Origin of the sequence: Mesorhizobium sp. Cs1299R1N3 (assembly GCF_037179625.1) — a bacterium.
Taxonomy (GTDB): Bacteria; Pseudomonadota; Alphaproteobacteria; order Rhizobiales; family Rhizobiaceae; genus Mesorhizobium; species Mesorhizobium salmacidum.
The window spans coordinates 1-54106 of the sequence record NZ_JAPYKQ010000009.1; the positions used below are offsets into that span (position 1 = coordinate 1).

A 54106-nucleotide genomic window follows, 5' to 3' on the forward strand; every position below is an offset into this window, starting at 1 on the left:
TGGTGGCGACACTGTCGGAAATGTATGTGCAGGGCGTGTCGACCCGAAAGGTCAAGGCGATCACTGAAGAGCTGTGCGGTCATGCCTTCTCGGCCTCATCGATCTCGGCCATCAACAAGCGCCTGGACGAGAGCCTGAAGGCGTTTGCCGAACGCCCGCTTCAGGAGCCTTTTGCCTACCTTATTCTCGATGCCCGCTACGAGAAGGTGCGCGAAGCCGGCATCGTCATGAGCCAGGCGGTGCTGATCGCGGTTGGCATCGACTGGGACGGCCGGCGTCAGATCCTGGCTGTGGAGATGGCCAATCGCGAAAGCCGCTCGGCCTGGAGGGACTTCCTCGTCGGCTTGAAGGCGCGCGGCCTCAGGGGCGTCGAGCTGGTCGTGTCCGACGATCATGCCGGCCTGGTCGCGGCGATCGGCGAAGTCATCCCGGAAGCGGCATGGCAGCGCTGCTACGTCCACTTCCTCAGGAACGCGCTCGATCATCTGCCGAGGAAGCACGGCGACGACTGCCTGCAGGAACTGCGCTGGCTCTACGACCGGCGCGATCTCGCCGAGGCCAAGGCCGATCTCGCCGCGTGGCTTGCCAAATGGTCGGGCCGCTACCCACGACTGACGACGTGGGCGGAGGAAACCATCGAGAGCACGATGACCTTCTTTCGCCTGCCGCGCCAGCATCACAAGCACCTGAAGTCCACCAACATGCTCGAACGGCTCAATGAGGAAATCCGCCGGCGCACCTATGTCGTGCGCATCTTCCCCAATGCCGAAAGCTGCCTGCGCCTGGTCAGGGCATTGGCCGTCGAGACCAACGAAAACTGGATGGAGGCCAACCGATACATCAATATGGACGATCTGCGCGAGCACAAAAAACTCGCTCTACGCCAAGCCGCATGACCAGCACCATGGCCGCCCAATTTTGCAGAACTTGACGCACACAACCGCCGGTGTATCGACGTGATCACAGATCGACAGGTCGGCGGGACAGCACCCCCTCTGCCTTGCCAGTCATCTCCCCCGCAAGCGGGAGATGGGCCGTTACACCGGCTTTCGCCAACTTCCGAAGTTAATCCGTCGCCAAGGGAAAACTCACCACCACGGCCAGCCCAGGCCGGCAGTCCTCGAGCGTGATGGTCGCGCCGTGCAGGTCGGCGATGGCCCGGACTAGGCTGAGGCCGAGACCGCTGCCCGGCGTCGACCGGCTGTGGTCCAGCCGGTAGAGCCGCTGAAACACTTTTTCGCGCTCGCCGGCGGGAATGCCGGGGCCGTTGTCGGCGACGCTGGCAAGGACGCGGTCACCCTGGCGCGTCACCGACAGTTTGATCGAGGTGCCGGGCGGGCAATGGCGCAGCGTGTTCTCCACCAGATTGGCGACCATCTGCGTCAACAGTTCGCGATCGCCGTGGATCCGGCCCGTCGTCTCCTCCAGAAGCGGCGGTGACAGCGACTTGCCGTCGTCCTCGGCCACGTCGGTGTAGATCTCGGCGATGGTCCGCAGGATCTCGCCGAGATCGAGATTGGTGAAACGCGCCTTGCGCGCACCGGCCTCGATCTGCGCGATTCGCAGCAACGCGTCGAAGGTCTCGTTGATCTGATGGCCTTCCGTGCGCGCGTCGGCCAGATCGTCGGAGACGTCCTGGTGCCGCGCGGCCTTGTCGGCGGCGCCCTCCAGGATCATCTGCAGGCGGTTGAGCGGCGTCTTAAGATCATGCGCGATGTCGGCGCTGACCTGCTTCATGCCTTCGACCAGTGCCGACAGGCGATCGAGCGCGGCGTTGACCTGGCTGGAGACGATGTCGATGTCGTCGCCCTTGCCGGTCAGCGGGATGCGGGTGTCGAGCCTGCCATGCGAAACGTCGACCATCGTGGCGGCAATGCCGTCGAGACGGCGCTGGACGCGCGAGGCGAGCAGGGCGCCGCCGGTGACGGCCAGGCCGGTGATGATCAGGGTCGCCCAGCCGAAGCTCATCAGCATGATCGTCTCCAGCTCCTCCGTCTCGGAGAGGCTGAAGGCGATGGTCAAAGTGTTGGCACCCAACGAACCGGAATAGGCGCGGTATTCGGTGCCCGGCGGCAGGCCAGGCATCTCGGCGCCGAACATCGAGAACCCGTCGGGAAGCCCAGCGGCGGTGAAGTTGCCGGCGATACGGTTGCCGGTTGCGTCGGTCAGCGAAAAGAGCTGTGCCTTCATCAGGCTGCGCGCGGAGTGGCTTTCGACGGTCTCCACCAGCTCCTTGAGATCCTTGTCGGCATAGGTCGCGGCGATGACGGAATAGGTTTCCTTGATGGTGTCGTCGAGCTGCTCGGCAAGGTCGGCGCTCATCATCTGGTAGACGATGGCGCCCGCCAGCACGAAGGCCAGCATGAACAGGAAGGCGAACGTCAGGGCAAGCCGGAACGGCGTGCTGCGCAGCAGGCGGGTCCAGGTCGCCGTCATGGGAAAGTCGCGGTCATGGGAAAGTCGCGGTCATCGGGATGTCGCGATCACTGGGAGAGCGGCGCGTGCAGGCTGTAGCCGGTGTTGCGGATGGTGTGGATGAGCTGGGTATCGAACGGCTTGTCGACCTTGGCCCGCAACCGGCTGATATGGGTCTCGACGACGCTGGTCTTGGGATCGAAATGAAAATCCCAGACGCGTTCCAGAAGCATGGTGCGGGTGATGACCCGGCCTTCGCCGCGCATCAGCACCTCGAGCAGGCTGAACTCCCTCGGCTGCAGGTCGATCGGCTGGCCGTGCCTGACGACGCGGCGCATGATCAGGTCCATCTCGAGATCGGCAACCCTGAGCACGGTCTTCTGCTCCTGCGCGGCCGGCCGCCGGCCAAGCGCGTTGATGCGGGCAAGCAATTCGGAAAAGGCGAAGGGCTTGACCAGATAGTCGTCGCCGCCGGCCTCGAGCCCCTCTACGCGGTCGTCTATGCCGCCGACGGAGGTGAGGAAGATCGCCGGTGTGCGCACGCCCGCGGCGCGGACAGCCTTGACCATCGACAGGCCGTCGAGGCCCGGGATCATCCGGTCGGCGACGATCACGTCGTAGCCGCCGCTGGTCGCGGCGAAAAGTCCATCATGCCCGTTGCGCAGGAGGTCGCAGACATGGCCGGCCTCGGTCAATCCCCTGACGATGTAGTCCGCCGTCCTGTGGTCGTCCTCGACGAGAAGTAGCCGCATCGCTGTTCCGGTTGATTGCCGATATCGGGGACAGGCTATCACCGGCACGGGTCCGTTCCTAGGATGGTCGCAAGGCCGGCTGCCGCCGCAGCGCCCGCCGGCTGCTCAGTCCGATTCCAGCAGGATCTCGTCGGCATCGCCGGCGGTTTGCCTCAGTGTCATGGAGAGGACCAGGGCGATGATACAGCCGAGGAAGATCAGGCTGGTGAAAATGGTGCCGAAACCCAAACCGCCATATTCGGCCGGCCGCGACAGCCAATCGCCGAAGGAGGCACCCAGCGGACGCGTCAGTATATAGGCGAGCCAAAAGGCCAGGACGGCGTTCAGGTGGATGAGATAATAGGCGAGCGCGATGAGCGCGACCACGCCGCCGAACAGCAGGCCCGTGGCCAGATAGCCCATGTCGAAACTCTCGGCGACAAGATCGCCGGCGGCGGTGCCGAGCGAGAAGGTGAACAGGATCGCCAGCCAGTAGAAGATCTCGCGGCGGGTGGTGAAGATGGTGTGGATCGAGAGCGTCCGCTCGCTCGCGTACCAGACCGCGAACGTTGCCGCGAGCACCACCGAGAAGGCAATCGTGGTGGTCTGCAGGCGCACGCCGAAATTGTCGACGAGGTTGTCGGTGACCAGCGTGCCGACGACGCTGATCAGCACCACCGCCAGCCAGTAGGCCCAGGGCACGTAGCGTTTCCGCGCGAACTGCAGGACGAGAGCGACGATCAGGACGCCGGTCATGACCAGCGAGGTGACGGTCAGCCCGAGACCGAGGTTGACGGCGAGATAGTCGGCCGCCGTTTCGCCCATCGTCACCGCCATCAGCTTGATCAGCCAGAAATCGAGGCTGACGTCGGGAACCCGGTTGGGGCTTGGTGCGGCGGGGGGTGTGTTGGGCGCGAGCATGGCTGGTGTCCCGATGTCGATGTTGCGGCGGCTGTCCGGCATCCGGACAATAGGCAAGCGACTTCACTCCAGCCTGTCTGGCGGCATACAAATTCGTAAGGATGGCTTTGCCTGGCGCAAAAGGCCTTTACGAATGCCGCGAGGTGCGCTGACCGCCTTGTATCCGCCATCAATGGCGTGCCCCAGTGGCCGGGCTCGTAGAGAGCACCCCAGGAAAACACCAATGACCTACGCCTCCCTCAAGCCGGTTTCGAAGGCTTTCGTCCAGCGCAAGCGGCTGATTTTCACCCGCGTCGCGGCAGTGCTGGCGGTGCTGCTGCTGTTCCTGACCAAGCCGGCGCTCAGCGAAGGCTCGAACGGCCACGAGACGCTTGAATTCCTCGGCTTCTGCCTGGTGCTCGCCTGCGTCGCCGGCCGGCTGTGGAGCATCCTCTATGTCGGCGGCAAGAAGAATGAGGAGCTGGTTTCGGCGGGCCCGTTCTCGATGACCCAGAACCCGCTCTACTTCTTCTCGACGGTCGGTGCGATCGGTATCGGTCTGCTCTATGGGTCGCTGGTGGCGGCCGCCGTCCTCGGCGTTGCCAGCTTCCTGATCTTCCGCGTCACGGCGCGCAAGGAAGCCGAATATCTCCTGGGCAAGTTCGGCCCGGCCTATACCGCCTATATCAAGGCCACGCCCCGGTTCTGGCCGAACCCGCTGCTCTACCGCGACAGTGACGAGCTGCAGTTCTCGACGCGCGCGCTGAAGCGCACTTTTTTCGACGGGCTCTATTTCCTCGCCATCTTCCCGATCATCGAACTCGTCGAGTATCTCCGGGAAAGCGGACTGCTGCCGGCTTTAATCACGCTCTACTGAGCGCCAGCACGGTAATCAGCCGGCGCCTCGGCTAGCCGCCCAGCGGATAAGGCATGTAGCCGACGAAGCCGGCTATCTTCCAGCTCCCGCCGACCTTCCGGCAGAAATACAGCGTCTGCCATTTCAGCCGGTCGACGCTGCCATCCGCCTTGGCGACGCTGCCGTCGAACTTCTTGTGCAGCACCGCGCGGTCGCCGTCGACATCGATGTCGCGCAGATTGGTGACGCGAAACAGCGCCTCGCGCAGCGGCTCGGCGAATTTGGTCGCCGCCGTCTCCTTGGCCTGGCGCAGCCACTCGTCGCGATAGATCTCCAGCCGCGGGAACTGCAATCGCCAGGCATCGGCGTTGGCCAGGAAATGCGCGTGCATGCCGAAGAAGCTTTCGGCGACGAAGTCGTTCTCGACCATGGACCAGTCCTGGCCGATGAAGGCGTCGATGTCGCGCCGCACCAGCATCTCCCACAGCGCGTGGCGGTCGGCGTCACCGGAAGGAAACGGGTTCTTGTCGAAGGTCATCGTCGGGGCTCCGGTCTCGCAAGGGCGTCTCTCCGTCGTGGCGTCGAGCCCGTCCGGCAGCGCGCACGATGCAAGCGCTTCTGTAATAAAGCAACACGGATTTCGAGGAATGTTGCTTTCCAACAAGGGCCCTATCGGGATCACCCCGATCGCGGTAAATCTCGTCCCGAAGCGGGCGCCGCCTCGGTGCCTTGCCATGTCACCGGAGGAGGCCATCCCTTGCCCAAGCAGACTTTTGGAACATCCCACGTGCCGCTGTCGCCCGCCGTGCGGGCCGGCGACTTCGTCTTTGTCTCGGGCCAGGTTCCGGTCGGCGGCGACGGCATCGTGGTCAAGGGCGGCATTGCGGAACAGACCGAGCAGGTGCTCGCCAATGTGAAGGCAGCACTGGCGCTGGCCGGCTGCACGATGGACGACGTGGTCAAGACCACCGTCTGGCTGGAGGACGCGCGCGACTTCGGCGGCTTCAACGCGGTCTATGCCAGGCACTTCCCGAAGAACCCGCCGGCGCGCACCACGGTCGAATCGCGGCTGATGATCGACATCAAGATCGAAGTCGAGGCCGTCGCGTACAGGCCGGCCTGAAAGGCAAAGTAACAAGGCGGAGGGCATCTCCATGCAATTCGACCTCCTGCTGAAGGGTGGACGGCTGATCGATCCGGCGTCCGGCGTCGACGCGCCACGCGATGTCGCCATCGCCAATCGCCGTGTCGCCGCCGTCGACGCCGATATCCCCGTGACCAGCGCCGCGCAGGTGGTCGACGCGACGGGCTGCATCGTCGCGCCCGGTCTGGTCGACCTGCACAGCCACGTCTATTGGGGCGGCACCTCGCTCGGCGTCGATGCCGACAGGCTCGCCACAAAAAGCGGAACCACCACCTTCATCGATGCCGGCAGCGCGGGTGCGGGCAATTTCCTCGGCTTCCGCCGTCATGTCATGGAGCGCTCGAAAGTGCGCATCCTGGCCTATGTCAACATTTCCTTTGCCGGCATTTTCGGCTTTTCGCAGACGGTGTCGGTCGGCGAATGCAGCGATCTCCGGCTTTGCGAACCGCGCGAGGTGGTGGCGGCGGTGCGCGAGCACGCCGACGTCGTCGTCGGCGTCAAGGTGCGCTCCGGCAAGCATGCCGGTGGCACCAGCGGCATCGCGCCGGTCGATCTGGCGCTGGAAGCCGCAGACAAGGCCGGGCTGCCGCTGATGGCGCATATAGACGAGCCGCCGCCCGGCCGCTCCGAAGTGCTGCCGCGCCTGCGCCGGGGCGACATCCTCACCCATTGCTTCCGGCCGTTCCCCAATGCGCCGGTGTTCGCCTCCGGCATGGTGCGGCCCGACATGCGGCTGGCGCGCGAGCGCGGCGTCATCTTCGATCTCGGCCACGGCATGGGCTCGTTCGATTTCGACGTCGCCCGCGCCATGCTGGCCGAAGGGCTGGCGCCCGACGTCATTTCGAGCGACGTGCATCTCTACTGCGTCGACGGGCCGGCCTTCGACATATTGGTGTGCATGTCGAAGCTGATGGCGCTCGGCATGCCGCTGGTCGAGGTTTTGCGCGCCGCGACGCAAGCGCCGGCACAGGCGATCGCGCGGCCCGATCTCGGCACGCTGGCGGTCGGCACCGCCGGCGACGTCGCCGTCCTGCGGCAGCGTCCGGGCCGCTTCACCTTCATCGACGCGGTCGGCGCCTCGCTGGTCGCCGACCAGCGGCTGATGTCGGAAGGCATCGTCATCGGCGGCACCTGGTGGCCGAACGAGGCGGCGAACGATGTCAGCGAGACCGAGCGTTTCGAAGCGCATGCCGCGCATAGCCATGTCGAGGTCGCGGCCCGGCATTTCGGGCATAGGCATGATTAGCCGATCTCCCCCCTCGTGGGGGAGATGCCCGGCAGGGCAGAGGGGGGCGCGACGGAACGCAAACCCTCGTAATCCTGCGACGGCAAGAACCTGCCCGAAGCGCGCTATCGCAATTGATTGAGAGGCTGGCAGGACAGCGCCCCCCTCTGGCCTGCCGGCCATCTCCCCCACGCGGGGGGAGATCGGCAGCTTCACCGTGGCGCGTTGCTGACCGCCCCATACACCGGCGTCTCGATCCCTTCCATCCGCGCCTTGATCTGCAGCGCTACATATTTCGAATAGAACCGCGACAGGGCCAGGTTGCCGCCGTGGAACCACAATGCGTCCTGCGCCGTCGGTTTCCACATGTTGCGCAATTCGCCTTGCCAGGGGCCGGGGTCGCCCTTGACGCCGGAGCCGAGGCCCCAGCACGGGCCGACCTTGTCGGCGACCTCGCGCGAGACGAGAGCGGCCACGTTCTCGTTCATCGACTGGTAGCCGGTGCAGGCGATGATGGCATCGGCCTCGATCTCGCCGCCGTCCTCGAACAGGATGCCCTTGGCTGTCAGCGATTTTACCGCGACGCCGCTGCGGATGCCGATCTTGCCGTCGATGATGAGGTCGGACGCGCCGACATCGATGTAATAGCCCGAGCCGGTGCGGTAGGCCTTCATCAAAAGGCCGGTCTCGTCGTCGCCGAAATCCAGCGCGAAGCCGGACGCGGCGAGACGCTCGTAGAAGGCGGCGTCGCGCGCGCGGATGACGTCGTAGAGCGCGCGCTGGCCCTTGGGCACCAGCGCGAACGGCGTCGAGGCGACGATCATGTCGGCCTTTTCCGTGGTGATGCCGCGCGCCAGCGCATCCTCGGAGAAGATTTCGAAGCCGACCTGCATCAGCGTGTCCGACTTCACCACGGTGGTCGGCGAACGCTGGACCATGGTGACGTCGGCGCCGCTCTCCCAGAGGTCGACGCAGACATCGTGCCCGGAACTGGCCGCGCCGATGACGGCGACCTTTTTGCCGCGGAATTTCTCACCGCTGGCATACTGGCTGGAATGCAGCAGCTCGCCCTTGAACTGGTCCGCGCCGGGCAGCTCGATCTTGCGCGGCGGACCATAGGCGCCGGTGGCGAAGACGATGTGCTTCGGCTTCAGCGTGATGCGCTGGCCGGCGCGGTCGACCACTACGGTCCAGACCTTCTCGCCCTCGTCGTAACTGGCGCTGAGGCACTTGGTGGCGGCCCAGTAATTCAGCTCCATGACGCGCGTGTACATTTCCAGCCAGTCGCCCATCTTGTCCTTGGGCGTGAAGACGGGCCAATTGTCGGGGAACGGAATGTAGGGCAGATGATCGTACCAGACCGGATCGTGCAGCACGAGCGTGCGGTAGCGGTTGCGCCAGGAATCGCCGGGCCGTTCGTTCTTCTCGATGACGATGGTGGGCACGCCGAGCTGACGCAGCCGTGCGCCGAGCATGATGCCGCCCTGGCCGCCGCCGATGACCAGGCAATAGGGTTGCTCGGAGGCGCCAAGCTCGCGCGTCTCGCGCGCCCGCGCTTCCGACCAGGTTTCGCGTTCCGGGTCGGCCTTGTGGCGCACGCCGAGCGGCCGCGCCGCGCCCTTGCGCTCCTCGAACCCTTTCAGGTCGGTCATCGCCGTGAACAGCGTGCGGCAGCGGCCGTCACACAGGCGCATGATGCCTTGTCCCGTGGCCACCGACGTTTCGAAGGTGAACCAGGCCTCGATCGTGCCTTCGTCCGAGGTCGCTTCACCGGAAAGCTGCCATGCGGCGGGCCTGGTCGTCGCCAGCGTCGACTTCAGCATATCGGCGATGGCGTCGCGGCCTTCCATGGTGGTGACGTTCCAGGTGAAGGTCAGCAGGTCGCGCCAGTAGCAATCGTCGACGAACAGGTTGGCCGCCGCCGATACGTCGCCGAATTCAAGCGCCTGCGAAAAGGAACCAAGCCAAGCGGCCGCCTGTTTGGATGGTGACATTTCGAGCATCTGTCTTCTTCCCTCTTCCTTTCACAGTGCGCCGCCCGGTCTTCCCTTCTCCCCTTGTGGGAGAAGGTGGCCTCGCGAAGCGAGGTCGGATGAGGGGTGCTCCAGGGAACACCAGCGTCTCACTCCGCTGGAACACCCCTCATCCGTCTCGGCGCTGTCGCGCCGATCCACCTTCCCCCACAAGGGGGGAAGGAAGAGGCGCCGCGCCCGCCTCTCTGGCAGCTCCGGTCATGAAGTCGATCTTCCTTAGCCCGCTTTCGACCCGATTTCTTATCATGTCTGTACGCTGTCGTTCCATGCACCCGGCACCGTTGCAGCCGATGCGTGCCCAGGCATCACCGCCGAGTTCCGTGGCGCCCCCCTCTGTCCTGCCGGACATCTCCCCCTCAAGGGGGGAGATTGCTTGTCACGACCGCCTTCGCCAATTTTCGACGCTGCAAGAAGAGAAGCCGGCGCCGAAACCGCCAATCTCCCCCTTGAGGGGGGGGAGATGCCCGGCAGGGCAGAGGGGGGCGCCGTAGAGTGCTGCCTCGCAATGGGCAACGCAAGCGCGCCAACCCCTGCCTTCCTATCCAATCACCTCCAGCCGCCTCGGCAGCCGGTTCATCACTACCGGTCCATCCGGCGTGATCAGGAACTGGTCCTCGAGATTGAAGCTGGCGAGGCCGTCGATGTAGAGCGGGATCTCGAACGCCAGCACCATGCCGGCCTCGATCGCGATATCGCTATCGGCGGCGATGAACGGCCATTGTTCGGAAAAGACCGACTGGCCGACGCCGTGGCCGAAATGGCCGCGACGATAGAAGCGCAGGCCTTGCCGCGCCAGGCTTCCGGTGGCGACGCGGTGGACATGGGCGAGCGTATTTCCGGGGACAAGCTCGGCCAGACCATCCTCGAAGGCGCGCTCGGCAATGGCGTGCAGCGCCGCTTGATCCGCCGAGGGCGGGCCGAAGGTGAAGTTGCGCGACATGTCGGAGGCGTAGCCGCCGACCGTGCAGACCATGTCGCATTTCAGCGGATCGCCAGCCACGGCCCTGGCGTCGGCGCCTTTGGCCCGGGCGCCCAGCGTCACATATTCGGCCGTGATGACCGGATGAGACAAGCCGGCCGCCGCCGTGGCGACGCCTTGCCGGTAGAGCGCGACGAGGTCGCCCTGGCGCATGCCGGCCATGGCGTCGACCTGCAGCCGCTCCAGCCCGGCTTCGGACAAGATGATGCCTTGCCGCAGGAGGTCGATCTCGCGCTGCGACTTGACGGCGCGCAGCCGGTCCAGCACGGACGACCCGTCGACAACAGGGCAATCCGGCAGCAGCGCCTGGATGGCGGCAAAATCGGCGGCGGGAATGAAGTCGAGGTCGAGGCCGAGCGTGGCGCGCTCCAGCCCGAAATCGATGAGCATGGCTTGCAGCTGGCGCACGGAGCCAGCGAGATCGAAGGTGGCGGGACGCGAGAAATCCGGCGCGCGGTCGAGCGAAGCCAGGCCGGCCTCGATACGCTCCGCCAGGGCAAGCCCGGAAGATCCTGTCCCGACCGGCGCGGATTCGATCCAGATCGGGTGCGAACACACAACCATCTCGGGCGCGGCGGTCCGCAGTTGCGCGGCGTTGAAGTCAGCGACCACGACGCCGATCGGCAGGTCCTGTCTGGCCGGGATGACGACGAAGCCGGCGCCGGCGCGGCGGAACAGGCCTGCCGGGCCGATCGACGCGCCGGTCGCATAGTGGAAGGCCTCGGGCGCGCAGAGCACCAGCGCCGCCATGCCGGCGCGTTGCATCAAATGCGTGGCTCGCTGGCGGTCGACAAAACCCGTCATGAAACGTCTCCGTATGCCCCAATCGGCAACGGAGCACCGCGGGTGCGGACAATCAAGCTGGTTGCTTGATGATATTGCCACCTCGCCTCGACCAACAGCTGGACCTTGCTGGTGCACCAGGCGTCGGTGCGCAAGGTGGAGCGGACGAAGAGCGCCTGAAGGCAAGAAGCGCATCGAATCGCGGACCTGGATGAATTGTTCGACTTGGCCGAGTTTGACGACATCCGGATGGAACATTTCAGACGCTGTCCGGTTGCTTCCTCAGGAAATCCAGAGGAACACGGCCATGGTGATCAGCCAAGAAGAACGTGTCGCGCATATCAGGAAGCGGGCCCACCAACTTTGGGAACGGGAAGGCCTGATGCCCGACCGTGAAAAGGCCTGCTGGGACAAGGCGGTCGAGGAGTTCGAGTCCGGTAAACTGGCCGCAGGACGAAAGCAGGCTGGTGCGGATGCCGCCGGCGACACGTCGGGTGCCAAACACTGACACGCCGGTAGACGTTAGAGCGGTTCAGCGCCCGATTGAGATCGGCGACCGCTCTAACTCTTTGTTTATACGCAATTCCGGACGGAAGTCGTTAAACACGTTTCCTGGAATTGCTCACTTTTCCTGGAATTGCTCTAGGCCGCCGCCCGCCTGTCATGCCGGCCTTCCCTGATTTCCTCGGCGAGCTTGTCGCAGAATGCATCGAGGTCGCCGGGGTTGCGGCTGGTGACGAGCCCCTGATCGGTCACGACCGCGCTGTCTTCCCAAAGACCGCCGGCATTGACTACGTCGGTCTTGACCGACTTGTAGGAGGTGATGCGGCGGCCTTTGGCGATCCCGGTCTCGACGAGAAGCCAGGGCGCATGGCAGATCGCGCCGACGACCTTCTTGGCGGACCAGAAGGATGTGATGAAATCCAGAGCCTTCTGCTCGACCCGCAGCAGGTCCGGATTGATGACGCCGCCAGGCAGGACGATCGCATCGTAGTCATCCGCCCGTGCTTCGGCCAAAATCTTGTCGACGGGGACGGTCCGGCCCCAATCCTTGTGATCCCAGCCCTTGATCTCGCCGCCTTCGAGCGAAACGACGTCCACTTGCGCGCCCGCGGCGCGCAGTTTCTTCAAGGGGATTTCCAACTCGGACTGCTCGAAGCCGTTGGTTGCCAGAATGGCGACACGCTTGCCGGAAATATCTTGTACGGAAATGTTTGGCATCGTCTTCTCCATCTGTCGGTTGATGGAGGCTAACGAGGCCTGGCGGGAAGCGTTCCTCCTGTAATTTTATGTGATTTTCCGGGAGATGATGGGCAGGTTTCGGACGACCCGCCTAGGCTGTTGGCCGCCAGAAAGCGAAAAAGCCGCGGCGAACCGCGGCTTTTCGATGCTTGATTCCCTGGGAGGAAATTGGAGCGGGTGAAGCGATTCGAACGCTCGACCCCAACCTTGGCAAGGTTGTGCTCTACCCCTGAGCTACACCCGCTCACACGGCGTCTAGGCCGCAAGCCGGGCCTATATGGCTGAAGAGCGCGGCGATTGCAACAGGGAAATAGCAGGCTTTTTGCAACTCTCGAACGATGCCGGCAAACCGTCCGCGACGCGCCGATTTCATCGCTCCTTGCGCGACGGCCTTGTGTAGGTCGCCGCATTGGCCGTAAACGGCAAGGCCAAGAAACGGACGAGAAGACGATCGATGCCGAAGACCGAAGCTGAACTGATGGCCTTTCTTGCCGAACTCGGCATCGCCGTTTCGACGATACGCCATCCGCCGCTCTATACGGTGGCCGATTCGCAGGCGCTGCGTGGGGAAATCGCCGGCGGGCACACCAAGAACCTGTTCCTGAAGGACAAGAAGGACAATTTCTTCCTGGTCACCGTCGGCGAGGACGCGGTCGTCGATCTCAAGCAGATCCACCAGTCGATCGGCGCCGCCGGCCGGGTTTCCTTCGGCAAGCCGGAGATGCTGATGGAGCTTCTGGGCGTCACGCCGGGCGCGGTCACCGTCTTCGGTGTCATCAACGACAGGGAAAACAGGGTCAAGCTGGTACTCGACAAGGACTTGATGGACCATGCCGTGATCAACGCGCATCCACTGACCAACGAGGCGACGACATCGATCGCGGCGGCCGACCTCATCAGATTCGTCGAGGCAACCGGGCACGATGCTGCTATCTTGAAAGTCTCGGCATGATCGCCACATGGATGGCGAAGCCGATTTCCAATTGAGACATGGCGCCGAGCCGCGGGCCGGGGGCGCGACCGAAAGGGTGACGAGATGAGCGACAACAATCCGTTTGGCGGATCATTCGGAAACACTGGCGGCCAGTATGCCACCACGGTGCAGTATGGCGGAACGGCGCCGGCGCCGGCGAAGGCCGCACTTGGCGATGCGCCCGCGGGCCCTGCCGGCGGCGATGTCATCAAGGACACGACGACCGCCGCCTTCGCCGCCGACGTCATCCAGGAATCGCGCCGCCAGCCGGTGCTGGTCGATTTCTGGGCGCCATGGTGCGGACCTTGCAAGCAGCTCACCCCGCAGCTGGAAAAGGCGGTCAAGGCCGCCGGCGGCAGGGTCAAGCTGGTCAAGATGAACATCGACGATCATCCCTCGATCGCCGGCCAGCTCGGCATCCAGTCGATTCCGGCGGTCATTGCCTTCAAGGACGGCCAGCCGGTCGACGGCTTCATGGGCGCCATCCCCGAGAGCCAGATCAACGAGTTCATCACCAAGGTCGGCGGCAAGGGCAATGGCGCGCCGCCGGTGGCCGAGGCCCTGGCCGCGGCAACAGAAGCCCGCGACGCCGGCGATATGCAGGCCGCCGCCGACATCTATGACGCCATCCTGGCGCAGGCGCCGGAGACGGTCGAGGCGATTGGCGGGCTGGGCGACCTGTTGTTCGAAACCGGCGACACAGAGGGTGCCGAGGCGCTCCTGGCAACGGCGCCGGAGGCCAAGAAGGATGCACCGCCGCTGGCTGCCCTGCGTGCCAAGATCGCGCTGGCCGCGCAGGCGGCGGCGTTGGGCAATCCGGCCGAGCTCGAACGGCGCTTGGCCGAAAACCCCGGCGACCATCAGGCGCGTTTCGATCTGGCCATGATCCAGAACGCCAAGGGCGACCGCACGGCAGCCGCCGACAACCTGCTGGCCATCATCAAGGCCGACCGGAGTTGGAACGAGGATGGCGCCAGGACGCAGTTGCTGCAGCTGTTCGAGGCTTGGGGCATGACCGACGAGGCGACGCTTGCGGCGCGCCGCAAATTGTCGGCGTTGCTGTTTTCCTGAGCCGGTTATCGGTTGTTTTGTCGCACGGGCTTGTGGCGTCGGGCCTGCGCGCCAGATAGGACAGGGCAGGTTGACGCTTCGCAATGGAAGCGATCGGGAGGAACGAGGTGCAAGCGGGAAACGCGCATTACCGGCTCGCCAAGGATTTGCCGCCGACGATCCCGCTTTTTCCGCTCGAGGGCGCCCTCCTGCTGCCGGGCGGCCGCATGCCGCTCAACATCTTCGAGCCGCGCTACCTGCAGATGGTGGACGAGGCGGTCGCCGGCTCGCGCGTCATCGGCATCATCCAGCCCGGCCTCAATGGCGCGTTGCGCGAGGATGGCGAGCCGGAACTTTGCAATGTCGGCTGCATCGGCCGCATCATCGCTTTTTCGGAGACCGGCGACGGCCGCTACCTGATCTCGCTGCAAGGCGTGTGCCGGTTCCGCATCGCCCACGAGCTGACGGTCAAGACGCCGTTCCGCCAGTGCAAACCGGCGCCCTTCCTCGCCGATCTCGACGAGGAGCAGGCGGCTGATGAAATCGACCGGCCGGCGCTGCTGCGGGCCTTTCGCGCCTATCTGCAGGCCAATGATCTGGAAGCCGACTGGGAAAGCGTCAGCCGCGCCGAAAACGCCATGCTGGTCAATGCGCTGTCGATGATGGCGCCCTACGGACCAGCCGAGAAGCAGGCGTTGCTCGAGGCGGCGGACCTGAAAACCAGGGCCGAGACGCTGATTGCCATCACCGAGATGACGCTGGCGCGCGAGAATGAGGATTTTGGCTCGAGCCTGCAGTGAGGTGAATGCAGGCCTGAAGCTGGAAAGGGGACGCAATGGCGGATGGGCGTGATGGAAAGAAAACCAATGTCGACCCGAAGCTGCTGGAACTCCTGGCCTGCCCGCTGACCAAGGGGCCGCTGGCCTGGGACCCCGAACGTGGCGAGCTGATCTCGCGGGTCGCCAAGCTCGCTTATCCCGTGCGCGACGGCATCCCGATCATGCTTCCCTCGGAAGCGCGGACCATCTCGGCCGAGGATGTGCTGTCGCCGCCAAAGCTGGGCGGGCCGGGCAGTTCATCGTCATAGAGTGTGGCCGGACATTGAGGTTGGCGTTCTACGGCGCTGGCCCGCCAGCGTTTGATGGTGAGGGGCCCGGCCCGCGCCTACTGAAAATTGCGCCCCTTGGGCATGACCCTTTCCGCCTCTTCCGACAGCATAGCGAGGTCCTGTCCGACTTTCGGTATTGCGGATTGGCTGGTGCTGCCCGAGGGATCGGCATTTGGCGGTACGGCTTGGCTGACCTTTTCCAAGAGCACGGTCAGCCAGGGCGTCAGGTCCTCGATCTTCTCGGCGACGATGTGGACGACACCTGATTCCGACTGAAGTTTCCCGCTGACCTTGACGAAGCGCGCGCCCATGACGATTGGCCGGAAGCGGGTAAAAGTTCTTTCCCAGAAGATGACATTGGCGACGGCCTTGTCGTCTTCCAGCGTGAGAAAGATCGCGTTGCCCTTGCCGGGGCGCTGGCGCACCAGCACCAGACCGGCAACGGAGACCCGCCTGCCGTCGCGCACGGACGGCAGGCTGGCATTGGGGGTAACGCCGGCGCGGTCGAGCCGCTCGCGCAGGAAGGCGACCGGATGCGCCTTCAGCGACAGGCCGAGCGAGCGGTAATCGTGGATGACATGCTCGCCGAGCGGCATTTTCGGCAGCTTCGTCTGTGGTTCCAGCTCGCGCAGGCCGAGCGCCGGCTGGTCGAACAGCGGCAGCTTCTCGGCGGCACTCTTGCCGTCCAGCGCGCGGACCTCCCAAAGTGCCGCGCGGCGGTCGAGGCCGATGGACCGAAAGGCGTCGGCCTGCGCCAGCTTCTCGATCTCGTCGACATTGAGGCCGGAGCGCAGCCAGACCTCCCTGACGGTCGAGTAGCCGGCGCCGCGCCGCTCGACGAAAGCCTCCATGCGTTCCTTGGAAAGTCCCTTGACCTGCCTGAAGCCGAGCCGCAGCGCATGGCTTGTCTCGATGACACCGCGCATGTCGGCATGGCGCGGCAGGATGCGGGCCGGGTCGAAAGACGCCTTTTCCAAAGTGCAGTCCCAGACGGAGAAATTGACGTCGACCTCGCGGATGTCGACGCCATGGTCGCGGGCGTCGCGCACCAGCTGCGCCGGCTGATAGAAGCCCATAGGCTGCGAGTTCAGGATCGCGGCGCAGAACACGTCGGGATAGAAGGTCTTGAACCAGCAGGAGGCGTAGACGAGCAGCGCGAAGGAGGCGGCATGGCTTTCGGGAAAACCGTATTCGCCAAAACCCTCGATCTGCTTGAAGCAGCGCTCGGCGAAGTCCTTCGTGTAGCCCTTGCCGACCATGCCGTCGATCATGCGCTGGCGGTAATTGCCGATGGTGCCGGTGCGCTTGAAGGTGGCCATGGCGCGGCGCAATTCGTCGGCCTCACCCGGTTTGAAACCGCCGGCGACGATCGCGATATTCATCGCCTGTTCCTGAAACAGGGGCACGCCAAGCGTCTTGCCGAGGATCGCTTCCAGCTCCGGTTTTTGATACTCGGCCGCTTCCTTGCCTTGCCGGCGACGCAGATAAGGGTGGACCATGTCGCCCTGGATAGGGCCGGGGCGTACGATCGCCACCTCGATGACGAGGTCGTAGAATTCGCGTGGCTTGAGACGCGGCAGCATCGACATCTGCGCGCGCGATTCGATCTGGAAGACGCCGAGCGTATCGGCACGGCAGATCATGTCGTAGACACGTTGGTTCTCCGCCGGGAGAGTGGCCAGCACATAGGGCCGGCCAAATTCATCTCGTGCCTTCGGATAATGGTCCGTTAGCAGGGTGAAGGCGCGTTGCAGGCAGGTCAGCATACCGAGCGCCAGCACATCCACTTTCAGGATCTTCACCGAGTCCAGATCGTCCTTGTCCCATTCGACCATCTTGCGCTCGTCCATCGCCGTCTTGACGATGGGAACGATCTCGTCGAGTCGGTCCCTGGTGATGACGAAGCCGCCGACATGCTGGGAGAGGTGGCGGGGAAAACCCATGATCTCGTTGGCGCGCTCCATCACATGCCGCGATATGGGGTCGCCGCGGTCGAGCCCGCCGGCCCTCGCCTCCTTCTCGCCGAGTTCCGAGGTCGACCAGCCCCAGATCGAGCCGGAAAGGGACGCCCGGACATCCTCCGACAGGCCCATCGCCTTCGATACTTCGCGCAGCGCCGAACGGCCGCGATAGCTGATGACGGCGGCGGCAAGGGCGGTACGCTTGGAGCTGTATTTCTCGTAGATGTACTGGATGACAGTTTCGCGCTTTTCGTGCTCGAAATCGACGTCGATATCCGGCGGTTCGTTCCTTTCCTCGGAAATGAAGCGCTCGAAAAGCGAATTGATCTTTTCCGGCCCCACTTCGGTGATGCCGATGCAGAAACAGACGACCGAGTTGGCGGCCGACCCACGCCCCTGGCAGAGAATATCCTTGCCGCGCGCGAACTTGACGATGTCGTAGACGGTCAGGAAGTAACGGGCATAGTTGAGGCGCTCGATCAGAGCGAGCTCTTCCTCGATGCGCTTGGTCACGGATTCAGGCACACCTGCCGGGTAGCGGTTGACCGCTCCCTCCCTTGCCAACCTTTCCAGCTCCGCCTGCGGGCCGAGGCCCGATTCCGTCGGCTCGTCGGGATAATTGTACTGGAGGTCGCTGAGCGAGAAGGTCAGCTCTTCGCCGAAACGCAGCGTCTCCGCCAGCGCTTGCGGGTGCCTGCGGAACAGGCGCGCCATTTCCAGCGGGGGCTTCAAATGGCGTTCGGCATTGGCGGTCAGTTCCAGCCCCACCTCGGCGACCGGAACATTGAGGCGGATCGCGGTCAGCACGTCCTGCAGCGGGCGGCGTTCGGCCGTGTGATAGAGCACATCGTTGGTCGCCATCAGCGGTATGCCGGCACTCTCGGCAAACGCCGCCGCCTGCTCGATCCGAAAGCGATCATGGCCGGCATAACAGGGTGAGACGCCGAGCCGCAGGGCCCTGCCGAAGCGGTCCTGGAGTTGGCGGAGCAAAACCAGGCTGTCCTGCGCGCCGGCCGCCAGATCGGGCAGGACCGCCAGCGACATCCGGTCGCCCCATTCGAGCAGGTCGTCGCGCCGGAGCAGGGTGGCGCCCTTTTCGGTCTCGTCGCGCAGATTGGCCTGGGTGAGCATGCGGCACAGATGCCCCCAGCCCTTGCGGTCCCTGGGATAGGCGAGAATGTCCGGCGTGCCGTCACCAAAAACCAGCCGGCAGCCGGGGTGATAGGCAAGCTTTTCGACCTTGGCCTGCTGCCAGGCGCGCACCACACCGGCCACGCTGTTGCGGTCGGCGAGCCCGATCGCGGAGAAGCCCATGAGCTTGGCCGCGACCACCAGTTCCTCGGGTTTGGAGGCGCCGCGCAGGAAGGAGAAGTTCGACTGGATGCCGAACTCGGCATAGGGGATGACGGTCAGCGCGTTCATGCGAAGACCCCGTGCATGAACCAGCGCGGCGGGATCTGCGAGACGCCGCCGTACAGGCCTTGCCGGTAGAGCCAGTAGCGGCGGCCATCGGCATCCTCGATGCGGAAATAGTCGCGTGTCGATGCCGCCGGATCGCCTGGCGCCTCGCGCCACCATTCGGCGGCGATGCGCTCCGGACCTTCGGCACGGGTAACGCGGTAAAGCGCGCGGCGCCAACGAAAATGCAGCGGCGGTCCCTCCGGCATTTCGGTGGCCGGCACATCGATGGGCTCGGGCGCGCGGAACAACCGGATCGGCCGTTCCGGCGGAAAGATGGTCATCGGCGCCTGCATCCTGTCCGGCTTCTTCGGCGGCGTGGTCCGGCGCGGCGCCTCGCTGAAGGGGACGATGGCGACGGCGCGTTCGGGCAGATGGCTTTCCACGGGAACCGGCTGCAGAACCGCGCCCTCGCCGAGGCGGGCGCGGATACGGTCGGCGAACAGGGCGATGTCGGCGCCATCATCCACCGCTTCACCGGTCAGATCGGTCTGCTGCGTGTCGAAAGCGGCGACGGCCAGCACCGAGAGGCGCACCAGATCGAAGCCATAGCCGGCATCGATATGCTGCTCGAGCGCGGCCAGCCGCTCATGGAACAATTTCCGGATCAGCAAGGGTTCGCGCATCGGCCGCGAGGTGCCGAGCGCGATGCGGCTGACGGCGCCGTCGACGCGAAAGAGCAGCAGCGCCAGCGTCCGGGCGCCTTCGCCGCGGCGTTCGAGGTCGGTCTTCAAGGTCGTCGCCAGCATGCCCACCAGCCGTTCTATCTCCTCCGTCAGCGTGACGGGCTCGGCGAGATGGCGTTCGACCGAAAGCGGCGCGACGGGAAGGCGCGGCGAGATCGCTTCGTCGAGACGGCCAAGCGCCTGGTCGAGGCGCTGGAGCAGCAAAGCGCCGAAGCGGCGGGCGAGCGGCGCGCGCGGCGCGGCCATGACGGCGCCCGCCGTGCGCAGCCCTACACTTTCCAGGCTGGTCCGGGTTTCCGGCGCTATGCGGAGGGCGGCCAGCGGCAAGGGGGCAAGCAAGGCTTCCTCCTCGCCCGATACAACGATGCGGTCGCCGCAAAAGCGTGCCGCCGCCCAGGCCGCCCCGGGCGTGCCGGCAAGCCCGGGGCGGACGTCGAAACCCTGGTGGAAGAAGCGCGACAGGATCTCGTCCAGCATGGCGCGTTCGCCGCCAAACAGATGGGTGCAGCCGGTGACGTCGAGGAACAGGCCATCAATGCTGTCCAGCGCGACCAGCGGCGTGTAGCGGTCGCACCAGTCGGCAAGGCCCTCGAGCAGGCGCCGGTCGGCCTCCGGATCGGCTTCGACGATGTCGATCGACGGATGCATGGCGCGCGCATCGGCAATCCCCATGTCGCGCTTCAGGTGCAGCGCCTCAGCCCGCTCGTCGAGGGCCGAGATGCGCTGCGCGTTGCCCTGGCGGTGGCTGATCACGAGCGGTGGGTGAGATGGCCGCGGATGATCCGATGGCCGGGAACGCCAGGATTTCCCCAGACGCTGCCGCAGGATCCTTTCGGTCGCCAGATAGGGAAACCACAGGGACAGGATTCTCTGCCCATTCGCTGCCTCCACCGTGTCTTTCGTCGCCCCGTCTTTCCTCGAATCTGCGTTCATCGGGGTTCCACTCCAGTGTGAATTGTCCAGGCAGGGCCGTGCGGCTCTTGCCGATGCTGATGGTGAAGGCGGGGTGGCCGATCGAGCCGGCGAGCGGCCCGGCGACCGTGGCGCGCGGCACGGCCGGCGCCGACGCGGCGATCAGACGAAGAGGCGCCGCCGTCGGTTCCGGCTCGGCCGCCTGCCGCAGCAGGAACACCGGCCGGCCGGCACCTTGCGCCCGCGCATGCAGGCGGCATGTCGCGGTCAGGTCCAGCCGCTGCGGATTGCCGCGGATTTCCAGGATGACGGCGGCAAGCGCGGTCATCCTGGCGGCCTCCTCGGCGATCCACAGCGCATCGACAAGCCTGGGCGCCTCGGAAAACAGCAATTGCCCGGGCTCGATGCCGAAGCAGCCATGCAGCCCCCTGGCGTAGGGAAAGCCGGCCTCGTGGAAAATTTCCGATGTCCCGATCCATAAGATGGGCAGCCCCTGCGCCCGGTTGAGGATCAGGCTGACGAGCGATAGAGCGAAGCCGGCCACGGCTCCCGCATCGCGGGTTTCCAGGCCATGGATTTCGGTCAGGGCGGCTTTCGGCAGGCCGCCCCTGAGCGCGGCATCGAGCCGATCGATGCCGATGGGCAGGAAAGCATCCGGCAAGGCCGCGGCAAGGCCGCGCCGGACGATCGTCAGATCGCTGCCAGTACCGGCGCCGGCATCAAGGGTCGCCGCCGCCGGCGCCTGCAGGCGCTCGGGCAGCGTTCCCTCTATTTTCGCGATCTGGCGGCGCAGGGAAAAAACAGTCTCCCGCGCCACGGCGGTCATCGCCATGACGGTCAGCTTTCACTCACAATTGTTCCTGTTATGTTCCCTATAGATTCCAGAGGCGATCCGAAGAGTCAAGCAGAGTCATGAGGAATTTATTCCTGCGCGTATGGGCACATGAGTCCGACATTCACATGTCCGCACGTCACCATGAGGCCGTCATCCCTGGGCGAAGCAGCCGCGCAGCGGCGTCGCGGAGACCCTGGGATCCATGCCGCGACCTTGGCCGTGAAGTGCAGCGGAGCAAATTCTGCACCGTGGCAGCGCACCGGAGTCCCGGCATGGATTCCGGGGTCTGCGCCGCGTCGCTGCGCTCCTTGCTCCGCCCCAGAATGACGAAGTGATGGGCGTTTCCTCGTCAATCGCCAACGTATTCGTCAACGAGGCTTCCTAGCCGCGAGACTAACGCGGCCACCAAATGAGACGCCCTGGCCGGCGCTGCGCGATGGTGGAAGGTCCGGCATGAGTTCTCCTGATACATGGCTGGACGCGATTCCCCGGCAGCGGCAAAAGCGCCGGCAGAAATTGCCGCGCCATTTGCCTGGACCAGCACGAAAGCCTATATGCCGGGATCAAAGGACAAAGCATGGCCCGCATCTACAAGACCCGCACCTGGCATGGCGAACTTGCGCCCTCGATGGAGGAACTGGAGTTCCTGGCGCTGGAGGCCTACGCCCATCTGCCGGAGGAATTTCGCAAGCTGACCGGCGAGATCATCATCCAGATCGCCGAATTCCCGACCGACGAGATCATGGACGATTTGTCGCTGGAGACGCCGTTCGACCTGCTCGGCCTGTTCGAGGGGCGCGGCATCGCCGAACGCTGGAACCCGCAAACCGGCGAAGGCCCGAACCGCATCACCCTCTATCGCCGCGCCATGCTCGACTATTGGGCCGAGAACGAGGAATCGCTGGGCGACATCGTCACCCACGTGCTGATCCACGAGATCGGCCACCATTTCGGCCTGTCGGACGATGATATGGAAAAGATCGAAGAGGCTGCTGAGTAGGCCGTACCTTCGTCACCCTAGGGGTCTGCGCGGCCTCGCTTTGCTCCTTGCTTTACCCTAGCAGGACGAAGGGAGGGAGGGCCTTTCCCTATCCACTCGCTGAGCTGGGTGTCCGGCCCGTATTCCTGAACGTCGATATCCCCGACCATGGCCTGGTCGCAGCATGGGGTCGGTGAGCCGCCGCTATAGTCATCAATCGGTCGCTGGCGGGTCACTGTCTTGCGCAATTATACAAGTTTTGATATAAGTCTGCCAATGCCAGTGACGAAGCGCTTAGATTTTCTCGGAGATTCTCTTGCCCAGCTCCGGGATTTTCCAGAGGCGGCGCGCAAGGTGCAACTCGGACTTGAACCAAGCGACTGGAAGCCGATGACGACGGTCGGCCCGGGTGTGCGGGAAATCCGCGTCCGCGACGACGACGGCGCGTTCCGGGTGCTTTACGTTGCGAGCATAGGCGATGCCGTCTATGTGCTGCACGCCTTTCAGAAGAAGACGCAACAGACGGCGAAACGAGACTTGGATCTTGCCGCATCGCGGTTCAAGCAAATCTAGTGGAGATCCGACGATGGAACGTCAGAGCTTTGAAAACGTGTGGGACGCACTGGAAGGCACTCCGGCCGAATCCGCCAACATGACTATGCGCTCCAACTTGCTGATCGCGATCGAACAGCGGGTGCGGAGTTGGGACGTTACCCAGGCCGAAGCAGCCAACCGGCTCGGGATTACCCAGCCACGCCTTAGCGACCTCCTGCGGGGCAGGATCACGAATTTCAGTCTGGATACGTTGATCAATCTTGCCGCACTGGCCGGACTTACCGTGCGTCTTGATATTGTCGAGGCCGCCTGATGGTCTCTTTGCCTTCCACTACCACTCGCTGAGCTTGGTATCCGGCCCGTATTCCTGCCCGTCGACATCCTTCACCACGGCCTGGCCGCAGCGCATGGTCTTGGCTTTCTTGTCATAGGCGTAGGTCGGCGAGCCGAACAGATGCCAGCCCTTGTTCAGCGCCGCCGTCACCTTATGGCAGAAGCTGGCGTCGTCCGGGGCGGTGAGAAAGCGGTAGAGTTTCATCGTCCAATTCCTGTCATGTATCCCAAGTCGACGAATATCATGCGCCGATGGCGGCGGCCTTCGCCAGCAGTTTTTCGGCCTGCGCCAGGTGCAGCCGCTCGACCATCCTGCCATTCAGCGCGATGACGCCCTTGCCGCTGTTTTGCGCCAGCGCGAAGGCATCCTTCACCGCGCGCGCCTCGGCCAGCGCCTGCGCCGACGGGGCGAAGGCATGGTTGGCGGCCTCGATCTGCGATGGATGGATCAGCGTCTTGCCGTCAAAGCCCATGGCGGCAGCCTGAGCGCATTCGCGCGCAAACGCGTCCGGGCCGCGAAAATCGTTGAACACCCCGTCGAGCATGTCGAGGCCGCCGGCGCGCGCCGCCAGCAGCATCTGCATCAGCCATGGCAGGAGATAGGCGCGGTCCGGCGTTGCCAGCACGCCGGTATCCTTGATCAGGTCATTCGTTCCGGCAATGAAACAATCCAGCCGCGAGGCGGGGTCACGGCCGAGTTCGGCGATGGCGCCGATGTTGAGCATGGCCTTGGGCGTCTCGATCATCGCCCATAGTTTCATGCTGTCGGGAGCAAAATTGTCGTCCAGCACATCGCCGACCTCAAGCACGTCGCGCGGTGTGTCGACCTTTGGCAGCAGGATGCCGTCCGGTTCCGCCTTGGCCACGGCCGCAAGATCGTCGGTGCCCCATTCGCTGGACAGCGCATTGACGCGCACCACCATCTCGCAGCGCCGGCCATTGTGGTCGGCATCAGGGCGGTTGGCGAAAATGCCGGCCAGTTTTTCGCGCGCGGCGATCTTGTCGGCGGGGGCGACGGCGTCCTCCAGATCGATGATGACGGCGTCGCAGGCAAGCTGCGCGATCTTGGCCAGCGCCTTGTCGTTGGAGGCCGGGACATAGAGCACGGAGCGACGCGGGCGGTAGGGTTCCATGTCCGATCTATGCCGCGTGTGGTTGGTCGAGGCAAGCGTCCGCCCGGTATCTGACACGAGCCAACCGCGAAAGCTTGCGCTGCCCCTTGCCTGTCCGTCCTCCGCAGCAGTCGCGGAAGGGGACCCTTCCTCTCCCCCGTCGATCGAGGGAGAGGTGTCGAGCGCAGCTCGACGGGGGTCGACCCTTTGGGCGCAAGGCGATGCGAGGCTTGCGCCTAGTGCCCTATGCCGTTTGCGGCGGTTACCAGGTGGTTCCCCCACTCCGTCTCGGCTTCGCCGAGCCACCTCTCCCCCCTCCGGAGGGAGAGGAAAGGAGCTTGGCTGGGCAGCGCCAACGTCCGGAAAGGATAGCGGGCAGCGCACCAGCCCTGCACGAAAACTGCACACGCCAGCGGAAAACCTCCTCCGATCCGCCGCATCGCTTCCCTGCCAGCCTGCGAGACAGGCGGCATGCACAAGCGAGCAAAACCCCGTCTGCCCTATCAGCTGCGCAGCGAAGGCTGGTGGCTGGTCGACCCGCCACGTGCCAAGCCCGCCGCAATTGTCATCCCCTTTGTCCGCCCGCATCGCGCTCGGAAAATCCAATTAATGGCCGCGGTCCGCCAATCTTCCGACGTTATCCCGAGCGCTTGATGCCTGCTGTTTCATCAACTTCGCCGTGCTGATCGCCAACTGCAATGTCGACCATTCCGTTGAAATGACCGGCCAGGGCATTCCCCTCGACGCCTGGTATCCGCGCTCGCTCGGTCCGGGCGCGTTTCCGGCACTCGATCGCTTCTTCGACCATCAGAACAAGACCCCGGACGCGGGCGCTGTCCGCGAACTTGAAGGATTGCGGGCCAGCGACGAAGCCTGGTATCGCAGCGTCCAGCGGAACTGGCGTGGCTGGAGCTTTCGTGACTGGCGCCTGCTTCGATATCTCGACAGCAAGGGGTCGCTCGTGCTTCCTCAGCCTTCGCAACCTTCCTTGCCGGACCGCTGACCGATGCCGCATCACATCCTCGTCGCCGACGATGACCCGCATATCCGCGAAGTGATCTGCTTCGCGCTGGAAAAGGCCGGCATGAAAACGGCTGCCGTTTCCGATGGCGCCGCCGCCCTGCAGGCGATCGAACGGCACACGCCCGACCTTGTCGTGCTCGACATCGGCATGCCGGAGATGGACGGGCTGGAGGTCTGCCGGCGGCTGCGCCAGCGATCAGACCTGCCGGTGCTGTTCCTGTCCGCGCGCGACGAAGAGATCGACCGCATCCTCGGGCTCGAAATGGGCGGCGACGACTATGTGACAAAGCCGTTCAGCCCGCGCGAACTGGTCGCCCGCGTCAACGTCATCCTGCGGCGCGCCCGCCCGGCAGGGCCCGAACCGGTTGACGACAGGCAGTTTACCCATGGCAAGCTCACGCTAGTGCCGGCCAGCCATAGCGCCGGCTTCGACGGTCGGCCGCTTGCCCTGACCGGAATAGAATTCTCGATCCTGAAAGGGTTTCTGGCGCGGCCCACCCACGTGCTCGATCGCGACGCGGTGATGGCCAGTGCCTATGCCGGCAAGATCCATGTCGCCGACCGCACCGTCGACAGCCATATCCGCAACATCCGCGCCAAGCTGGCGGCGGTCGGATGCCTGGATGCCATCGAGACGGTGCACGGCGTCGGCTTCCGGCTCGGCCGATGCGGCTGACGACCTCAGGCAAGTGGAGCGGCCGCAAATGGCGGCCGCGCCTCGCCACGGTCGTCGTCGCCATCCTGATCCTAGTGATGGCCTTGCCGCTGGTCGGCCTGTTCTTCTTCCGCCTCTACGAAAACCAGTTGATCCGCCAGACCGAGGCGGAGTTGATAGCGCAGGGTGCGGCCATCGCGGCCATCTATGCGCAGGAGGTGCGCGACGCCGGCATTTCCGGAGACAAGCTCGGTGTGCCGATGCCTGGGGCCAATGGCAGCGCGAGCCGAGGCGCCAATCCCGATTCGCCTTATCGGCCGATCGAGCCGCAGCTCGATCTCGCCTCGGATTACGTGCTTGCGACCCGGCCGGCGGGGACGCCCGCCACGGCCGATCCAGCCTTCGCCGCGATCGGCGCGCGGCTGGCCGGCATTCTCGACGCGACGCAGAAAACCACGCTGGCCGGCTTCCGGCTGCTTGATCCCACAGGTGTCGTCATTGCCGGGCGCGACGAGATCGGGCAGTCGCTTGCCGGGGTCGAGGAGGTGCGTGAGGCGCTCGCCGGGCGCTATGCCAGTGCGCTCAGGCTGCGCATCCCCAACCAGCCGCCGCCGTCGCTCTATTCGGTCAGCCGCGGCACCAGGGTGCGCGTCTTCGTCGCGCTGCCGGTTGCCGTCGACGGCAAGGTCGCCGGCGTGGTCTATGTTTCGCGGACGCCCAACAACATCATAAAACATCTCTATGGCGAACGCGGCAAGGTGACAGCGGCGGCGATCGCCATCCTCGGCGGCACGCTGCTCATCGGCCTCGTCTTCCTGCGCACCGTCAGCCGGCCGATCTATGCGCTGATCGACCGCACCCAGCGCATTGCCGCCGGCGAGCGCGGCGCGATCCGGCCGCTCGACCATCATGGCACGCGCGAAATGGCCGAATTGTCCGCCGCCTTCCTCGACATGGCCGAAAAACTGCAGGCGCGCTCGGACTCGATCCAGACCTTCGCCACCCACGTCTCGCATGAGCTCAAATCGCCGCTGACGGCGATCCAGGGCGCTGCCGAACTGCTGCGCGATTCCGGCTCGGCGATGGACGATGACGAGCGGCGGCGCTTCTCCAACAATATCGTCAACGATGCCGGGCGGCTCAATTTGCTGGTCCGGCGGCTGCTTGACCTGGCGCGCGCCGAAAACCTTGCACCCAGCGGCGAAAGCACCTCGGTCGGTGCGGCGCTGGCGCTGCTTCCCGTCGACACCAGGCTCCCGGTTCGCGTCGAGGCCGGCGGCGACCTGGCCTTGCGCATATCGGCCGAGAACGGAGCAATCGTATTTGGCAATCTCATCGACAATTCGGCCCGGCACGGCGCGACGCAAGTTTCGATCACCGCCGCAAGCACCGGCGGCAAGGCGACGGTGCTGGTCAGCGACGACGGCGCCGGCATTTCGCCAAGCAACCGGGCGCGCATCTTCGAGCCGTTCTTCACCACGCGCCGCTCTACCGGCGGCACCGGCATGGGGCTCGGCATCGTGCTGGCCCTCCTGAAAGCGCATGATGGTACGATCCGGCTGGTTGACACCGAGCGCGGCACGCGCTTCGAGATCACTTTGCCGGTCGCGTAAGACGGACGGCGGATCGGAGAAAAAAGTGCGCTACGACATCGTCATCATCGGCGGAGCCATCGTCGGGTCCTCGGTCGCCTACTATCTGCGCGAGGAAGGGTTTTCCGGCTCGATCGCGCTGATCGAGCGCGACCCGCAATTCGCCCATGCGGCGACGACGCTGTCCATGGCGTCGATCCGCCAGCAATTCTCCATTCCGGAAAATATCCGCCTGTCGCAATTCACGCTGAAACTGTTCCGGCGGCTGAAGGAAGAATTCGGCGCCGAGGCCGATATCGGTTTTCGCGAGGGTGGCTATCTCATCCTTGCCGGCGAGGCCGGGCTGCCGATCCTGAAGGCCAATCACGCGGCGCAGGTCGCCGAGGGCGCAGACATCCTGCTCGAGGACGCCGACCAGTTGACGCGCCGCTTCCCCTGGCTGTCGGCCGAAGGCATAACCGCCGGCGCCTATGGCCGAAGCGGCGAAGGCTGGTTCGACGCCCATGCGATGCTGATGCTGTTCCGCAAGGCGTTGCGGGAGAAGAAGATCGACTTCATCAGCGCTTCGGTCTCCGGCATCGAGCGGCAGGGCGACCGCGTCACCGGCGTCAGCCTCGACAATGGCGATCGGCTGGAGGCCGGCACCGTCATCAATGCCGCCGGGCCGAATGCCGGCAAGGTCGCCGCCCTTGCAGGGCTGGCGCTGCCGGTCGAGCCGCGCAAGCGCAACGTCTTCGTCTTCGAGGCGCGCGAGAAATATGCCGACATGCCGCTGCTGGTCGATCCCTCCGGCATCTATGTCAGGCCGGAGGGATCCGTCTACCTCACCGGCGGCGCCGAGCCGGAAGAGGGCGACGGCCCCGCCGATGCCGGAGATTTCGAGGTCGACTGGCCCCTGTTCGAAGAGGTGATCTGGCCGGTGCTGGCGACCCGCATCCCGGCCTTCGAGGCCATCAAGCCGACGCGCGCCTGGGCCGGGCACTATGACTACAACACGCTGGACCAGAACGCGGTGATCGGCCCGCACCCCGAGGTGACGAATTTCCTCTTCGCCAACGGATTCTCCGGCCACGGCCTGCAGCAGGCGCCGGCGGTCGGCAAGGCGCTCGCCGAGTTTTTGGTGCACGGCGGCTATCGGACGATCGACTGCTCGGCGTTTGGGTATAGCCGGGTTGCCGAAGGGCGGGCGTTCCGGGAATTGAATGTGATTTGAGGCGGGGCGGGCATGCCTCTCCCTTCTCCCCTTGTGGGAGAAGGTGGCCGCGAAGCGGCCGGATGAGGGGTGTTCCAGCTTGGCAAGGACGGCGATCCGTCACCCACCCCTCAACCGTCTCGGCGCTGCGCGCCGATCCACCTTCTCCCACAAGGGGAGAAGGAAGAAGCGTCTACGCCATCATCGCGTCAACCTTAAGTGCATCGCCAAGCGCATTGCCTCCGGCCGTGTTGTCGAAGATGCCCCAGACCTCGGCACCAGAAGCGGCCGCTGCCTGCATCTGCCGGCTAAATCGGGCGAGGTTTTCGGCGACCCTGGATGCGGTCACAGAGAGAAATCAGCGCTTGCGGGAGATCCAGAAGGCGTCGGGCATACGCTTCATGCCGATGCGTTCGTAGAAGCCGACAGCGTCGGGCATCGAGACCAGGCTGAGGGCGACCGACGGTCCGAGCTGCCGGGCCACCTCATCCATCAGCCCCTTGCCGATGCCCAGGCCTTGCGCCTTGGCCGAGACGGCGAGATCGGAAATGTAGCAGACCCAGGAAAAGTCGGTCAGGCAGCGGGCAACGCCAATCAGCGGCTTGGCTTCCATCTCGAGAGGGGCCATTTCGAGAGGGGCCATGTCGAGACGGGCCATCTCGATACGGGCGGTCACGATCAGGTTGGCGCCTTCCAGCATCGCCTTCAGCCTTGCCTCGTCATCGACGGGCCTGACTTCGCCGAGACCGGATTCCACCAGCACGCGGCGGAATTCGGGAATGCCGAGCGTCGGTTCGCGCGCGTAGAGGACGTGGGAGTTTTCTGCCATGGGACCAGACTGCACCATCGGGCGGCGATTTCGAAGCCGTTTTTGTGCGGCACCCTCTTGCCGGCACCCACAAACAGTTGCCTTTTATTTGCGCGCGGCTTTGTGTAAACCGGGCCTCAGCAAATCCCCCGCAACGAAAAACACGGGCCAAAGCCATGGATAAATTCACCAAGCTCACCGGCGTCGCCGCTCCCATGCCGATCGTCAATGTCGACACCGACATGATCATCCCGAAGGATTATCTCAAGACGATCAAGCGCACCGGGCTTGGCACCGGCCTGTTCGCCGAGATGCGCTACAATGACGACGGTTCGGAAAATCCGGATTTCGTGCTCAACAAGCCGGCCTACCGCAAGGCGCAGATCCTGGTCGCCGGCGACAATTTCGGCTGCGGCTCGAGCCGGGAACACGCGCCATGGGCGCTGCTCGATTTCGGCATACGCTGCGTCATCTCGACCTCGTTCGCCGACATCTTCTACAACAACTGCTTCAAGAACGGCGTGCTGCCGATCACCGTCAGCCCCGAGGACCTGGAGAAGCTGATGGACGACGCCTCGCGCGGCTCCAACGCCACTCTGTCGGTCGATCTCGAAGCCAAGGAAATCCGTGGTCCGGACGGCGGCGTGGTCACCTTCGACCTCGACGACTTCAAGCGGCACTGCCTGCTCAACGGGCTCGACGATATCGGCCTGACCATGGAAAAGGCCGGCGCCATCGCCTCGTTCGAGAAGAAGAACGCCGAACTGCGCCCCTGGGCCTGAAGCCCTGAACAGGTAGGCCCGGCCGCGAGCGGTCGGGTTCGTGGCGGCTGAATGGAGGGACAGTCATGACACGTTTGCTTCTGGCCGGCGTTTGCGCTTCGGCGGTGATGTTTCTGACGATCGCGGGCGCGCATGCACAGACCGGCACTGTGCTCGTGCCGGCCGGCGATGCGTCCGGCGCCGCCGACCAGGGCGCGTCAAGCACGGGCAACGTGGCGCTGGCCGAGGATGACAAGCAGGCGCCGATCCCGTTCGAGGGCGGTCAGCTGACCATCACGCAGCCGGAGCAGGACGGCGAAAAGGTGCTGGCCTATGACGGCAAGCAACTGGCAAGCAACTATGATGTCTTCTTCGACAAGATCGTGGAGGTCGGCGGCATCAAGGTGGCGCTGTTCAATGTCGGCGATGGCGGCAATCAATGCGGCCCGGCGACGGTGATCGTCTGGAAGCCGGAAGGCGGCGAGATTCAGGGCACCACGGTCGAGCAGGACGAGTGCGGCGCGCCGCCCTCGGCGGTGTCCGACAACGCCATCTATTTCGTGCCGTATCTCCTGCCGGGGGACCAGAAGCCGGCGCTGCAGTGGTCGCCGACGGATGGGCTGACGATTTCGGGCAATCTCACCTACATGCCGGAACCCGGCACCGACTGGAAAGACATTGATCCGGAAAAGTACCAGAACATCATCGACGCCTTCCACAATGAGGCCGTCTACAAGGAAGCCGAAAAACTGCTCGGCAAGGACATGCCCGACATGGCGACCAGCCTGCTGGTCGGCGGCGGCACGGAAAAGACCGCGTCCGGCGCCTTCTACGCCAGCGGCTGCGTGCCGCATGATTGCGGCGGCAATGACGGCTTCATGGCCGTCGACCCGGCCAAGCACCAACTCTATTTCGCCCGCCGCGGCGACAATGGCCAGCCGAACGCCTGGCCGGCGCTGGCGACATGGCCGGCCGACGTGAAGGAGGCGCTGGACAAGGCGCTGGGGTCGGCGAATTAGCCAGAGCATTTCCGGCGAAAACAGGGCGAGGCGAATTTCCTCCGGCTTACGCGCGACAACCGTCCATTGTTGCCGACGCGCCGAGGACTGCGGTTTATACGCCGTTCTCCCTTTGAGTGCCGCCGGTCGCCGGCGCGGAGATCGAGGATCGCCTTCTGCCCAATCCGCGTCAACGCCGATATTCGCTCGGCCAAATGGAACCAGATCGGCCGCGCGGCGTCATAGAAGCAGCTTCGCGCGGCAGTGCCTGGAGTAACATTGATGGTCAGGCTCGTTCTTCTGGCGTTTGTTTTGTTGGCCTTCACAGCTGGCGCCACGGAGGCGGCAAAGCTGGACGCAGCCGCCGTCAACGATGCTCAATTCGGCGACGCCGCAACGAAGGGCGTCGATGCGACCGCGCTGAAGGCGCAGATCCTTTTGGACCGCGCGCGGTTCTCGCCTGGCCTGATTGACGGCCACCAGGCGGAGAACTTCACCAAGGCGGTTCGGGCATTTCAGGCGGCCAACGCTCTGCCCGCCGATGGCAAGCTCAACCGGGAGACCTGGGACAAGCTGGTCGCAACCTCACCAGGCCCGGTTCTTGTGAATTACGAGCTGACGCGCAAGGACGTGCGTGGACCGTTTACCAAGCGCATTCCGGCCAGTATGGAAAGAATGGCTCGTCTGCGCAGGCTCGGCTACCGCAGTTCGCTGGAACGGATCGCGGAGCACTTCCACATCAGCGAACAATTGCTGCGAAGGCTCAACCCGGGCATCAGTTTCAGGAGGGCGGGCGCAAAGGTGCTGGTGCCGGCTATCGCCCGAGGCGATCCGCCCTCAGCCGTTGCGAACGTCGAAGTCGACAAGGCCGCGCGCCAAGTTCGCGTTCTCGACAATTCCGGCAAAGTGGTTTCGGTCTACCCCGCCTCGATTGGAAGCGAAGAGAAGCCGGCGCCGAGCGGCGAGGCACAAGTCACACGCGTGGTCCACAATCCCACCTATCACTATGATCCCAACTTCGCCTTCAAGGGGGTAAGAACCAAAAGGCCCTTCACCATCGCTGCCGGGCCCAACAATCCTGTCGGATCGGTCTGGATCGATCTGTCCATTGAAAGTTACGGGATTCACGGCACGCCCGAACCAGGCAAGATCGGGAAGACCTTTTCGCATGGTTGCATCAGACTGACCAATTGGGATGCCGAAGACCTGGCCCTTGAGGTGCACAAAGGCACAAGGGTTGTCTTCACCGGAGAAACGGCTGAATCGGCCAACGACCAACCCGGCTGACGCATGGTGGGCAGTTGAGACCCCTGAGCCGGTGCCGGGCCGCACGGAGAGCACCTCATGGTAGCTGGCGCACGAGCTGGCACATCGACGTCACAGGTCCCGCACCGTCGATCCATTCGTATTGGCCCTTGGCCGGATCGGCGTTTTCCCCACAGAGTAGCCGCAACCACGCGAGGTCCTTCATGCGCAAGCTCATCTCCACCGGTTCGCCCTTCGAGAAAACCGCAGGCTATTCGCGTGCGGTGGTGCAGGGCGACTGGTGTTTCGTCTCCGGAACGACCGGCTACGATTATGCGACCATGACGATGCCGGAGACGCTCGAGGCGCAGACGCGCAACTGCCTGGCGACGATCGGCAAGGCGCTGAAGGACGGCGGCTTTGACATGGCCGATGTGGTGCGGGCGCATTACTACGTCACCGACCAGGCTTTCGTGGACGTGGTCTTCCCGATCCTCGGCGAGACGTTCGGCGACATCAGGCCGGCGGCGACCATGATCGTGTGCCAGCTCAACAAGCCGGAAATGAAGATCGAGATCGAGGTGACGGCGCTGCGGCGTACGGCCTGAGGAGACCTACGCGATGAAGGTCAGGCGCATCGTGGCCAATATCGAGACACCGAACGCGGCGGCGGCGAACCGTTTCTACCATGACGTGCTTGGGCTCGACATCCTGATGGATCAGGGCTGGATCGTCACCTACGGCTCCGAGGAAACGATGCAGGTGCAGGTCAGTTTCATGGCGCAAGGCGGGTCCGGTACGCCGGTGCCGGACCTGTCGATCGAGGTCGATGATGTCGATGCGGCGCTCGAGGCCATGAAGGCCGCCGGTTTCGCCATCGAATATGGGCCGGCCGACGAACCCTGGGGCGTCCGGCGCTTCTATGTGCGCGATCCCCTTGGCCGGCTGGTCAACATTCTCTCGCATCGGTGAGGGTCCCTCTGCGGGTCAGCGCGCGTGAAGACCCCTGAGATGCCGGCGGGACAGCGCCCCCCTCTGGCCTGCCGGCCATCTCCCCCTCAAGTGGGGAGATGGACGTCACCTCGGCTTTCGCCAATCTCCAACAACGAACGAGGAGGCGAGGCGGCGAAGCTGCCAATCTCCCCATTAGAGGGGGAGATGCCCGGCAGGGCAGAGGGGGGCGCGAAGGATCGAGGCGAAAGGTCGTTCGTCCCAGCATTCATCCTCCCCTTGCGCTGCAACCGCTTGGCGTTTAGCAAGGCCGCGGTTCAAATTCTTTCTGGGACGGCTCTCCATGGCAACGAAGCATCTTTTCCTGCTCCCCGGCGACGGCATCGGCCCCGAGGCCATGGCCGAGGTCAAGAAGCTGATAGCGGCCATGAACGCAAAGCTCGGCAGCGGCTTCGTCACCGATGAGGGCCTGGTCGGCGGCTGTGCCTATGATGCGCACGGCGCGGCGATTTCCGATGCCGACATGGAAAAGGCGATGGCCGCGGACGCTGTGCTGTTCGGCGCCGTCGGCGGGCCGAAGTGGGACGCCGTGCCTTACGAGGTACGGCCCGAGGCCGGCTTGCTGCGCCTGCGCAAGGACATGGAGCTTTTCGCCAATCTGCGCCCGGCAATCTGCTACCCGGCGCTGGCCGCCTCGTCCTCGCTCAAGCAGGAAGTGGTCGAAGGCCTCGACATCCTCATCGTGCGCGAGCTGACCGGTGGCGTCTATTTCGGCGAGCCCAAGCAGATCATCGATCTCGGCAACGGCCAGAAGCGCGGCATCGACACGCAGGTCTACGACACGTTCGAGATCGAGCGCATTTCGGGCGTCGCTTTCGAGCTCGCGCGGACCCGCAAGAACCACGTCACCTCGATGGAAAAGCGCAACGTCATGAAGTCTGGCGTGCTGTGGAACGAGGTCGTCACCCAGACCCATAAGGCGCGCTATTCCGACGTCAAGCTCGACCACATGCTGGCCGACGCCGGCGGCATGCAGCTGGTGCGCTGGCCAAAACAGTTCGACGTCATCGTCACCGACAATCTGTTCGGCGACATGCTGTCCGACATCGCCGCCATGCTGACCGGCTCGATCGGCATGCTGCCGTCGGCCTCGCTCGGCGCGCCCGACGTGAAGACCAAGAAGCGCAAGGCGCTCTACGAGCCGGTACACGGCTCGGCCCCCGACATTGCCGGCAAGGGCATCGCCAACCCGATCGCCATGATCGCCTCCTTCGCCATGTGCCTGCGCTATTCCTTCGGCATGGTCGATGAAGCCGACAAGCTCGAAGCTTCAATCGCCGCCGTGCTCGACCAGGGCCTGCGCACCAAGGATATTTTCTCCCCCGGCATGACCGAGGTTGGCACCGTCGAGATGGGCGACGCGATTATCGCAAAATTCCTGGCCTAAACCGCAGGGCGGCTCGGCCTCAGCGGATCTCGCCGGCAAGCTGCCGCAGCAAGCCGACGAGCTGCGCCTCGTCCACAGGCTCGAAAAACGCCGCGTCGGCGGCCTCGACGGCGACGATCGCTTGCTGTGCCGCGGCCACCCCGGCGGCGGTGACGCGGATCACCTTGGCCCGGGAATCCCGTGGGTCGGCCTCGCGTGCGATCAATCCCTTGATTTCCAGCCGGGCGACGACGTCCGAGGTCATCTTCACCTCCGTGCCGGCCTGGGCGGCGAGCTGCACCTGGTTGGGCGGCTCGCCATTGCGGCCGAGCCACATCGTCGAGGCGAGCAGCACGAACTGGACATGTGTCAGGTCGAGCGGCGCCAGCGCCGCCGTCATGATCCGCTGCCAGCGCATCGTGGTCCGCCAGAGCAGCAATCCGGGGCTCTCCGATGGTCCACCCTTGAAGCGCGTGTCCAGTTCAGCCACGGTTCGCCAACGCCTCCGCCTGCTCGAACAGCCTGGCCATCGAGACGTCGAAATCGCCGCTGATCCGCGGCCCGAGTTCCGGACCGACCTCGGCGGCCGAAAGGCCCGAGATATCAAGCCGGTGCGTCACCTGCGTGCCGCCTTCGACGGGCACCAGCGTGTGCCGGAACAGCAGCGTGGTGTCGCCGAACGAAGTTTCATCGGCATAGGTCAAATTGTCGACGAGATCGACGATGGTCGATTCGAACGTGTCCTGTCCGACCGGTGTCACCGAGACGCGGGTGCCCTTGGCGAACGGCCCGTGCAGCACGAAAGTGTCGGACCCCTCATAGGTCAGGCGGCCTTCATGCAAGGCCTTGAGCGCGTTCCAGATGGCTCGCGCCGGAAGCGGGGAAGTCGCGGTGTATTCATTGGTCCACATCGTCTTGGCTCCGTCTTGTCCGATCGACTATTAGATCCGTGCACAGACTATCTGTGCGCGGATTAAATTGCAAGCGGAATTTTCGGCCGCAGCGTCCTGCTGGGCGAGAGCTCGCCTAGATGGTTTAGCCCTATGTCTTTATGTCGCTCGAGCCGAAAACCGTTTCCAGTCTTTGGGACTCGCTTCTAACCCTGACTCCTGCCGGCACCGGTCCCCAGGGGTTTTCGCCTACCTGGGACGGCATAAGTCCGAGGACCAGCAAGGCAGCTTCGCCGATGACCGGGATGAAGCAGACCAAGACAAACCAGCCACTCAGGCCGACGTCATGTAGGCGTCGCACGACCAGCGCAATCCACGAGAGGCCGAACGCCAGCGTGTAGATGGCGGCGGGTAAGAAGCCTATCGAGCTGCTGCCCGCATTCGCGCCGAAGCCATTGACGGCGAGATTGACAAGGATCCCGAAGCCGACAAGCGCTAGCTGAACAAGGAGAAAGCATAGCCAAAAAGCCCAGAATTCCTTGCGGCGGGCGCGTCCGTTGAAATTGAAATAGTTCATGCTCACCGTGCGCCCGAAATAGGCCCAAAGTCCTGTGGAACCAGCAGACCGCTTTTCGGCAGGCAGGCCTCGCCGCGGTGGCTGACCCACGCCTGAAGACGGCGAGGGCGAACTCACGGCGACTACGTCATGCGCCGCGCCGTCATCTGGCTGGAACTCGACGACAGCGCCCCGGACGAGCGCCACCCCCTGGTTCAGATCTTTGCGTGCAAATAAATAGCGGGTGCCGTCGACCCCGTTGATGTAGCCGAAGTCCTGATCCTCGTCGTAGTGATAGACCGTGCCGCGCATGTGCCCCCCTTTTTGCGATGCGATGAGCGGATGCTATCCAGGGTTGTTCATGATTGCAATATGCACGCTATGTCATATGCTGACGCCAGCCGGCACCGGTCCCCACTGGTTTTCGCGCGCCTGGGTCGGGATCAGCGCGAAGACCAGGATGATCAGGCTGCCGATGCTGGGGATGAGGATCACCAGATAAAGCCAGCCTGACAAGCCGATATCGTGCAACCGGCGCACGGTCATGCCGAGGCCGGGCAGGAGCGTCGCCAGGAGGAAGGTGCCGCAGAGGCCGACCGTCACCACCGCGGAGGCGTCGGTGTCGAAATTGCCCATTTCGATATCGGTGAAGATGCCGATGCCGCCGATGATGAGCAGGCAGACCACCCAGAACAGGCAGTAGCCCCAATATTCCTTGCGGCGGGCGCGGCCGGCGAAGTTGAAGTAGTTCCGCGTCAGGCCACGCCAGAAATAGCCCCAGAGATCACTGGGTTCGGCGGTTGCGCTCTCGCTGGATCGGCCGAAATGCCGCGCCTGCGGTGCGCGGGCCGTGGGTGCGGTGCCGGCTGGAGCCGGAGCGGCGTTTATGCCGGCGGCCACGGTCGGGCTCGCGGCAGGGCTTGCGTTGTTTTGGCCGGCGATCGAAAAAACGTCTCGCGCCTGGCCGCCGCCCGCCTGGAACTCCACCACCGTCCCGTTGGGCATCGCGGTTTGCCGGCGCAGGTTCTCGCGGGTGAAGGTGTAGCGGTTGCCGTCGGCGCCGGTGATGAAGCCGAAGCCCTGGTCCTCGTCATAGTGAAGCACTTCGCCGCGCATCGCCCACCCCTTGTCGCCACGTCCCTGCCAAGATGTGGCACAGGGCCGAGCCGATGGGCAAGCCGCCCATAAGCTACCGTCTTCGCGGCAAATGACGCAAAAATCAGCGGCGAGGCTTTCGCGTCGGTCTTACGATGGCCGCTTCTTCGTCTTCTTGTGCTTAGGCGCGCCGGTATTTTCGAATTTCGGCTTGCCCGGCTTTTTCGCCCACGGCTTTGCCTCATGCGCGGCTGCCGGGCGCTGGTCGGCCGAAGCCGGTGCACGCTTCTCGAACTTGAGCTTCGGCGCGTTCGGGTCGAACGGCGCCTTGCCGCGATGCGGTTTCTTGTCCGGGCTGGGCGGCTGGTAGCCGGCCCGCGATAGGTCAGGCGTGCCGTCCAGCCGCTTCACCACGATGTTGCCCTGCAATTTGCGGTCGGGGCCGATCGCGGCGAGAAAACGCTCGGCCCAGTCGGCGGCTATCTGCACGAACGTCTCTTCCGGCTGCATCTTGATGGCGCCGATCTCACGCTTGCTGATGCTGCCGGCACGGCACAACATCGGGATCAGCCAGCGCGGCTCGGCATTTTGCCGGCGTCCGACCGACAGCGAGAACCAGACGCTGTCGCCGAAATCGTCGCGGCGGCTGGGCGCCTCGTCGCGGTGCGCAAACTTCTCGCCCGCCGGTCTTTCGCGCGAAGGTGTGAAAGGCGCGACGTCCATCAGATCCTCGGGCGCGGAGCGGCTGGCGCGGCACTGGCGCACAAAGGCGGCCGCCACCTGTTCGGCTCCATGCCGGGCGAGAAGCGCGTCGATGAATGCACGCTCGTCGTCCTTCACCGGTTCGTCGAAAGCCGGATCGGCAAGGATGCGCTCGTCGTCGCGCCGCATCACGTCGTCGGCCGAGGGCGGGCTCGCCCATGTCGCCGTCAGCTTGGCGCTTTGCAGCAGCCGCTCGGTGCGCCTGCGGGCGCTGTTGGGCACGATCAGCGCGCTGACGCCCTTGCGTCCGGCACGCCCGGTGCGGCCGCTGCGGTGCAGCAGCGTTTCCGGATTGGTCGGCAGGTCGGCGTGGATCACCAGCTCGAGGTTGGGCAGGTCGATGCCGCGCGCCGCCACGTCGGTGGCGATGCAGACTTTCGCGCGGCCGTCGCGCATCGCCTGCAGCGCATGGCTGCGCTCGTTCTGGCTGAGTTCGCCCGAGAGCGCGACGACGGAAAAGTTGCGGTTGTTGAAGCGGGCCGTGAGATGATTGACGGCGGCACGCGTGTTGCAGAACACCAGCGCGTTCTTGGCCTCATAGAAACGCAGCACGTTGATGATGGCGTTCTCGCGGTCGGCCTGGGCGACATTCAGCGCCCTGTATTCGATGTCGAGATGCTGCTTTTCCTCGCCGGCGGCCGAGATGCGCACGGCGTCGCGCTGATAGCCCTGGGCGAGCGTGGCGATGGAGCGCGGCACGGTGGCGGAGAACATCAGCGTGCGACGGTCGGCCGGTGCGGCATCGAGGATGAATTCGAGGTCCTCGCGAAAGCCGAGATCGAGCATCTCGTCGGCCTCGTCCAGCACCACGGCCTTGAGCGTCGACATGTCGAGCGAATTGCGGGTGATGTGGTCGCGCAGCCGGCCGGGCGTGCCGACGACGATATGGGCGCCGCGCTCCAGCGCGCGCCGTTCGGTGCGCATGTCCATGCCGCCGACGCAGGATGCCACCGTGGCGCCGGTCGGCTCGTAGAGCCATTCGAGCTCGCGCGTCACCTGTAGCGCCAGCTCGCGCGTCGGCGCCACCGCCAGTGCCAGCGGCGCCGCTGCCGGGCCGAAACGTTCCGCGCCATCGAGCAGCGTCGGCGCCATGGCAAGGCCGAAGGCGACGGTCTTGCCCGAGCCGGTCTGTGCCGACACCAGGGCGTCGGCCTGGCCGAGCTCCAGCACCGCCTTCTGCACCGGTGTCAGGTCGGAATAACCGCGTTTCTCCAGCGCTTGTGCCAGCGCGGGAACAATACCATCGAAGTTGGACATCTCATTCTTTCGGAATTCAGGGGATTGCTCTTACGAAGCACATCCGGGACCGGCACGCGTGCCGGTCAGACAATCTTTGGGTGTTCGTACTTCTTGCGGTGGCCATTGTACAGTGCAGCCCGCCGCGCTTCTTCCCTTCTCCCCTTGTTGTGGGCGAAGGTGGCCTCGCGAAGCGAGGTCGGATGAGGGGTGCTCCAGCTTGGCGCCGACGGCACTCCGTCACCCACCCCTCAACCGTCTCGGCGCTGCGCGCCGATCCACCGCCCTGGGCGAGTCACGGGCCTCGCCCGCCCTTCGGGCCCCACAAGGGGAGAAGGAAAAGAGCCGCCGATTGACTCCTGCGGCAAACCGCGTAAAAGCCGGCATCGAACGGGATCAATCTCGATGCGCGGCCTTTTGATGGCTCTTCTTGCCTTCGACGTCCCCGGCCACATCAGTGGGGCCGGACGCGTTGGTGCATCTTACCGTTCGACCAAAACCATGGCCAAAACCACCACCAAAACGGTGTGATTCCCTTGGCCTAACCACCCTCTCCCGGGTCCGGCCCGGGGGACGGAACCCGCACTTGGCCGGCGGGTTTTCTCCAAGAACCAAGCGGAGAGGGACAGGAGATTTCTATGAGTTTCAAGGTTGCAGTCGTCGGCGCCACGGGCAATGTGGGCCGGGAAATGCTCAACATTCTGGAAGAGCGCGGCTTTCCGGTCAGCGAAGTCGTGGCGCTCGCCTCGCGGCGCAGCATGGGCACGGAAGTGTCGTTCGGCGACCGCACGCTGAAGGTCAGGCCGCTCGACCAGTATGATTTTTCCGACACCGACATCTGCATCATGTCGGCCGGCGGCAATGTCTCCAAGGAATGGTCGCCGAAGATCGGCAAGCAGGGCTGCGTCGTCATCGATAATTCATCGGCCTTCCGCTACGACCAGGACGTGCCGCTGATCGTGCCCGAGGTGAACCCGGACGCGATCTCGCTGTTCACGCGCAAGAACATCATCGCCAACCCGAACTGCTCGACGGCGCAGCTCGTCGTGGCGTTGAAGCCGCTGCATGACGCCGCCACCATCAAGCGCGTCGTCGTCGCCACCTACCAGTCTGTGTCCGGCGCCGGCAAGGAAGGCATGGACGAGCTCTTTACCCAGACCCGCGCGGTGTTCGTCGCCGACCAGGTCGACGTCAAGAAGTTCACCAAACGCATCGCCTTCAACGTCATCCCGCATATCGATGTCTTCCTCGACGACGGCTTCACCAAGGAAGAGTGGAAGATGGTCGCCGAGACCAAGAAGATGCTCGACCCCAAGATCAAGCTGACGGCGACCTGCGTGCGCGTGCCGGTGTTCATCGGCCATTCGGAAGCGGTCAACATCGAGTTCGAGAAGCCGATCACCGCCGACGAGGCGCGCGACATCCTGCGTGAAGCGCCTGGCTGCCAGGTCTTGGACAAGCGCGAGGATGGCGGCTACATCACGCCGCTGGAATCAGCCGGCGAGGATGCCACCTTCATCTCGCGCATCCGCGAGGATTCGACCGTCGACAACGGCCTGTCGATGTGGATCGTCTCCGACAATTTGCGCAAGGGCGCGGCGTTGAACGCGGTGCAGATCGCCGAACTCCTGATCGAGCGCGGGCTCATCCAGCCGAAGAAGAAGGCGGCTTAGTTTTCGCTCACGGGCCGTATCGCCGCTGCCGCGGCGGGCCCTCCGCGAGGGCGCCGGACGACCGGCGGCCCGCCGTCGCGGGCTCGGCCTTCGGCCGTTAGCTCCCTTCTCCCCGTCATTACGGGGAGAAGGTGCCGGCAGGCGGATGAGGGGCAGCGCCGGGCATGCTTGGCGCTGCCGAGTCATGAGATTAGCCGTCAAAGTCGCTCTGCGCCGATTTCAACTCGCGCTATCCATACTCAGTTCGCGCAGCACCGCCATCGCCTCCTCCGCCCGCCCGGCCGGCACAAACAGATGGTCGTGGTAAAAACCCGAGACCGGATTGACGCCCATGCCGGCGGCGGCGAGGCGTGCGGTGATGGCGGCGAGGAAGCCGACGGCTTCGAGCGATGAGTGGATGTTCAGCGTGATCATCCGGCAGCGGAACGAAGCCTCCAGCCCCGTGGTCCGGGCGGCTTCCTCGGTCACGATCAGCGTCGTGCCCTCGCGCTCGCGAAACACCATCACCGGCTCCAGGCCTTCGGGCTGCGGCACGTGCGGCGCCAGCGTGGCAAAGACATAGGTGCCATCAAGCAATTCCGGCGTCATCGACGCCAACAATGTCCTCAGATCGGTCTCGCCGGTCATTTGTCGTCTCACCTGGTGCACTGCCCGCTCCTCAATAGCCGCCATGGACGAATGCCGATAGCTCTGCTGGCGGCAGAGTCCGCAGCATGGTGGAAATCGGCGCCAAGACAAATCCAGACACGTGTCGGATCGCCGCCTCACGGCTCGTCCTTGGTTCGACCCCGCTGAAAACGGGGCTAACCATCAGGAGGGACCACCAATGAGCATTTCTCAAACCGCGCCTGTCTTGTCCGGCGCCCTGTGGACCGGCCGCGTGCTCAGTGGCCTCATCGTCCTGTTCATGATCTTCGACGGCGCCATCAAGCTGCCGCCGCTCGATATCGTCACCCAGACGATGGTGCCGCTCGGCTGGCCGGCCGACGCCAATGTCGCGCGCATGCTGGGCATCATCGGCCTGGTCTCGACCGCGCTCTACGCACTGCCGCGCACCTCAGCGCTCGGCGCCATCCTGCTCACCGCCTATATGGGCGGCGCCATCGCCACCAATGCGCGTATCGGCAATCCGCTGTTCTCGCACACGCTGTTCGGCGTCTATCTCGGCATCATTCTTTGGGGCGGCCTCTATCTGCGTGATCCCAAAGTGCGCGCTCTGATCCCGTTCAGCCGGTAGCCGTTCCGCGCCAATCGCTGCCAGGTGTCGTCGCGATCTTCATTCTTCTTGGGATCAAATTAGCCGTCTGAGAGTTAGGGACTTGGCGGCGAGACGGCGATCCGCATGTGAGAGGAACGACAAATGAAGAGAATCCTGACCATTCTGGTGCTGACGACGGCGCTCGGCGCCTGTTCGCAGACGGAAAAAGGCGCGGCTGTCGGTGGCCTCGGCGGTGCCGCGGTTGGCGCGGCAGTCGCCAATAATCCGGTGCAAGGCGCGGTTGTCGGCGGTGCCGTCGGGGCCGTGGCCGGTGCGCTGATCGGCCGGGCCAGCGAACCGGGCCGTTGCCGCTATCGCGACCGCAATGGCCATACCTATGTCGATCGCTGCCCAAGCGGTTATTGAACGACCGCATGCCAAACATGAAGAGCAAACGGCGGGCTTTTGACCCGCCGTTTTCGATCGATGAATTGGCTGCAACTCGTTTGAGACACTATCAGGGCGCGCGCTACAGCAGCTCCCGAATGTATCGCCAGGGGTCCCGCCCCAAAGCCGCATCGGCGCGGTCATTGCCGCCATGGGCATGCGAGCTTGAGCGCGGCGTGGTTTCACCTGGCAGGAGAATGCGGTGGCCGGCGTCGGGAGCCGAAACGAGGCGTGTGGCCTTTCCGGCGTCTTTTCGACGCCGGACGATCGATCGAGCGAAATCCAGGGATGGCCACAGCGCGTCGCCGCCGCCCGCGACCAGCACGATCTCCGCCGAAATGACCTCGACGGGAATGGCGGCCCTGTCCGCTTCCTGTTTGAATCTTGCCAGGCAGTGTTCGAAAAGCCCTCGATAGGACACAAGGCCATCAAGGTAGCTTGCCCTCCAATCCGCGTCGGTTGGAACAAACGGGCATGGAACCCCCTTCAGGGTCCATGACGACCGCTCGGGCCAGCTGATGCAGTCGCGGCCCGGCCCGATGTTTCCCCAGACCACCGATGTCGGGCTGATCGCGACCACGGCATCGATGCGCGGGTCATGCGCCGCCGCGAGCAAGGATGCCTCGGCGCCCTTGGATGTGCCGACATAGATGATGCGCCGGCACCCCAATCCGACCAGCCGGTCGGTCGCGGCGAAAAACGTCTCCAGGGGGATTTCGCATATGCCTGGGACCTGGCCTTCGCCGCCGAACCAGCGGAGGGCAAGGGCAGAGACGCCCACATCGGCAAACAGTCGTGCGCGCTCGACATCGACGCGGCCGCTCGATCCGCTCAACACCACGACACCTGTCGTGGCATCGATGCATCGCAACAGGGTTCCGGCGACGACGCCGGACAGGATCTCCTCCGCGACTGCCTGTTCGTCCATCCGATCCTCAGCCGGAAATCAGAAGCTTTCCCAAGGAAACAGCAAAGGGCAGGTGAGTGACAATTGCAAACAGCAAAACGGCGGGCACAGGCCCGCCGTTCTGTTTGCGCAAGGAATAGGAAGCGATTACTCGGCGGTGGCGGCTTCCGCTTCGGCCGGTGCGGCAGCGGCCGCGGCGACGGCGGCAGCGGCGTCGTCCTGGGCCTTCTTCAGCAGGGCGGCGCGTTCCTGCGCCTTCTTGCCGGGCTCGGCCTTCTTCGGGTTGGAGCGGGCTTCGCGCTTGGCAAGGCCGGCTTCATCGAGGAAGCGCAGCACGCGGTCGGTTGGCTGGGCGCCGTGCGACAGCCAATGCTTGACGCGGTCGGCGTCGACCTTGATGCGCTCGCCGTCCTTCGGCAGCAGCGGGTTCCACGAGCCGAGCGACTCGATGAAACGGCCGTCGCGGGGCGAACGGGCGTCGGCGACGACGACGTGGTAGTAAGGACGCTTCTTCGAGCCCGCACGGGCCAGTCTGATCTTCAGTGCCATTTTCTTTTCTCCTAAAAGCTCTGATTTCGTTGATTGTTCAGGCTGGTTGTCAGCCGGTTTTCGTCACGCCGTTGGCAGCGGCGATCTGTTCGTGGTGCCGGATTACTTCGCGGACGACGAAGTTGAGGAATTTTTCCGCGAAATCCGGGTCGAGATGCGCATCTTTCGCAAGCTGGCGAAGACGGGCGATCTGCTGCTGCTCGCGCGCCGGGTCGGCCGGCGGCAGGCCATGCTCGGCCTTGAGCATGCCGACCGCCTTGGTGCAGCGGAAGCGCTCGGCCAGCATATGGATGAGGGCGGCATCGATGTTGTCGATCGAGGCGCGGTAGCCGGCCAGGATGGTGCGGGCGTCGGCCATGTCCTTTTCTTCGTTCATAGCGTCCTCACTTTTTCTTGCCGAGACCGGGCAGGCCGCCGCCACCGCCAAGGCCGGGAAGCTTCATGCCGCCAGGCAGGCCGGGCAAGCCGCCGCCTGGGGCGGGCAAGCCCTTCATGCCACCGAGGCCGGCGGCCTGCGCCTGTTTCTGCAAGGCTTCGAGCTGCTTGGGATCCATCTTCGACAGGTCGGGCATGCCGCCGCCCATCATGCCGCCCATGCCGCCCCCGGGCACCATGCCGCCAAGGCCCATCTTGGAGGCGAGGCCGCCCATCATGCCGCGCATCAGGCCGCCGCCTTTGCCCTTGCCGCCCATCGCCTTCATCATGTCGGCCATGCCGCGATGCATCTTCAAGAGCTTGTTGATCTCGGCCGCATCGGTGCCGGAGCCGGCGGCGATGCGCTTCTTGCGCGAGTGTTTCAGTATATCGGGATTGGCGCGCTCGGCCTTGGTCATCGAGGAGATGATGGCGAGCTGGCGGCCGAACATCTTGTCGTCGAGGCCGGCGGCGGCCATCTGGTCCTTCATCTTGCCCATGCCCGGCATCATGCCCATGATGCCGCCCATGCCGCCCATCTTCGACATCTGCTGAAGCTGCTGGGCGAGGTCGTTCAGGTCGAACTTGCCCGACTGCATCTTCTTGGCCATCGCCGCCGCCTGCTCGGCGTCGATGTTTTCGGCCGCCTTCTCGACGAGCGAGACGATGTCGCCCATGCCCAGGATGCGGTCGGCGATGCGCTTGGGGTGGAATTCCTCCAGCCCGTCCATCTTTTCGCCAGTGCCGATCAGCTTGATCGGCTTGCCGGTGACGGCGCGCATCGAAAGCGCGGCACCGCCACGGCCGTCGCCGTCCATCCGGGTCAGCACAAGGCCGGTGATGCCGACGCGCTCGTCGAAGCTTTTCGCCAGGTTGACGGCGTCCTGACCGGTCAGGGAGTCGGCGACCAGCAGGATCTCGTGCGGCGACGACACCTTCTTGATGTCGGCCATCTCGACCATCAGCGGCTCGTCGATATGGGTGCGGCCGGCGGTGTCGAGGATGACGACGTCATGGCCGCCGAGCTTGGCCGCCTGCACGGCGCGCCTGGCGATATCGACCGGGTTCTGGCCTGCTATCACAGGCAGCGTCGCGACCTTGACCTGCTCGCCGAGCTGGCGCAACTGCTCCTGCGCGGCGGGACGCCGCGTGTCGAGCGAGGCCATCAGGACCTTCTTGTTCTGCCGCTCGGTCAGGCGCTTGGCGATCTTGGCCGAAGTGGTCGTCTTGCCGGAGCCCTGCAGGCCGACCATCATGACGACGACCGGGGCAGGCGCGTTGAGGTCGACGGCGACGCCCTCGGCGCCCAGCATGTCGACCAGCTCGTCATGGACGATCTTGACGACCATCTGTCCGGGCTTGATCGACTTCAGCACGGCGGCGCCGACGGCCTTCTCGCGCACCTTATCGATGAAGGAACGCACCACTTCCAGCGCCACGTCGGCCTCGAGCAGCGCACGGCGCACCTCGCGCAACGCCGCCGAGACATCAGCCTCGGAAAGCGCGCCGCGGCCGGTCAGGCCGTTCAGGATGGAGCCAAGGCGCTCTTGTAGGGACTCAAACATTGATCAACCCACCGCGCGAGAGCGCCTTGGAGTCATAGTGATCCCTGTCGGGCCGATGGCCCTCCACGCCTCTTGTGCGCTCCTGCAGCGATTCAAACATTCGTTTTCCTTTTCCCTGGCACCCGGATGGTGCCCGAGAGGTAATGCGTTCGCGCCCAGTCTCCAAGCAAAAGCCAGTCCAAGCAAAAGCCCAAAACCAAAAAGCACCCGGGGGCGCACAGCGCTGCCGGGTGTTGGCCTCCAGGATCTGTTTACAGCACTTGGCCTCAAAGAGGCTTCAGCGTCCTGGTCGGCTTGCTCGGAGGGATACTCGTCGCGGAATTGGTGGGCTGTAGACAGGAAATCGGCGCAAGAGTCAAGGCAAGGCCGGTTTCAGGCCCACGCCAACGCCGTGGCGCTGCACTTCATGTATTACAATTTCGTCCGTATCCATGCCACGCTGCGCGTCACCCCGGCTATGGCCGCTGGCGTGACTGACAAGCTTTGGGAAATCGCCGACATCGTTGCGCTTATCGAGGCTAAGGAAGCTGAGAAGCCGACGGTGCGCGGCCCATACAAAAAAGCTAGTTGAAAGCCAAGCGCGCCCGTGAGTACTGTATGTTCGCAGGGGGACATGGCGCTTAACAGTAAGTACGGCCGAAGGTTGCTTCACCGCTTGGCTGCGGGCCAAGACGGGCGATGTTGCTACTGTAAGCGTCCATTCACAAAAGATGGTGAAACCCGCCCAACCTTGGAACACACGAAAGCTCGAATGGACGGCGGCGCTGACCGAGTTAGTAACCTCGCCGCCGCCTGCCATCATTGCAATCAACATCGCGGGCAACAGATGAATCATGCACGGCAGATGGCGGGACGACGGAAGCCGCCCAACGGCTAGTGAATTTCAAACTGATGCACTACCCCGGTTTCGCGCCGTTTCCTGGACCGCGATCAGGCCGTACCCACGGCGTTGGGAACCTCGACCGAGACCCTGAGCGGCGAGCGTGGGTGCAGCAATAGAGCAATCGTCAGCAAGCTGCAGGCGATGCCGATGAGGGCGATGAGAATTGCATCCGACATCATCCATCCCGGTCCTTCGAGCGGCCTGGCGGTGAACAAGGCGAAGGAATTGTAGCTCTGCTGATGCGAGATCAGCAGGAAGCCGGTCAAATTGTTGCCGAGATGGGCGCCAAGTGCTGCACCGAGATTGCCGGTGGCATAGACCATGAGCGTCAGAAGCAGCGCGAAAGCGGCGATCGAGACCAGCACGCAGGCATTGATGGCGACCGACGAACCGCCGCTCCAGTGCAGCGAGGTGAACAGCAGGCCGGGCAGCAGCGCCCAGATGAAAGGGCTGCGGAAGCGGCTGGCGAGGCCGCGCAGCAGATAGCCGCGAAACAGCACCTCTTCCGACGACGTCTGCAGCAAGGTGAGCGCGACGATCGGGATCGCGAACAGCAGCCAGGACGACAGGCTGATCGTGCCGCGAGCGAGCCCCGGCGCCAGCAAATAGAGCAGGATTTCGGACAGAGCCGAGGTGATCAGCACCGCTATCAGCCCCTTGAGGAAGTCCGGTCGCGATACGCGGCGGCCGGTGCCGAGGAGGGCCGACAGCGGCTCGCCGTGCACCCAGCGCATGGCGATCCACAGACCGATCCAGATCCCGGCGAAGGAGGTGAGCGCGCTGAGGATGCCAATGGGCGAGGCGAGAAAACCCTCCATGCCATATGGCGAAGCCGTCACCTGCCAGGCGAAATAAACATGCGTGCCACCCAACAGCACGGCCGCGGTGGTGGCGCCCCAGAACAGGACGACGATCAGCGTTCCCAGAAATAGGCGCAACAAAGTCGTCCTGGCGTTCGGCGTGTTGCGATAGCGCTCGAAGGCAGTGTCATCGATTGTCACGCTTGTCCTCGATCCGAATCCATCGCTGCTTGATCTAGCTGTCCTTGATCTAACCGATGGCCTCGGGAATCGGAATCGATATCGCAAACGGATCGCGCGGCACCCAAGCGCCGCCCGGTGCCGGCACGGTCTTCCCAGTGTCGTCAGCCGCCGCTTCGGCGACCTCTTGCCTCTGTCAACGCACCACGTACATGATGCGCCTTGTCTGCGGATCGACCAGCGTCGGCTGACCGTTCACGTAGACATAGCGATACTGGTAGTCGGGAATTTCGCGCAACTCGACGGTGTCGGGCAGGGTTGCGCCGGTCACCACCTCGCCTTCGAGATAGACGGGGTCGAGGCGATGGGTGTCGACATAGGTCCTGACCTCGGCCGGAGGCCGGACGACGGTGTCGATCGGCTCGCCGGCGACGATCGCTCCGGTGTACTCGGTGGAATAGTTGCCGATGTCGTCCGGCGGCGAGACGACGGCAACGGCGGAGCGGCGCTGCGTCAGCACCACGCGGCTGCCGCCGAAATCGGCGGTGACGTAGTCGGAATAGACCCAGCCCTGGCCGCCGGCTTCGGCGATCGTGCACCATTTGCTGTTTTCGATGCAGCCATTGAGCGTCGCCGACTGGCCGGCGGCCAGCACGCCGATCACCGGATATTGCGGGCCCGGGCCAGCGCGCACGTTGAGATCGGTGACCGCCGACACGGCGGTGTCCGCCAGGGCGGCACCCGACATCATCGTAAACACTCCGGCGATTGCGGGAAACAATACGGATTTCATGGTTTCTCTCCGTTTTCGTGGTCCCTCGCCAGCGAAAACGGGGCAGCGGCGCATGCGTTCCGGTTAAAACGCGCGAGCCAACTCACGATTTCCCGTGTCTTTCGGCAAGCTGGTCACAAGATCGTGAACAAAGGCCAGTTTCTGCGCCGTCACGTCCGAAATGACGAAGGGGTAGAGGTCGGGCAGGCCCATGCAGCGGTTGATCGAATTGGAGGCTTCCGACAGCACCAGCCAGCGGGCAAGGATCTTGTCGAAGGGTTCGGGCGTCTTTGCAGGCTCCGAGGGCGCTGCCTGCAGCCCGCCACCGGTATCGCCCCGCGGCAGTTCGGCCGCCTCCACCGTCTCCAGCCGGCCGAGCGGGAAGTTCAACGCATGGACCATCTCCAGCGTGTCGGTGATGTGCAGGTGGTGGGCCCAGGTCTCGGCCCAGTCTTCCCATGGATGCGAGGTGGCGTAGGCCGAGATGTGGTCTTGCTGCCAGTCGGGCGCGGCGCCATTGGCGTAGTAGGCCTTCAGCGCCTGTTCGTAGTCGGCGCGTTCGTCGCCGAACAAAGCACGGAACGCTTCCAGGCCTCGCGGATCGTCGCGGATCAGGCGGTCCCAGTAATAATGGCCGAGCTCGTGGCGGAAATGGCCGAGCAGCGTGCGGTAGTTCTCGCCCATCTCGACGCGACGTTTTTCGCGCTCGGCTGAATCGGCCTCGGCGACGTTGAGCGTGATCAGGCCATTGTCGTGGCCGGTGAGAATCCGTTCGCCGCCCGGGCCGCCACCAATCGGATCGGCGAGGAAGTCGAAGGCCAGCCCGATCTCGCCCGTCGGGCTTTGCTTGGGCGCCACCGGCAGGCCGAAGGCGAGCAGCGAATAGATGGCGCGCTTCTTCGCCGCCTCGACGCGAATCCAGCGGCGGCGGTTGCCGTCGACCGAGAGGTCGGGGATCAGCTGGTTCAGCACGCAGGCACGGCAGAAAACCTGCCCCGGCTCAGCCATCCAGTTGCAGGCGCATTCGTCGGCGTTGGTGCACTGGATGGCGCCATCGACGCCGGACAGGACAAAGCGCGCGCGCTCGGGATCATAGAGCACGAGACTGCTGCAGTTCAGGCACTGGGCGTTCTCGAAATAGAGACGGTGGCCGCAATGCGGGCAGTCGAAAAGTTTCATCTCGGTCTCAATTCATCAGAAGGGCACAGGATGCATGGCGGCCCGTGCCCAAACGCGAGCCACCGGCCGGCGTTCCGCGGTCCGGCGAGACTATTTCGCTTCGCTGGTCCAGGCGCACCGATGCGGTCCATGGCCGGCATCAACGTCTTTCATGCATGGCCTCGCCACAATAATCACTTGATCGTAGGCAAATTCCCCGGCATTCGCCAGCATCGCGCCACAGACGGTGACAAATGCGCGTTTCGCTGGCAAATTCGCAATCGGGACGTGAATCAATCAGGCAACCAGGAGAACAACATGGCATTTCTTGCCAAGGGTAGGATTTTAGCAGCCGCGGTGGTGGCGGTGCTGGGGCTGGCGACAGGCGCGCAGGCGGCGGCCAGCTGCGGCAAGACCGGCGCCGGCTTCGACGCCTGGAAACAGGATTTCGCCGCCGAGGCCAAGTCCGAAGGTGTCGGGTCGAGGGGCCTGGCTGCTCTGGCCGGCGCGACCTATGCAACAAGGACCATCTCCGCCGACCGCGCCATCCACAAGGCGTTCAGCGGCTCGGTGGACGATTTCATGAAGCGCCGTGGCGGGTCCGCGATCATTTCCAAGGGCCGTTCGCTGAAGAAGTCGAACGCGGCGCTGTTCAACCAGATCGACCAGAACTACGGCGTGTCGCCGGGCGTGCTGCTCGCTATCTGGGGCATGGAGACCGGCTTCGGCGCCTCCATGGGCAACCAGAACACGGTTTCCGCCATCTTGACGCTTGCCTATGATTGCCGCCGCCCCGACTATTTTCACCCGCACGCCATCGCGGCCCTGAAGCTGGTTGATCGCGGAGCGTTGACCGCCTCGTCGGTCGGCGCCATGCATGGCGAGATCGGCCACACGCAGTTCCTGCCCGGAAATGTCCTGAAATATGCGGTCGGCAGCGGAAACCTGCGCGACAAGGCCACCGCTTTGGCCTCCACTGCCAACTTCCTCAAGGGTCACGGCTGGCGGGCTGGCGCCAGCGCGCAGTCGAATATGGGCGCGATCGCCGGCTGGAATTCCGCAAGCGTCTATCAGCAGGCCATCGCCCGCATCGCCACCGCGATCGACGCCGACTGATCGAACCGCACGGCATTGAACGAAGAACCCGGCCTTCGCGCCGGGTTTTCATTTCACGTCGAGCGCATAGGAGCAGCCGGCCAGCGTCTTGCCGGGATGGGACTCGACCGTCGAGACGTTGAGCGTGATGCGCGTGGCAAGGCTCACGCCGCCGGCCTCCTCGGTGCTTTCGGCCACGACCTTCTCACCGAGGAACTTGTCCGGCGTCGAGACCGTCGCCGGGACGTCGAGCTGGCGGGCGAGGTCCGGCGCGGCGATGCCATCAAGCACGGCCATCGGCCCTGTCGCGGTAAAGACGATTGTCTCGGTCTCGCGCCCGAAGACATGGACCGGGGCGGGCAAGTCATATTGGCGCAGGAACGGATTGCCTGACGGACCTTCGTTCCAGCTCAGCGCCTTCGCGGCGCCGGGTTCGCCGGCCAGCCAGAGGGCAAAGCCGTTATAGCTGGGCACGTCGGCCCGGCACTCGATCAGGGCGGCAAGGTCGAGCGAGGCAGGGTTGAAATCCCCGGCCATGGCCGGGGCCGCCAGAAGGACCAGCGGCACCAGGCATCGGCCGGGACAACGCATTCCGTCTATTTGTTACGGTTACGTGCGGCCAATGTCCGCAGCCTCAGCGCATTGAGGCGGATGAAGCCGGCGGCGTCCTTCTGGTCGTAGGCGCCACGGTCGTCCTCGAAGGTGACCAGCGCGTCGGAATAGAGCGTCTTCCCAGACTTGCGACCGGTGACCATGACATTGCCCTTGTAGAGCTTCAGCCGCACCGTGCCTTCGACGTCTTCCTGGCTCTTGTCGATCATCGCCTGCAGCATCAGGCGCTCGGGCGAGAACCAGAAGCCGTTGTAGATGAGTTCGGCATAGCGCGGCATGAACTCGTCCTTGAGGTGCGCGGCACCGCGGTCGAGCGTGATCGATTCGATGGCGCGATGGGCCACGATCAGGATGGCGCCGCCGGGCGTCTCATACACGCCCCGCGATTTCATGCCGACGAAACGGTTCTCGACAAGGTCGAGCCGGCCGATGCCATTGTCGCGGCCGAGATCGTTGAGGGCGGCCAGCATGGTCGCCGGCGACAGTTTCTTGCCGTTGAGAGCGACAGGGTCGCCCTTCAGGAACTCGATCTCGATCTCGGTGACGGCATCCGGCGCGTCCATCGGCGACACGGTGCGCTGATGCACGAATTCCGGCGGCTCGCTCCATGGATCTTCCAGCACCTTGCCCTCGGAAGAGGAGTGCAGGAGGTTGGCGTCGACCGAGAACGGTGCGTCGCCCTTCTTGTCCTTCGGCACCGGGATCTGGTGCTGTTCGGCGAAGTTCATCAGGTCGGTGCGCGACTTGAACGACCAGTCGCGCCACGGCGCGATGACCTTGATGTCGGGGTTGAGCGCATAGGCGGAAAGCTCGAAGCGAACCTGGTCGTTGCCCTTGCCGGTGGCGCCATGGGCAATCGCATCGGCGCCGGTTTCCCTGGCGATCTCGACCAGATGCTTGGAAATCAGCGGCCGTGCGATCGAGGTCCCCAGCAGATAGGTGCCTTCATAGACGGTGTTGGCGCGGAACATCGGAAAGACGAAGTCGGAGACGAACTCCTCACGCACGTCGACAATTCGGATGTCCTTGATGCCCATCATCTCGGCCTTGCGGCGCGCCGGCTCCAGCTCGCCGCCCTGGCCGAGATCGGCGGTGAAGGTGACGACTTCGGCGCCGAGTTCGGTCTGCAGCCATTTCAGGATGATGGATGTGTCGAGGCCGCCGGAATAAGCGAGCACGACCTTCTTGACGTCTTTGATCTTGGACATTTGGCAGTTCCACGACAGGAGTTCTCGGCGCGCGAGGTATCACGCCGCTTCCAGGCTGCGCAAGAGATGAACACCAGGCGGGTGGTGACACCAGGATCGAGCAGGGCTGGATCAGCACTCTTGCCGTCCGGCCGCTGGCAAGAAGGGGCGGCATCCTCTATAGCCTGACGTCCCCAACCCAAAGGCCTGCCCATGTCCTTCATTCCCGACACCGCCACGCTGATCCAGTTCGCGATCGCCACCGTGATCCTGGCGATCACGCCAGGCCCTGACATGACGCTGTTCGTGTCGCGCACGCTGAGCCAGGGGCGAGCCACCGGCTTTGCCTCGATGGCCGGCGCGCTGTGCGGCACGCTGATCCACACCACGCTGGTGGTGGTCGGCGTCTCGGCGCTGATCGTCGCCTCGCCGATGGCTTTCTTCGTGCTGAAGATCTTTGGCGCCGGCTATCTCGTCTTCCTGGCCTGGCAGGCGATCGCCCAGGGCTCGGCCTTTTCGCCGGAGAAGAAGACGGGCCCGCAGATCTCGCTGCTGCGCAGCTGGGCCGCGGGGCTTGGCGTCAACCTGCTCAACCCGAAGATCATCCTGTTCTTCATGACCTTCCTGCCGCAATTCGTCTCCGCGCACGATCCGAACGCGCCCGGGAAGCTGTTCTTCCTTGGCTCCATGTTCATCGTGCTGTCGATCCCGGTGACGGCACCCATGGTGCTGGCGGCGGAAAAATTCTCGGCGGCGATGAAGGCCAGCCCACGCGTGACGCGGGTGGTCGACTATCTCTTCGCCGGCGTGTTCTCGGCCTTCGCGCTCAAGATCCTGACGGCCCAGGCGAAGTAGGAGCTTTCTCGTCCTTCCGCCAGCTTCCGGCCCAGCGGCCGGCGCTCAGCCAATAGAAGATGCCGCCGACCATACCGCCGCCGAGCACCGCCATGATCGCGCTGGTCTCGGTGACCGCGAAAACGGAATCGCGGATATTGTCGACCAGGCCGAGGAAAACTCCCGCCACCAGCGCGCCCGCCAGCGCGTAGAACAGCCAGTCGCGCCGGCCGAGGATTTCGGCAATCAAAATGATGATCGCGGCCGGCGCGAAGCCGAAATAAGCGACAAACAGGGCGACGAAAGGAATTGAAAAATAGAGCGATGCCGTCGCCGCCGGATCGGCTTGCGCCGGAGCGTAGCCGAGCGAGG

Annotated in this window: 58 protein-coding genes, 1 tRNA gene and 1 pseudogene (1 of these 60 cut by a window edge); 29 read left to right on the forward strand and 31 right to left on the reverse strand. The window is 64.5% G+C overall.

What is annotated here, in order from left to right; translation table 11 throughout:
* Positions 1 to 896, forward strand: an 896-nt coding sequence (locus O7B34_RS19415; protein WP_337147592.1) for an IS256 family transposase, incomplete at its 5' end; no start/stop codon positions are given.
* A 169-nt stretch (positions 897 to 1065) separates the two neighbouring features.
* Here O7B34_RS19415 and O7B34_RS19420 read toward each other — a convergent pair.
* The 3 genes from O7B34_RS19420 to O7B34_RS19430 form a co-directional block, all read right to left on the reverse strand.
* Entirely contained in the window at positions 1066 to 2436 is a 1371-nt protein-coding gene (locus O7B34_RS19420; protein ID WP_337147593.1) for a sensor histidine kinase, read from the reverse strand.
* Positions 2437 to 2483: 47 nt separating this feature from the next.
* The gene (locus tag O7B34_RS19425) at positions 2484 to 3167 is read right to left on the reverse strand and encodes a winged helix-turn-helix domain-containing protein (RefSeq protein WP_337147594.1); all 684 of its coding nucleotides are present in this window, start codon (positions 3165 to 3167) and stop codon (positions 2484 to 2486) included.
* 105 nt (positions 3168 to 3272) lie between these two features.
* Positions 3273 to 4067, reverse strand: coding sequence for a COG4705 family protein (locus O7B34_RS19430; RefSeq protein ID WP_337147790.1), 795 nt, complete (start codon positions 4065 to 4067; stop codon positions 3273 to 3275).
* Positions 4068 to 4290: 223 nt separating this feature from the next.
* On the opposite strand from O7B34_RS19430, the gene O7B34_RS19435 reads away from it, so the two are divergent.
* Positions 4291 to 4923, forward strand: coding sequence for a methyltransferase family protein (locus O7B34_RS19435; protein WP_337147595.1), 633 nt, complete (start codon positions 4291 to 4293; stop codon positions 4921 to 4923).
* A 31-nt stretch (positions 4924 to 4954) separates the two neighbouring features.
* Here O7B34_RS19435 and O7B34_RS19440 read toward each other — a convergent pair whose 3' ends face one another.
* Complete coding sequence (locus O7B34_RS19440) at positions 4955 to 5440, reverse strand: hypothetical protein (RefSeq protein ID WP_337147596.1); 486 nt, start codon at positions 5438 to 5440, stop codon at positions 4955 to 4957.
* 219 nt (positions 5441 to 5659) lie between these two features.
* Between O7B34_RS19440 and O7B34_RS19445 the strand changes: the two genes are divergently transcribed.
* Both O7B34_RS19445 and O7B34_RS19450 read left to right on the forward strand, forming a co-directional pair.
* Entirely contained in the window at positions 5660 to 6025 is a 366-nt protein-coding gene (locus O7B34_RS19445) for a RidA family protein (protein ID WP_337147597.1), read from the forward strand.
* Between the two features lie 31 nt (positions 6026 to 6056).
* The gene (locus O7B34_RS19450) at positions 6057 to 7292 is read left to right on the forward strand and encodes an amidohydrolase/deacetylase family metallohydrolase (protein ID WP_337147598.1); all 1236 of its coding nucleotides are present in this window, start codon (positions 6057 to 6059) and stop codon (positions 7290 to 7292) included.
* Positions 7293 to 7483: 191 nt separating this feature from the next.
* Here the strand turns inward: O7B34_RS19450 and O7B34_RS19455 are convergent, their stop codons facing one another.
* Both O7B34_RS19455 and O7B34_RS19460 read right to left on the reverse strand, forming a co-directional pair.
* The gene (locus tag O7B34_RS19455) at positions 7484 to 9274 is read right to left on the reverse strand and encodes an NAD(P)/FAD-dependent oxidoreductase (protein WP_337147599.1); all 1791 of its coding nucleotides are present in this window, start codon (positions 9272 to 9274) and stop codon (positions 7484 to 7486) included.
* 568 nt (positions 9275 to 9842) lie between these two features.
* Positions 9843 to 11087: a Xaa-Pro peptidase family protein gene (locus tag O7B34_RS19460; protein ID WP_337147601.1), complete on the reverse strand. Its 1245-nt coding sequence runs from the start codon at positions 11085 to 11087 to the stop codon at positions 9843 to 9845.
* A gap of 286 nt (positions 11088 to 11373) precedes the next feature.
* Here O7B34_RS19460 and O7B34_RS19465 point away from each other — a divergent pair, with 286 nt between their 5' ends.
* Positions 11374 to 11574: a DUF2934 domain-containing protein gene (locus O7B34_RS19465; RefSeq protein WP_337147602.1), complete on the forward strand. Its 201-nt coding sequence runs from the start codon at positions 11374 to 11376 to the stop codon at positions 11572 to 11574.
* Positions 11575 to 11708: 134 nt separating this feature from the next.
* Here O7B34_RS19465 and O7B34_RS19470 read toward each other — a convergent pair whose 3' ends face one another.
* The gene (locus O7B34_RS19470) at positions 11709 to 12287 is read right to left on the reverse strand and encodes a type 1 glutamine amidotransferase domain-containing protein (protein ID WP_337147603.1); all 579 of its coding nucleotides are present in this window, start codon (positions 12285 to 12287) and stop codon (positions 11709 to 11711) included.
* A 190-nt stretch (positions 12288 to 12477) separates the two neighbouring features.
* Positions 12478 to 12552, reverse strand: a tRNA-Gly gene (locus tag O7B34_RS19475).
* A gap of 210 nt (positions 12553 to 12762) precedes the next feature.
* On the opposite strand from O7B34_RS19475, the gene O7B34_RS19480 reads away from it, so the two are divergent.
* From O7B34_RS19480 to O7B34_RS19495, 4 genes are all read left to right on the forward strand, one after another.
* Positions 12763 to 13260, forward strand: coding sequence for a prolyl-tRNA synthetase associated domain-containing protein (locus O7B34_RS19480; protein WP_140717896.1), 498 nt, complete (start codon positions 12763 to 12765; stop codon positions 13258 to 13260).
* 84 nt (positions 13261 to 13344) lie between these two features.
* The gene (trxA, locus tag O7B34_RS19485; protein WP_337147604.1) at positions 13345 to 14352 is read left to right on the forward strand and encodes a thioredoxin; all 1008 of its coding nucleotides are present in this window, start codon (positions 13345 to 13347) and stop codon (positions 14350 to 14352) included.
* Positions 14353 to 14459: 107 nt separating this feature from the next.
* Complete coding sequence (locus tag O7B34_RS19490; protein ID WP_027145951.1) at positions 14460 to 15131, forward strand: LON peptidase substrate-binding domain-containing protein; 672 nt, start codon at positions 14460 to 14462, stop codon at positions 15129 to 15131.
* Positions 15132 to 15166: 35 nt separating this feature from the next.
* Positions 15167 to 15418, forward strand: a complete 252-nt coding sequence (locus O7B34_RS19495) for a Trm112 family protein (RefSeq protein WP_337147605.1) — start codon at positions 15167 to 15169, stop codon at positions 15416 to 15418.
* A 77-nt stretch (positions 15419 to 15495) separates the two neighbouring features.
* Here the strand turns inward: O7B34_RS19495 and O7B34_RS19500 are convergent, their stop codons facing one another.
* The 3 genes from O7B34_RS19500 to O7B34_RS19510 are packed head-to-tail and all read right to left on the reverse strand — an operon-like array spanning position 15496 to position 21288.
* Positions 15496 to 18822 (reverse strand): error-prone DNA polymerase, encoded by a 3327-nt coding sequence (locus tag O7B34_RS19500; protein WP_337147606.1) that lies wholly within the window; start codon positions 18820 to 18822, stop codon positions 15496 to 15498.
* On the reverse strand, positions 18819 to 20297 hold the full coding sequence (locus O7B34_RS19505; protein WP_337147607.1) for a DUF6504 family protein: 1479 nt from the start codon (positions 20295 to 20297) through the stop codon (positions 18819 to 18821). Before O7B34_RS19505 ends, O7B34_RS19500 begins: the two co-directional genes overlap by 4 nt.
* Positions 20239 to 21288 (reverse strand): ImuA family protein, encoded by a 1050-nt coding sequence (locus tag O7B34_RS19510; protein ID WP_337147608.1) that lies wholly within the window; start codon positions 21286 to 21288, stop codon positions 20239 to 20241. Before O7B34_RS19510 ends, O7B34_RS19505 begins: the two co-directional genes overlap by 59 nt.
* Positions 21289 to 21868: 580 nt before the next feature.
* Between O7B34_RS19510 and O7B34_RS19515 the strand changes: the two genes are divergently transcribed.
* From O7B34_RS19515 to O7B34_RS19525, 3 genes are all read left to right on the forward strand, one after another.
* Positions 21869 to 22291 carry a metallopeptidase family protein gene (locus O7B34_RS19515; protein ID WP_140510548.1) on the forward strand — a complete coding sequence of 141 codons (423 nt, stop codon included), beginning with the start codon at positions 21869 to 21871 and terminating at the stop codon, positions 22289 to 22291.
* Between the two features lie 255 nt (positions 22292 to 22546).
* The gene (locus O7B34_RS19520) at positions 22547 to 22843 is read left to right on the forward strand and encodes a type II toxin-antitoxin system RelE/ParE family toxin (protein ID WP_337147609.1); all 297 of its coding nucleotides are present in this window, start codon (positions 22547 to 22549) and stop codon (positions 22841 to 22843) included.
* Positions 22844 to 22856: 13 nt separating this feature from the next.
* Complete coding sequence (locus O7B34_RS19525) at positions 22857 to 23138, forward strand: XRE family transcriptional regulator (protein WP_027145958.1); 282 nt, start codon at positions 22857 to 22859, stop codon at positions 23136 to 23138.
* 18 nt (positions 23139 to 23156) lie between these two features.
* Here the strand turns inward: O7B34_RS19525 and O7B34_RS19530 are convergent, their stop codons facing one another.
* Together O7B34_RS19530 and O7B34_RS19535 are read right to left on the reverse strand one after the other, a co-directional pair.
* Positions 23157 to 23363: a DUF1737 domain-containing protein gene (locus tag O7B34_RS19530; RefSeq protein ID WP_337141180.1), complete on the reverse strand. Its 207-nt coding sequence runs from the start codon at positions 23361 to 23363 to the stop codon at positions 23157 to 23159.
* Between the two features lie 37 nt (positions 23364 to 23400).
* A complete protein-coding gene (locus O7B34_RS19535) occupies positions 23401 to 24291 on the reverse strand; it encodes an HpcH/HpaI aldolase/citrate lyase family protein (RefSeq protein WP_337147610.1) in 891 nt (296 codons plus the stop codon).
* A 658-nt stretch (positions 24292 to 24949) separates the two neighbouring features.
* On the opposite strand from O7B34_RS19535, the gene O7B34_RS19540 reads away from it, so the two are divergent.
* The 4 genes from O7B34_RS19540 to O7B34_RS19555 are packed head-to-tail and all read left to right on the forward strand — an operon-like array spanning position 24950 to position 28753.
* Positions 24950 to 25273, forward strand: coding sequence for a hypothetical protein (locus tag O7B34_RS19540; RefSeq protein WP_337147611.1), 324 nt, complete (start codon positions 24950 to 24952; stop codon positions 25271 to 25273).
* 3 nt (positions 25274 to 25276) lie between these two features.
* Positions 25277 to 25969 (forward strand): response regulator transcription factor, encoded by a 693-nt coding sequence (locus tag O7B34_RS19545; protein WP_337147612.1) that lies wholly within the window; start codon positions 25277 to 25279, stop codon positions 25967 to 25969.
* The gene (locus O7B34_RS19550; protein ID WP_337147613.1) at positions 25960 to 27561 is read left to right on the forward strand and encodes a HAMP domain-containing sensor histidine kinase; all 1602 of its coding nucleotides are present in this window, start codon (positions 25960 to 25962) and stop codon (positions 27559 to 27561) included. Before O7B34_RS19545 ends, O7B34_RS19550 begins: the two co-directional genes overlap by 10 nt.
* Positions 27562 to 27586: 25 nt before the next feature.
* Positions 27587 to 28753 (forward strand): NAD(P)/FAD-dependent oxidoreductase, encoded by a 1167-nt coding sequence (locus O7B34_RS19555; RefSeq protein ID WP_337147614.1) that lies wholly within the window; start codon positions 27587 to 27589, stop codon positions 28751 to 28753.
* Positions 28754 to 28925: 172 nt separating this feature from the next.
* Here O7B34_RS19555 and O7B34_RS19560 read toward each other — a convergent pair whose 3' ends face one another.
* The gene (locus O7B34_RS19560; protein ID WP_337147615.1) at positions 28926 to 29081 is read right to left on the reverse strand and encodes a hypothetical protein; all 156 of its coding nucleotides are present in this window, start codon (positions 29079 to 29081) and stop codon (positions 28926 to 28928) included.
* A gap of 9 nt (positions 29082 to 29090) precedes the next feature.
* Entirely contained in the window at positions 29091 to 29561 is a 471-nt protein-coding gene (locus tag O7B34_RS19565; protein ID WP_337147617.1) for a GNAT family N-acetyltransferase, read from the reverse strand.
* Between the two features lie 155 nt (positions 29562 to 29716).
* On the opposite strand from O7B34_RS19565, the gene leuD reads away from it, so the two are divergent.
* The 6 genes from leuD (at position 29717) to leuB (ending at position 34942) form a co-directional block, all read left to right on the forward strand.
* Positions 29717 to 30322, forward strand: a complete 606-nt coding sequence (gene leuD / locus O7B34_RS19570; protein ID WP_337147618.1) for a 3-isopropylmalate dehydratase small subunit — start codon at positions 29717 to 29719, stop codon at positions 30320 to 30322.
* A 65-nt stretch (positions 30323 to 30387) separates the two neighbouring features.
* On the forward strand, positions 30388 to 31320 hold the full coding sequence (locus O7B34_RS19575) for a hypothetical protein (RefSeq protein WP_337147619.1): 933 nt from the start codon (positions 30388 to 30390) through the stop codon (positions 31318 to 31320).
* Positions 31321 to 31581: 261 nt separating this feature from the next.
* Positions 31582 to 32586, forward strand: coding sequence for a L,D-transpeptidase family protein (locus tag O7B34_RS19580; RefSeq protein ID WP_337147621.1), 1005 nt, complete (start codon positions 31582 to 31584; stop codon positions 32584 to 32586).
* 182 nt (positions 32587 to 32768) lie between these two features.
* Complete coding sequence (locus O7B34_RS19585) at positions 32769 to 33152, forward strand: RidA family protein (RefSeq protein ID WP_337147622.1); 384 nt, start codon at positions 32769 to 32771, stop codon at positions 33150 to 33152.
* 13 nt (positions 33153 to 33165) lie between these two features.
* Entirely contained in the window at positions 33166 to 33516 is a 351-nt protein-coding gene (locus O7B34_RS19590; protein ID WP_337147623.1) for a VOC family protein, read from the forward strand.
* A gap of 322 nt (positions 33517 to 33838) precedes the next feature.
* Positions 33839 to 34942 carry a 3-isopropylmalate dehydrogenase gene (leuB, locus tag O7B34_RS19595; RefSeq protein ID WP_337147624.1) on the forward strand — a complete coding sequence of 368 codons (1104 nt, stop codon included), beginning with the start codon at positions 33839 to 33841 and terminating at the stop codon, positions 34940 to 34942.
* A gap of 19 nt (positions 34943 to 34961) precedes the next feature.
* Here leuB and O7B34_RS19600 read toward each other — a convergent pair whose 3' ends face one another.
* The 5 genes from O7B34_RS19600 to O7B34_RS19620 form a co-directional block, all read right to left on the reverse strand.
* Complete coding sequence (locus O7B34_RS19600; RefSeq protein WP_337147625.1) at positions 34962 to 35411, reverse strand: MarR family winged helix-turn-helix transcriptional regulator; 450 nt, start codon at positions 35409 to 35411, stop codon at positions 34962 to 34964.
* Positions 35404 to 35832 (reverse strand): polyketide cyclase, encoded by a 429-nt coding sequence (locus O7B34_RS19605; protein ID WP_337147626.1) that lies wholly within the window; start codon positions 35830 to 35832, stop codon positions 35404 to 35406. Before O7B34_RS19605 ends, O7B34_RS19600 begins: the two co-directional genes overlap by 8 nt.
* 130 nt (positions 35833 to 35962) lie before the next feature.
* Positions 35963 to 36679, reverse strand: coding sequence for a DUF805 domain-containing protein (locus tag O7B34_RS19610; RefSeq protein ID WP_337147627.1), 717 nt, complete (start codon positions 36677 to 36679; stop codon positions 35963 to 35965).
* 72 nt (positions 36680 to 36751) lie between these two features.
* The gene (locus O7B34_RS19615) at positions 36752 to 37483 is read right to left on the reverse strand and encodes a DUF805 domain-containing protein (RefSeq protein ID WP_337147628.1); all 732 of its coding nucleotides are present in this window, start codon (positions 37481 to 37483) and stop codon (positions 36752 to 36754) included.
* A 129-nt stretch (positions 37484 to 37612) separates the two neighbouring features.
* Positions 37613 to 39481: a DEAD/DEAH box helicase gene (locus O7B34_RS19620; RefSeq protein WP_337147629.1), complete on the reverse strand. Its 1869-nt coding sequence runs from the start codon at positions 39479 to 39481 to the stop codon at positions 37613 to 37615.
* Positions 39482 to 40098: 617 nt separating this feature from the next.
* Between O7B34_RS19620 and O7B34_RS19625 the strand changes: the two genes are divergently transcribed.
* Positions 40099 to 41133, forward strand: a complete 1035-nt coding sequence (locus tag O7B34_RS19625) for an aspartate-semialdehyde dehydrogenase (RefSeq protein WP_337141198.1) — start codon at positions 40099 to 40101, stop codon at positions 41131 to 41133.
* A gap of 219 nt (positions 41134 to 41352) precedes the next feature.
* Here the strand turns inward: O7B34_RS19625 and O7B34_RS19630 are convergent, their stop codons facing one another.
* Positions 41353 to 41760 (reverse strand): ACT domain-containing protein, encoded by a 408-nt coding sequence (locus O7B34_RS19630; RefSeq protein WP_140510516.1) that lies wholly within the window; start codon positions 41758 to 41760, stop codon positions 41353 to 41355.
* A 199-nt stretch (positions 41761 to 41959) separates the two neighbouring features.
* Between O7B34_RS19630 and O7B34_RS19635 the strand changes: the two genes are divergently transcribed.
* Together O7B34_RS19635 and O7B34_RS19640 are read left to right on the forward strand one after the other, a co-directional pair.
* Positions 41960 to 42370, forward strand: a complete 411-nt coding sequence (locus O7B34_RS19635) for a DoxX family protein (RefSeq protein WP_337147630.1) — start codon at positions 41960 to 41962, stop codon at positions 42368 to 42370.
* A gap of 123 nt (positions 42371 to 42493) precedes the next feature.
* Positions 42494 to 42757, forward strand: a complete 264-nt coding sequence (locus tag O7B34_RS19640) for a glycine zipper domain-containing protein (protein WP_027146224.1) — start codon at positions 42494 to 42496, stop codon at positions 42755 to 42757.
* 103 nt (positions 42758 to 42860) lie between these two features.
* Here the strand turns inward: O7B34_RS19640 and O7B34_RS19645 are convergent, their stop codons facing one another.
* The 4 genes from O7B34_RS19645 to ffh form a co-directional block, all read right to left on the reverse strand.
* A complete protein-coding gene (locus tag O7B34_RS19645) occupies positions 42861 to 43706 on the reverse strand; it encodes an acyl-CoA thioester hydrolase/BAAT C-terminal domain-containing protein (RefSeq protein WP_337147631.1) in 846 nt (281 codons plus the stop codon).
* 126 nt (positions 43707 to 43832) lie between these two features.
* Entirely contained in the window at positions 43833 to 44234 is a 402-nt protein-coding gene (rpsP, locus tag O7B34_RS19650; RefSeq protein ID WP_027146222.1) for a 30S ribosomal protein S16, read from the reverse strand.
* Positions 44235 to 44283: 49 nt separating this feature from the next.
* Positions 44284 to 44610: a chorismate mutase gene (locus O7B34_RS19655; protein ID WP_027146221.1), complete on the reverse strand. Its 327-nt coding sequence runs from the start codon at positions 44608 to 44610 to the stop codon at positions 44284 to 44286.
* Positions 44611 to 44617: 7 nt separating this feature from the next.
* Entirely contained in the window at positions 44618 to 46213 is a 1596-nt protein-coding gene (gene ffh / locus O7B34_RS19660; protein WP_337147632.1) for a signal recognition particle protein, read from the reverse strand.
* 379 nt (positions 46214 to 46592) lie between these two features.
* Here ffh and O7B34_RS19665 point away from each other — a divergent pair.
* Positions 46593 to 46784: pseudogene (locus tag O7B34_RS19665) on the forward strand (IS1 family transposase); the annotation flags it as partial.
* A 42-nt stretch (positions 46785 to 46826) separates the two neighbouring features.
* A complete protein-coding gene (locus O7B34_RS32200; RefSeq protein ID WP_442920979.1) occupies positions 46827 to 47090 on the forward strand; it encodes an HNH endonuclease in 264 nt (87 codons plus the stop codon).
* A 53-nt stretch (positions 47091 to 47143) separates the two neighbouring features.
* Here the strand turns inward: O7B34_RS32200 and O7B34_RS19670 are convergent, their stop codons facing one another.
* The 3 genes from O7B34_RS19670 to O7B34_RS19680 all read right to left on the reverse strand — a co-directional run bounded on the left by O7B34_RS19670 (position 47144) and on the right by O7B34_RS19680 (position 50027).
* The gene (locus O7B34_RS19670) at positions 47144 to 48097 is read right to left on the reverse strand and encodes a CPBP family intramembrane glutamic endopeptidase (RefSeq protein ID WP_337147633.1); all 954 of its coding nucleotides are present in this window, start codon (positions 48095 to 48097) and stop codon (positions 47144 to 47146) included.
* Between the two features lie 175 nt (positions 48098 to 48272).
* Entirely contained in the window at positions 48273 to 48869 is a 597-nt protein-coding gene (locus tag O7B34_RS19675; RefSeq protein WP_337147635.1) for a DUF1236 domain-containing protein, read from the reverse strand.
* Between the two features lie 63 nt (positions 48870 to 48932).
* Positions 48933 to 50027 carry a zinc-binding metallopeptidase family protein gene (locus tag O7B34_RS19680; protein WP_337147636.1) on the reverse strand — a complete coding sequence of 365 codons (1095 nt, stop codon included), beginning with the start codon at positions 50025 to 50027 and terminating at the stop codon, positions 48933 to 48935.
* Positions 50028 to 50324: 297 nt separating this feature from the next.
* Here O7B34_RS19680 and O7B34_RS19685 point away from each other — a divergent pair, with 297 nt between their 5' ends.
* Positions 50325 to 51122 carry a lytic murein transglycosylase gene (locus O7B34_RS19685; protein WP_337141205.1) on the forward strand — a complete coding sequence of 266 codons (798 nt, stop codon included), beginning with the start codon at positions 50325 to 50327 and terminating at the stop codon, positions 51120 to 51122.
* Positions 51123 to 51170: 48 nt separating this feature from the next.
* Here the strand turns inward: O7B34_RS19685 and O7B34_RS19690 are convergent, their stop codons facing one another.
* Together O7B34_RS19690 and O7B34_RS19695 are read right to left on the reverse strand one after the other, a co-directional pair.
* Positions 51171 to 51692: a hypothetical protein gene (locus tag O7B34_RS19690; RefSeq protein ID WP_337147637.1), complete on the reverse strand. Its 522-nt coding sequence runs from the start codon at positions 51690 to 51692 to the stop codon at positions 51171 to 51173.
* Between the two features lie 5 nt (positions 51693 to 51697).
* On the reverse strand, positions 51698 to 52921 hold the full coding sequence (locus tag O7B34_RS19695; RefSeq protein WP_337147639.1) for an argininosuccinate synthase: 1224 nt from the start codon (positions 52919 to 52921) through the stop codon (positions 51698 to 51700).
* Between the two features lie 192 nt (positions 52922 to 53113).
* Here O7B34_RS19695 and O7B34_RS19700 point away from each other — a divergent pair, with 192 nt between their 5' ends.
* Positions 53114 to 53755, forward strand: coding sequence for a LysE family translocator (locus O7B34_RS19700; RefSeq protein WP_337147640.1), 642 nt, complete (start codon positions 53114 to 53116; stop codon positions 53753 to 53755).
* Here O7B34_RS19700 and O7B34_RS19705 read toward each other — a convergent pair.
* Positions 53727 to 54106, reverse strand: partial view of a hypothetical protein gene (locus O7B34_RS19705; protein WP_337147642.1) — the 3' portion only. The gene runs 103 nt beyond the window's last position; only the last 380 of its 483 coding nucleotides appear in the window; the start codon falls outside the window, past its right edge; it ends in the stop codon at positions 53727 to 53729. The two genes, O7B34_RS19700 and O7B34_RS19705, sit on opposite strands and share 29 nt — an antisense overlap.

What these genes read in the sequence shown, in the direction of transcription:
- O7B34_RS19420 (WP_337147593.1), bottom strand. Translation starts at nt 2,436, where the DNA reads ATGACGGCGACCTGGACCCGCCTGCTGCGCAGCACGCCGTTCCGGCTT.
- O7B34_RS19425 (WP_337147594.1), bottom strand. Translation starts at nt 3,167, where the DNA reads ATGCGGCTACTTCTCGTCGAGGACGACCACAGGACGGCGGACTACATC.
- O7B34_RS19430 (WP_337147790.1), bottom strand. Translation starts at nt 4,067, where the DNA reads ATGCTCGCGCCCAACACACCCCCCGCCGCACCAAGCCCCAACCGGGTT.
- O7B34_RS19435 (WP_337147595.1), top strand. Translation starts at nt 4,291, where the DNA reads ATGACCTACGCCTCCCTCAAGCCGGTTTCGAAGGCTTTCGTCCAGCGC.
- O7B34_RS19440 (WP_337147596.1), bottom strand. Translation starts at nt 5,440, where the DNA reads ATGACCTTCGACAAGAACCCGTTTCCTTCCGGTGACGCCGACCGCCAC.
- O7B34_RS19450 (WP_337147598.1), top strand. Translation starts at nt 6,057, where the DNA reads ATGCAATTCGACCTCCTGCTGAAGGGTGGACGGCTGATCGATCCGGCG.
- O7B34_RS19455 (WP_337147599.1), bottom strand. Translation starts at nt 9,274, where the DNA reads ATGCTCGAAATGTCACCATCCAAACAGGCGGCCGCTTGGCTTGGTTCC.
- O7B34_RS19460 (WP_337147601.1), bottom strand. Translation starts at nt 11,087, where the DNA reads ATGACGGGTTTTGTCGACCGCCAGCGAGCCACGCATTTGATGCAACGC.
- O7B34_RS19465 (WP_337147602.1), top strand. Translation starts at nt 11,374, where the DNA reads ATGGTGATCAGCCAAGAAGAACGTGTCGCGCATATCAGGAAGCGGGCC.
- O7B34_RS19470 (WP_337147603.1), bottom strand. Translation starts at nt 12,287, where the DNA reads ATGCCAAACATTTCCGTACAAGATATTTCCGGCAAGCGTGTCGCCATT.
- O7B34_RS19480 (WP_140717896.1), top strand. Translation starts at nt 12,763, where the DNA reads ATGCCGAAGACCGAAGCTGAACTGATGGCCTTTCTTGCCGAACTCGGC.
- trxA (WP_337147604.1), top strand. Translation starts at nt 13,345, where the DNA reads ATGAGCGACAACAATCCGTTTGGCGGATCATTCGGAAACACTGGCGGC.
- O7B34_RS19495 (WP_337147605.1), top strand. Translation starts at nt 15,167, where the DNA reads ATGGCGGATGGGCGTGATGGAAAGAAAACCAATGTCGACCCGAAGCTG.
- O7B34_RS19500 (WP_337147606.1), bottom strand. Translation starts at nt 18,822, where the DNA reads ATGAACGCGCTGACCGTCATCCCCTATGCCGAGTTCGGCATCCAGTCG.
- O7B34_RS19510 (WP_337147608.1), bottom strand. Translation starts at nt 21,288, where the DNA reads ATGGCGATGACCGCCGTGGCGCGGGAGACTGTTTTTTCCCTGCGCCGC.
- O7B34_RS19515 (WP_140510548.1), top strand. Translation starts at nt 21,869, where the DNA reads ATGGCCCGCATCTACAAGACCCGCACCTGGCATGGCGAACTTGCGCCC.
- O7B34_RS19520 (WP_337147609.1), top strand. Translation starts at nt 22,547, where the DNA reads ATGCCAGTGACGAAGCGCTTAGATTTTCTCGGAGATTCTCTTGCCCAG.
- O7B34_RS19525 (WP_027145958.1), top strand. Translation starts at nt 22,857, where the DNA reads ATGGAACGTCAGAGCTTTGAAAACGTGTGGGACGCACTGGAAGGCACT.
- O7B34_RS19530 (WP_337141180.1), bottom strand. Translation starts at nt 23,363, where the DNA reads ATGAAACTCTACCGCTTTCTCACCGCCCCGGACGACGCCAGCTTCTGC.
- O7B34_RS19535 (WP_337147610.1), bottom strand. Translation starts at nt 24,291, where the DNA reads ATGGAACCCTACCGCCCGCGTCGCTCCGTGCTCTATGTCCCGGCCTCC.
- O7B34_RS19545 (WP_337147612.1), top strand. Translation starts at nt 25,277, where the DNA reads ATGCCGCATCACATCCTCGTCGCCGACGATGACCCGCATATCCGCGAA.
- O7B34_RS19550 (WP_337147613.1), top strand. Translation starts at nt 25,960, where the DNA reads ATGCGGCTGACGACCTCAGGCAAGTGGAGCGGCCGCAAATGGCGGCCG.
- O7B34_RS19565 (WP_337147617.1), bottom strand. Translation starts at nt 29,561, where the DNA reads ATGGCAGAAAACTCCCACGTCCTCTACGCGCGCGAACCGACGCTCGGC.
- leuD (WP_337147618.1), top strand. Translation starts at nt 29,717, where the DNA reads ATGGATAAATTCACCAAGCTCACCGGCGTCGCCGCTCCCATGCCGATC.
- O7B34_RS19575 (WP_337147619.1), top strand. Translation starts at nt 30,388, where the DNA reads ATGACACGTTTGCTTCTGGCCGGCGTTTGCGCTTCGGCGGTGATGTTT.
- O7B34_RS19580 (WP_337147621.1), top strand. Translation starts at nt 31,582, where the DNA reads ATGGTCAGGCTCGTTCTTCTGGCGTTTGTTTTGTTGGCCTTCACAGCT.
- O7B34_RS19585 (WP_337147622.1), top strand. Translation starts at nt 32,769, where the DNA reads ATGCGCAAGCTCATCTCCACCGGTTCGCCCTTCGAGAAAACCGCAGGC.
- O7B34_RS19590 (WP_337147623.1), top strand. Translation starts at nt 33,166, where the DNA reads ATGAAGGTCAGGCGCATCGTGGCCAATATCGAGACACCGAACGCGGCG.
- leuB (WP_337147624.1), top strand. Translation starts at nt 33,839, where the DNA reads ATGGCAACGAAGCATCTTTTCCTGCTCCCCGGCGACGGCATCGGCCCC.
- O7B34_RS19605 (WP_337147626.1), bottom strand. Translation starts at nt 35,832, where the DNA reads ATGTGGACCAATGAATACACCGCGACTTCCCCGCTTCCGGCGCGAGCC.
- O7B34_RS19610 (WP_337147627.1), bottom strand. Translation starts at nt 36,679, where the DNA reads ATGCGCGGCACGGTCTATCACTACGACGAGGATCAGGACTTCGGCTAC.
- O7B34_RS19615 (WP_337147628.1), bottom strand. Translation starts at nt 37,483, where the DNA reads ATGCGCGGCGAAGTGCTTCACTATGACGAGGACCAGGGCTTCGGCTTC.
- O7B34_RS19620 (WP_337147629.1), bottom strand. Translation starts at nt 39,481, where the DNA reads ATGTCCAACTTCGATGGTATTGTTCCCGCGCTGGCACAAGCGCTGGAG.
- O7B34_RS19625 (WP_337141198.1), top strand. Translation starts at nt 40,099, where the DNA reads ATGAGTTTCAAGGTTGCAGTCGTCGGCGCCACGGGCAATGTGGGCCGG.
- O7B34_RS19630 (WP_140510516.1), bottom strand. Translation starts at nt 41,760, where the DNA reads ATGACCGGCGAGACCGATCTGAGGACATTGTTGGCGTCGATGACGCCG.
- O7B34_RS19635 (WP_337147630.1), top strand. Translation starts at nt 41,960, where the DNA reads ATGAGCATTTCTCAAACCGCGCCTGTCTTGTCCGGCGCCCTGTGGACC.
- O7B34_RS19640 (WP_027146224.1), top strand. Translation starts at nt 42,494, where the DNA reads ATGAAGAGAATCCTGACCATTCTGGTGCTGACGACGGCGCTCGGCGCC.
- O7B34_RS19645 (WP_337147631.1), bottom strand. Translation starts at nt 43,706, where the DNA reads ATGGACGAACAGGCAGTCGCGGAGGAGATCCTGTCCGGCGTCGTCGCC.
- rpsP (WP_027146222.1), bottom strand. Translation starts at nt 44,234, where the DNA reads ATGGCACTGAAGATCAGACTGGCCCGTGCGGGCTCGAAGAAGCGTCCT.
- O7B34_RS19655 (WP_027146221.1), bottom strand. Translation starts at nt 44,610, where the DNA reads ATGAACGAAGAAAAGGACATGGCCGACGCCCGCACCATCCTGGCCGGC.
- ffh (WP_337147632.1), bottom strand. Translation starts at nt 46,213, where the DNA reads ATGTTTGAGTCCCTACAAGAGCGCCTTGGCTCCATCCTGAACGGCCTG.
- O7B34_RS32200 (WP_442920979.1), top strand. Translation starts at nt 46,827, where the DNA reads ATGGCGCTTAACAGTAAGTACGGCCGAAGGTTGCTTCACCGCTTGGCT.
- O7B34_RS19675 (WP_337147635.1), bottom strand. Translation starts at nt 48,869, where the DNA reads ATGAAATCCGTATTGTTTCCCGCAATCGCCGGAGTGTTTACGATGATG.
- O7B34_RS19680 (WP_337147636.1), bottom strand. Translation starts at nt 50,027, where the DNA reads ATGAAACTTTTCGACTGCCCGCATTGCGGCCACCGTCTCTATTTCGAG.
- O7B34_RS19685 (WP_337141205.1), top strand. Translation starts at nt 50,325, where the DNA reads ATGGCATTTCTTGCCAAGGGTAGGATTTTAGCAGCCGCGGTGGTGGCG.
- O7B34_RS19690 (WP_337147637.1), bottom strand. Translation starts at nt 51,692, where the DNA reads ATGCGTTGTCCCGGCCGATGCCTGGTGCCGCTGGTCCTTCTGGCGGCC.
- O7B34_RS19695 (WP_337147639.1), bottom strand. Translation starts at nt 52,921, where the DNA reads ATGTCCAAGATCAAAGACGTCAAGAAGGTCGTGCTCGCTTATTCCGGC.
- O7B34_RS19700 (WP_337147640.1), top strand. Translation starts at nt 53,114, where the DNA reads ATGTCCTTCATTCCCGACACCGCCACGCTGATCCAGTTCGCGATCGCC.